Source organism: Actinoplanes sp. NPDC049681, from assembly GCF_044465265.1.
Taxonomy (GTDB): Bacteria; Actinomycetota; Actinomycetes; order Mycobacteriales; family Micromonosporaceae; genus Actinoplanes.
Genome location: NZ_JBITLP010000007.1, coordinates 456,384 through 513,661, shown reverse-complemented (window position 1 = coordinate 513,661; position 57,278 = coordinate 456,384). Strand labels below are relative to the sequence as shown.

At 72.1% G+C, this 57,278-nt stretch carries 48 protein-coding genes and 1 pseudogene (2 of these 49 cut by a window edge); 16 read left to right on the top strand and 33 right to left on the bottom strand.

The genetic code is table 11. The annotated features are described in order from the left end of the window. Nucleotides 1-2,432: the 5' portion of a LamG-like jellyroll fold domain-containing protein gene (locus ACIBO8_RS27395; RefSeq protein ID WP_396118175.1), read on the bottom strand. 73 nt of this gene lie to the left of the window's left edge; 2,432 of the gene's 2,505 nt are visible here — the first part of the coding sequence; the start codon lies at nt 2,430-2,432; its stop codon lies off the left edge, out of view. Between the two features lie 237 nt (nt 2,433-2,669). Here ACIBO8_RS27395 and ACIBO8_RS27390 point away from each other — a divergent pair, with 237 nt between their 5' ends. Next, on the top strand, nt 2,670-3,338 hold the full coding sequence (locus ACIBO8_RS27390; RefSeq protein WP_396118174.1) for a copper homeostasis protein CutC: 669 nt from the start codon (nt 2,670-2,672) through the stop codon (nt 3,336-3,338). On the opposite strand, the gene ACIBO8_RS27385 is transcribed toward ACIBO8_RS27390, so the two are convergent. Then, the gene (locus ACIBO8_RS27385; RefSeq protein ID WP_396118173.1) at nt 3,330-4,397 is read right to left on the bottom strand and encodes a hypothetical protein; all 1,068 of its coding nucleotides are present in this window, start codon (nt 4,395-4,397) and stop codon (nt 3,330-3,332) included. The genes ACIBO8_RS27390 and ACIBO8_RS27385 overlap by 9 nt on opposite strands. A gap of 42 nt (nt 4,398-4,439) precedes the next feature. Continuing rightward, a complete protein-coding gene (locus tag ACIBO8_RS27380; protein WP_396118172.1) occupies nt 4,440-5,807 on the bottom strand; it encodes a UDP-glucose dehydrogenase family protein in 1,368 nt (455 codons plus the stop codon). A gap of 126 nt (nt 5,808-5,933) precedes the next feature. Between ACIBO8_RS27380 and ACIBO8_RS27375 the strand changes: the two genes are divergently transcribed. Further along, complete coding sequence (locus ACIBO8_RS27375; protein ID WP_396118171.1) at nt 5,934-7,451, top strand: diguanylate cyclase domain-containing protein; 1,518 nt, start codon at nt 5,934-5,936, stop codon at nt 7,449-7,451. 8 nt (nt 7,452-7,459) lie between these two features. Here ACIBO8_RS27375 and ACIBO8_RS27370 read toward each other — a convergent pair whose 3' ends face one another. Beyond that, nucleotides 7,460-8,104: a class I SAM-dependent methyltransferase gene (locus ACIBO8_RS27370; protein WP_396118170.1), complete on the bottom strand. Its 645-nt coding sequence runs from the start codon at nt 8,102-8,104 to the stop codon at nt 7,460-7,462. A gap of 63 nt (nt 8,105-8,167) precedes the next feature. Beyond that, nucleotides 8,168-8,824 carry an esterase/lipase family protein gene (locus tag ACIBO8_RS27365; protein ID WP_396118169.1) on the bottom strand — a complete coding sequence of 219 codons (657 nt, stop codon included), beginning with the start codon at nt 8,822-8,824 and terminating at the stop codon, nt 8,168-8,170. 118 nt (nt 8,825-8,942) lie between these two features. Between ACIBO8_RS27365 and ACIBO8_RS27360 the strand changes: the two genes are divergently transcribed. Further along, nucleotides 8,943-11,420: a LuxR C-terminal-related transcriptional regulator gene (locus ACIBO8_RS27360; RefSeq protein WP_396118168.1), complete on the top strand. Its 2,478-nt coding sequence runs from the start codon at nt 8,943-8,945 to the stop codon at nt 11,418-11,420. 4 nt (nt 11,421-11,424) lie between these two features. Here the strand turns inward: ACIBO8_RS27360 and ACIBO8_RS27355 are convergent, their stop codons facing one another. Beyond that, nucleotides 11,425-12,534, bottom strand: coding sequence for a glycerophosphodiester phosphodiesterase (locus ACIBO8_RS27355; RefSeq protein ID WP_396118167.1), 1,110 nt, complete (start codon nt 12,532-12,534; stop codon nt 11,425-11,427). 189 nt (nt 12,535-12,723) lie between these two features. Here ACIBO8_RS27355 and ACIBO8_RS27350 point away from each other — a divergent pair, with 189 nt between their 5' ends. Further along, nucleotides 12,724-13,296, top strand: coding sequence for a hypothetical protein (locus tag ACIBO8_RS27350; protein ID WP_396118166.1), 573 nt, complete (start codon nt 12,724-12,726; stop codon nt 13,294-13,296). Here ACIBO8_RS27350 and ACIBO8_RS27345 read toward each other — a convergent pair. From ACIBO8_RS27345 to ACIBO8_RS27295, 11 genes and pseudogenes are all read right to left on the bottom strand, one after another. After that, nucleotides 13,286-13,931 (bottom strand): annotated as a pseudogene (locus ACIBO8_RS27345) (LuxR C-terminal-related transcriptional regulator). The gene ACIBO8_RS27350 and the pseudogene ACIBO8_RS27345 overlap by 11 nt on opposite strands. Before the next feature lie 19 nt (nt 13,932-13,950). Next, nucleotides 13,951-15,207 (bottom strand): sensor histidine kinase, encoded by a 1,257-nt coding sequence (locus tag ACIBO8_RS27340; RefSeq protein ID WP_396118165.1) that lies wholly within the window; start codon nt 15,205-15,207, stop codon nt 13,951-13,953. Further along, nucleotides 15,204-16,097: a CPBP family intramembrane glutamic endopeptidase gene (locus ACIBO8_RS27335; protein WP_396118164.1), complete on the bottom strand. Its 894-nt coding sequence runs from the start codon at nt 16,095-16,097 to the stop codon at nt 15,204-15,206. The genes ACIBO8_RS27340 and ACIBO8_RS27335 overlap by 4 nt, the downstream gene beginning before the upstream one ends. A 70-nt stretch (nt 16,098-16,167) precedes the next feature. Next, nucleotides 16,168-17,157 carry a glycosyltransferase family 2 protein gene (locus ACIBO8_RS27330; RefSeq protein ID WP_396118163.1) on the bottom strand — a complete coding sequence of 330 codons (990 nt, stop codon included), beginning with the start codon at nt 17,155-17,157 and terminating at the stop codon, nt 16,168-16,170. A gap of 11 nt (nt 17,158-17,168) precedes the next feature. Beyond that, entirely contained in the window at nt 17,169-18,383 is a 1,215-nt protein-coding gene (locus ACIBO8_RS27325; RefSeq protein WP_396118162.1) for an FAD-dependent oxidoreductase, read from the bottom strand. A gap of 4 nt (nt 18,384-18,387) precedes the next feature. Next, on the bottom strand, nt 18,388-19,698 hold the full coding sequence (locus ACIBO8_RS27320; RefSeq protein ID WP_396118161.1) for a hypothetical protein: 1,311 nt from the start codon (nt 19,696-19,698) through the stop codon (nt 18,388-18,390). Next, nucleotides 19,691-21,160 carry a lipopolysaccharide biosynthesis protein gene (locus ACIBO8_RS27315; protein ID WP_396118160.1) on the bottom strand — a complete coding sequence of 490 codons (1,470 nt, stop codon included), beginning with the start codon at nt 21,158-21,160 and terminating at the stop codon, nt 19,691-19,693. Before ACIBO8_RS27315 ends, ACIBO8_RS27320 begins: the two co-directional genes overlap by 8 nt. Then, complete coding sequence (locus tag ACIBO8_RS27310) at nt 21,157-23,280, bottom strand: hypothetical protein (RefSeq protein ID WP_396118159.1); 2,124 nt, start codon at nt 23,278-23,280, stop codon at nt 21,157-21,159. Before ACIBO8_RS27310 ends, ACIBO8_RS27315 begins: the two co-directional genes overlap by 4 nt. Before the next feature lie 11 nt (nt 23,281-23,291). Continuing rightward, the gene (locus ACIBO8_RS27305) at nt 23,292-24,089 is read right to left on the bottom strand and encodes a polysaccharide deacetylase family protein (RefSeq protein WP_396118158.1); all 798 of its coding nucleotides are present in this window, start codon (nt 24,087-24,089) and stop codon (nt 23,292-23,294) included. Next, nucleotides 24,082-25,071, bottom strand: coding sequence for a glycosyltransferase family 2 protein (locus tag ACIBO8_RS27300; protein WP_396118157.1), 990 nt, complete (start codon nt 25,069-25,071; stop codon nt 24,082-24,084). Before ACIBO8_RS27300 ends, ACIBO8_RS27305 begins: the two co-directional genes overlap by 8 nt. Then, the gene (locus ACIBO8_RS27295) at nt 25,068-25,919 is read right to left on the bottom strand and encodes a glycosyltransferase family 2 protein (RefSeq protein ID WP_396118156.1); all 852 of its coding nucleotides are present in this window, start codon (nt 25,917-25,919) and stop codon (nt 25,068-25,070) included. Before ACIBO8_RS27295 ends, ACIBO8_RS27300 begins: the two co-directional genes overlap by 4 nt. Before the next feature lie 395 nt (nt 25,920-26,314). On the opposite strand from ACIBO8_RS27295, the gene galE reads away from it, so the two are divergent. Together galE and ACIBO8_RS27285 are read left to right on the top strand one after the other, a co-directional pair. Continuing rightward, nucleotides 26,315-27,346: a UDP-glucose 4-epimerase GalE gene (gene galE / locus ACIBO8_RS27290; RefSeq protein ID WP_396118155.1), complete on the top strand. Its 1,032-nt coding sequence runs from the start codon at nt 26,315-26,317 to the stop codon at nt 27,344-27,346. Then, complete coding sequence (locus ACIBO8_RS27285) at nt 27,343-28,080, top strand: hypothetical protein (protein WP_396118154.1); 738 nt, start codon at nt 27,343-27,345, stop codon at nt 28,078-28,080. Before galE ends, ACIBO8_RS27285 begins: the two co-directional genes overlap by 4 nt. Here the strand turns inward: ACIBO8_RS27285 and ACIBO8_RS27280 are convergent. Continuing rightward, nucleotides 28,077-31,040 (bottom strand): glycine--tRNA ligase, encoded by a 2,964-nt coding sequence (locus tag ACIBO8_RS27280; RefSeq protein WP_396118153.1) that lies wholly within the window; start codon nt 31,038-31,040, stop codon nt 28,077-28,079. The genes ACIBO8_RS27285 and ACIBO8_RS27280 overlap by 4 nt on opposite strands. 18 nt (nt 31,041-31,058) lie before the next feature. On the opposite strand from ACIBO8_RS27280, the gene ACIBO8_RS27275 reads away from it, so the two are divergent. Beyond that, entirely contained in the window at nt 31,059-32,210 is a 1,152-nt protein-coding gene (locus ACIBO8_RS27275; RefSeq protein ID WP_396118152.1) for an acyl-CoA dehydrogenase family protein, read from the top strand. 3 nt (nt 32,211-32,213) lie between these two features. On the opposite strand, the gene ACIBO8_RS27270 is transcribed toward ACIBO8_RS27275, so the two are convergent. Next, nucleotides 32,214-32,819 carry a hypothetical protein gene (locus ACIBO8_RS27270; RefSeq protein ID WP_396118151.1) on the bottom strand — a complete coding sequence of 202 codons (606 nt, stop codon included), beginning with the start codon at nt 32,817-32,819 and terminating at the stop codon, nt 32,214-32,216. A 227-nt stretch (nt 32,820-33,046) separates the two neighbouring features. Here ACIBO8_RS27270 and ACIBO8_RS27265 point away from each other — a divergent pair, with 227 nt between their 5' ends. Further along, nucleotides 33,047-33,454, top strand: coding sequence for an SSI family serine proteinase inhibitor (locus ACIBO8_RS27265; protein ID WP_396118150.1), 408 nt, complete (start codon nt 33,047-33,049; stop codon nt 33,452-33,454). A gap of 54 nt (nt 33,455-33,508) precedes the next feature. Here the strand turns inward: ACIBO8_RS27265 and ACIBO8_RS27260 are convergent, their stop codons facing one another. The 4 genes from ACIBO8_RS27260 to ACIBO8_RS27245 all read right to left on the bottom strand — a co-directional run bounded on the left by ACIBO8_RS27260 (nt 33,509) and on the right by ACIBO8_RS27245 (nt 37,609). Next, nucleotides 33,509-34,348 (bottom strand): formate/nitrite transporter family protein, encoded by an 840-nt coding sequence (locus ACIBO8_RS27260; protein ID WP_396118149.1) that lies wholly within the window; start codon nt 34,346-34,348, stop codon nt 33,509-33,511. 268 nt (nt 34,349-34,616) lie between these two features. Then, nucleotides 34,617-35,261: an FMN-dependent NADH-azoreductase gene (locus ACIBO8_RS27255; RefSeq protein ID WP_396118148.1), complete on the bottom strand. Its 645-nt coding sequence runs from the start codon at nt 35,259-35,261 to the stop codon at nt 34,617-34,619. A 79-nt stretch (nt 35,262-35,340) separates the two neighbouring features. Then, nucleotides 35,341-36,834, bottom strand: a complete 1,494-nt coding sequence (gene glpK, locus ACIBO8_RS27250) for a glycerol kinase GlpK (protein WP_396118147.1) — start codon at nt 36,832-36,834, stop codon at nt 35,341-35,343. 19 nt (nt 36,835-36,853) lie between these two features. Further along, a complete protein-coding gene (locus tag ACIBO8_RS27245) occupies nt 36,854-37,609 on the bottom strand; it encodes an IclR family transcriptional regulator (protein WP_396118146.1) in 756 nt (251 codons plus the stop codon). Between the two features lie 138 nt (nt 37,610-37,747). Between ACIBO8_RS27245 and ACIBO8_RS27240 the strand changes: the two genes are divergently transcribed. The 3 genes from ACIBO8_RS27240 to ACIBO8_RS27230 are packed head-to-tail and all read left to right on the top strand — an operon-like array spanning nt 37,748 to nt 41,802. Continuing rightward, complete coding sequence (locus ACIBO8_RS27240; RefSeq protein WP_396118145.1) at nt 37,748-38,590, top strand: MIP/aquaporin family protein; 843 nt, start codon at nt 37,748-37,750, stop codon at nt 38,588-38,590. After that, nucleotides 38,583-40,100, top strand: coding sequence for a glycerol kinase GlpK (gene glpK, locus ACIBO8_RS27235; protein ID WP_396118144.1), 1,518 nt, complete (start codon nt 38,583-38,585; stop codon nt 40,098-40,100). Before ACIBO8_RS27240 ends, glpK (ACIBO8_RS27235) begins: the two co-directional genes overlap by 8 nt. Nucleotides 40,101-40,146: 46 nt before the next feature. Then, complete coding sequence (locus tag ACIBO8_RS27230; RefSeq protein ID WP_396118224.1) at nt 40,147-41,802, top strand: glycerol-3-phosphate dehydrogenase/oxidase; 1,656 nt, start codon at nt 40,147-40,149, stop codon at nt 41,800-41,802. A 51-nt stretch (nt 41,803-41,853) separates the two neighbouring features. Here ACIBO8_RS27230 and ACIBO8_RS27225 read toward each other — a convergent pair whose 3' ends face one another. The 3 genes from ACIBO8_RS27225 to ACIBO8_RS27215 form a co-directional block, all read right to left on the bottom strand. Next, entirely contained in the window at nt 41,854-43,698 is a 1,845-nt protein-coding gene (locus ACIBO8_RS27225) for a caspase family protein (RefSeq protein ID WP_396118143.1), read from the bottom strand. Beyond that, a complete protein-coding gene (locus ACIBO8_RS27220) occupies nt 43,695-44,063 on the bottom strand; it encodes a hypothetical protein (protein WP_396118142.1) in 369 nt (122 codons plus the stop codon). The genes ACIBO8_RS27225 and ACIBO8_RS27220 overlap by 4 nt, the downstream gene beginning before the upstream one ends. A 121-nt stretch (nt 44,064-44,184) precedes the next feature. Continuing rightward, entirely contained in the window at nt 44,185-44,553 is a 369-nt protein-coding gene (locus ACIBO8_RS27215; RefSeq protein WP_396118141.1) for a hypothetical protein, read from the bottom strand. 86 nt (nt 44,554-44,639) lie between these two features. Here ACIBO8_RS27215 and ACIBO8_RS27210 point away from each other — a divergent pair, with 86 nt between their 5' ends. Then, entirely contained in the window at nt 44,640-47,756 is a 3,117-nt protein-coding gene (locus tag ACIBO8_RS27210; RefSeq protein ID WP_396118140.1) for a COR domain-containing protein, read from the top strand. Between the two features lie 38 nt (nt 47,757-47,794). Here ACIBO8_RS27210 and ACIBO8_RS27205 read toward each other — a convergent pair whose 3' ends face one another. The 3 genes from ACIBO8_RS27205 to ACIBO8_RS27195 form a co-directional block, all read right to left on the bottom strand. After that, the gene (locus tag ACIBO8_RS27205; RefSeq protein WP_396118139.1) at nt 47,795-48,565 is read right to left on the bottom strand and encodes a hypothetical protein; all 771 of its coding nucleotides are present in this window, start codon (nt 48,563-48,565) and stop codon (nt 47,795-47,797) included. Nucleotides 48,566-48,628: 63 nt separating this feature from the next. Beyond that, nucleotides 48,629-49,048 (bottom strand): DUF1801 domain-containing protein, encoded by a 420-nt coding sequence (locus tag ACIBO8_RS27200; RefSeq protein ID WP_396118138.1) that lies wholly within the window; start codon nt 49,046-49,048, stop codon nt 48,629-48,631. Between the two features lie 3 nt (nt 49,049-49,051). Continuing rightward, nucleotides 49,052-50,221, bottom strand: coding sequence for a hypothetical protein (locus tag ACIBO8_RS27195; RefSeq protein ID WP_396118137.1), 1,170 nt, complete (start codon nt 50,219-50,221; stop codon nt 49,052-49,054). 104 nt (nt 50,222-50,325) lie between these two features. On the opposite strand from ACIBO8_RS27195, the gene ACIBO8_RS27190 reads away from it, so the two are divergent. Next, entirely contained in the window at nt 50,326-52,101 is a 1,776-nt protein-coding gene (locus ACIBO8_RS27190) for a flavin-containing monooxygenase (protein ID WP_396118136.1), read from the top strand. A 9-nt stretch (nt 52,102-52,110) separates the two neighbouring features. On the opposite strand, the gene ACIBO8_RS27185 is transcribed toward ACIBO8_RS27190, so the two are convergent. From ACIBO8_RS27185 to ACIBO8_RS27175, 3 genes are read right to left on the bottom strand one after another with little or no spacing between them, the layout of a single operon-like run. Further along, nucleotides 52,111-52,431, bottom strand: a complete 321-nt coding sequence (locus tag ACIBO8_RS27185; protein ID WP_396118135.1) for a DUF3349 domain-containing protein — start codon at nt 52,429-52,431, stop codon at nt 52,111-52,113. Nucleotides 52,432-52,438: 7 nt separating this feature from the next. After that, nucleotides 52,439-52,750 carry a hypothetical protein gene (locus tag ACIBO8_RS27180; RefSeq protein ID WP_396118134.1) on the bottom strand — a complete coding sequence of 104 codons (312 nt, stop codon included), beginning with the start codon at nt 52,748-52,750 and terminating at the stop codon, nt 52,439-52,441. Nucleotides 52,751-52,762: 12 nt separating this feature from the next. Continuing rightward, nucleotides 52,763-53,989, bottom strand: a complete 1,227-nt coding sequence (locus ACIBO8_RS27175) for an anion permease (protein ID WP_396118133.1) — start codon at nt 53,987-53,989, stop codon at nt 52,763-52,765. 337 nt (nt 53,990-54,326) lie between these two features. On the opposite strand from ACIBO8_RS27175, the gene ACIBO8_RS27170 reads away from it, so the two are divergent. From ACIBO8_RS27170 to ACIBO8_RS27160, 3 genes are read left to right on the top strand one after another with little or no spacing between them, the layout of a single operon-like run. After that, complete coding sequence (locus ACIBO8_RS27170) at nt 54,327-54,593, top strand: hypothetical protein (protein WP_396118132.1); 267 nt, start codon at nt 54,327-54,329, stop codon at nt 54,591-54,593. A gap of 2 nt (nt 54,594-54,595) precedes the next feature. Further along, the gene (locus ACIBO8_RS27165) at nt 54,596-55,123 is read left to right on the top strand and encodes an RNA polymerase sigma factor (RefSeq protein ID WP_396118223.1); all 528 of its coding nucleotides are present in this window, start codon (nt 54,596-54,598) and stop codon (nt 55,121-55,123) included. Then, nucleotides 55,120-56,940, top strand: a complete 1,821-nt coding sequence (locus ACIBO8_RS27160; protein WP_396118131.1) for an EAL domain-containing protein — start codon at nt 55,120-55,122, stop codon at nt 56,938-56,940. Before ACIBO8_RS27165 ends, ACIBO8_RS27160 begins: the two co-directional genes overlap by 4 nt. Before the next feature lie 45 nt (nt 56,941-56,985). Here the strand turns inward: ACIBO8_RS27160 and ACIBO8_RS27155 are convergent, their stop codons facing one another. After that, a protein-coding gene (locus tag ACIBO8_RS27155) for an aspartate aminotransferase family protein (RefSeq protein WP_396118130.1) crosses the window boundary here: on the bottom strand, nt 56,986-57,278 show its final stretch. The gene runs 1,009 nt beyond the window's last position; only the last 293 of its 1,302 coding nucleotides appear in the window; the start codon falls outside the window, past its right edge; its stop codon occupies nt 56,986-56,988.

Below are 57,278 nucleotides of genomic sequence, written 5' to 3'. Positions count from 1 at the left end.
ACCGTGCCGTCGAGGAAGTCGACGGGGTTGCCGTTGTACTTGCCGCGGCCGATCACCGTGTTGCCGGTCGGCCCGGCCTGCGGCAGGCAGGCCCCGGTCCGGCCGGCGAGCTCGCCGTCGACGTAGAGCCGCAGCTCGCCCTTGACCGAGTCGCGGACGCCGGTCAGGTGGTACCAGCGGCCGACCTCCGGCTTGACCGGCCCGAGCGCCCGTACGCCCGCGAAGCTCATCGCGAAGCGCTGGTCGGCGCCGGAGTACTGCAGGAAGAAATCGCTCACGGCCGGGCCGTCCTGGCTGACCACGGTCTGGAACGCGCCGTCGGCCTTGTCGAGCTTCACCCAGGCGGACGCCGTGTAGTCCGACGAGGTGTCCAGGATCGGCGCGCCGGTGTCGACGTACTGCGAGGAGCCGTTGAGCTCGAGGCCCTGGCCGTTCTTGCCGGCGACGTAGCCCGGGCCGCCGACCGGCGTGCCGTCGTGGTCACCGGCGGCGTCCCCGGCCGTGCCGTCCAGCGGGTAGTAGGCGATCCCCGTGAGGCCGGGCGTGCCCGGCGGGGGCTGAGGCAGGTTGTCCGCGGAGCCGTTGGCCTTGGCGATGATCTCGCGGTTGATGTCCCGGACCTGGCGGAGATCCATCTTGGCCACCTGGCGGTCGTACGTCCAGAAGCCGTTGAGCTCCCCCTCGACGTCGGTGATCTGGGTGTAGATCGCCGCGCTGATGCCGCAGCTGCGGGCCGACGTGATGACCGCTCGCTGGTTCTCGACGTACTTGCGCGTCAGGGTCTCGGAGTCGGGTTCCATCTCGTAGGCCTGCCCGTCGCCGAACCACATGTGGTTGGAGACCTTGAGGCCGAAACCGCCGTGTTCCCCGTCGATCGAGACCCGCGTCGCGTCGGGTGACGGGGAGGCCGGCCCGAGGTACTGGTGGAAGTCGACGACGTCGCCCCTGCCGGAGTCGCCGTGCGAGTTGCAGCAGTTCACGCCGCTGTGGGCGTTGACCAGCCGGCTCGGGTCCTGCCGCTTGACGTCGTCGGCGATGCGGCCGGTGGCCGCGCGGTCCCACTCGCCCCAGCCCTCGTTGAACGGCACCCAGGCGATGATCGAGGTCCAGCTGCGGTGCTCGCGGACCATCTCGTGCAGCTCGGACTCGAACTGGTCGCGCCACTCGGGCGGGATCGGGCCGGTGTTGGCGGCGGGCATGTCCTGCCACACCATCAGGCCGAGCTTGTCGGCCCAGTAGTACCAGCGGTCGGGCTCGACCTTGATGTGCTTGCGGACCGCGTTGAAGCCCATCGCCTTGTGCTGCTGCAGGTCGAACTTCAGGCCCGCGTCGGTGGGCGCGGTGTTCAGTCCGTCCGGCCAGAAGCCCTGGTCGAGCGTGGCCATGTTGAACAGGATCTTGCCGTTGAGCGCGATCCGCAGCTTGCCGTCGGCGCCCTTGGCGGTGCCGATCTCGCGCATGCCGAAGTAGGACCGTACGGTGTCGACGGTCCGGTTGCCGTCGAGCAGCGTGACCTCGAGGTCGTAGAGGTACGGGTCGTCCGGCGTCCACAGGTGCGGCCCCGGGACGCCGACGCTGAGCTGCGTACCGGCGGCACCGGAAGCCCGGCCCACCACCCGGCCGTTGCTGCGCGCGACCGCGCGTACCGTCAGGCCCTCGCCGTTGACGGCGTTCGCGGTGAGCTTGAGCGACGAGGTTTTCAGGTCCGGGGTGAGACCGAGGTCCGCGATGCTGGAAGCGGCGACCGGCTCCATCCAGACGGTCCGCCAGATGCCGGAGCTGCCCTGGTAGAAGATGCCGTGGTCGCTGACCCGGCGCTGCTTGCCGATCGGCTGGCCGGTGGCGTCGGTGAGATCCTCGGCCCAGACGATGAGCTCCTGCGGGCCGGTGCCGGTCAGCGCATCGGTGACGTCGGCGTCGAAACCGTCGTAGCCGCCGCGGTGCGTGGCGACCTGCCGTCCGTTGACGAACACCCTCGAGTCGTAGTCCACGGCGCCGAAGTGGAGCAGCAGGTGCTGCCCGCTTCCGACCTTCCAGGACGAGGGGACGGTGAAGGTACGCCGGTACCACATCCGGTCCTCGTGACGCTGGATGCCGGAAAGCGCGCTCTCGATCGGGTACGGGACCAGCACCCGCTCGCCCAGCGCCTGGCCGGCGGGCACCGCCTGACCGACCTCCGCCTTGGCGAACTCCCACACGCCGTTGAGGTTCTGCCACTTGCTGCGCACGAGCTGGGGGCGCGGGTACTCGGGCAGGGCGTTGTCCGGGCCGACCGCGGCGGTCCAGGGGGTGGCGATGGGCGGGACGCCCTTGTGCCAGGTGGGTCCCGCGGGTGCGGGCGCCGCGCCGGCGGGCACCGCGGCACCGACGGCTAGGAGAGTGACGGCGGCCACTGTCAGGCCATGCCGCCGGCGGGTCCGGGCTGTGTTCACGCGCGTGGTCCCTTCGGAGCGGAAGTGACGCGGGCAGCGCAGATCGACGCTCCACGGTGGACGACGGAACCACCGGGAAGCGCTTCAGTGGACCACCCATGAGTTCACACATCTCAACAAGGATGCTCAGGTAACGTCAAGATATACGGCGAAGAACTTCGATGGTCCGACACTTTCCAACATGGACGCGCAAGCCGGGGCGACCGGCATTCAGCCGCGTATGGGACGATGCCTCCCGTGCCCGATGCGATCTTGGAAGTCATCGCGCTGACCCCCGTCGATGCGGTGGCCGCGCGCGAGGGCGGCGCCGACCGGGTCGAGCTCGTCGCGGACATGCGCCGCCAGGGGCTCACCCCGGCGACCCGGACATTCACCGAGGTCAGCACGAGGTCCGGCCTTCCGGTCCGGGTCATGCTGCGCGGGCAGGACGGGTACGCCCCCGGCGACACGGCCGCTCTCACCCGGGCCGCGGCGGACCTGCGCGAGGCCGGCGCGGACGAGTTCGTGCTCGGATTCCTGGACGACACCGGCGCGGTCGACGTCGCCACCGTCGAGGCGGTGCTGAAGGTGATCGACGGATGCCGGTGGACCTTCCATCGGGCCTTCGACCACGCCGCCGACCGCACCGCCGCGTGGCGGGCGCTGGACGGGCTCCCGGGCCTCGACTGCGTGCTGACCGCGGGCGGCCCGGGCGACGTCGGCGCCGGGCTCACCACGCTGGAGTCGGAGGCGGGCCGGAGCCCGCGGGTGCTGGCCGGCGGCGGACTGCGCCCGCAGCACCTCGGCCGCCTGCTCACCGCCGGCGTCGACGCCTTCCACACCGGCAGCGCGGTGCGCCCGGACGGCCGCTGGGACGCGCCGGTCGACGCCGGGCTCGTCCGGGCGTGGCGCGACCTCCTACCGTGACGGCGCGACGACCCGCGCCGTGGAGGTGACCCCGGGCAGCGGCGTACGGCCGGTGAGCACCGGGTCGTAGCGCTTGTCACCGTGCAGGTACCGCTCGTAGAAGGCAGTCGCGTACGCGACCAGTGCGTCCCGCTGCGCCGCGGGCGTCACCTCCCGGTCGGGGCAGGTGCTGTCGTCCTCGCCGAACTGCGCCGGCGGCGTCCACCGGGTGTTGAAGTAGTTGTGGTTCGCGGCCGCCACCGACACCGAGTACGCCGGTACCCTCGTACGCCCCACCGCGTCGTCGAGGTACCCCTGCCCCGCCTCGCCGACGGCGCCGTCACACGTACCCGTCATGACCGCGACCGGGACCCGGGTGACCAGGGTGTCGCTGACGTCGCCGGGCGGGTCGTCGAACTTCACCGGCGCGAGCGGCAGCACCGCCCGGACCCGCACGCCGGCCGGCCACTCCCCGCGGTGCTTGTCGGAGGCCTGCCACATGACGCCCTTGCCGCCCCGGGAATGCCCCATCGTGCCGACGTCGCCGACGTCGACGTGACGCGCGAGGGGCTGCAGGATCGTGGCCAGGGGACCCTCTCCGTCGGCCAGCTCGCGCCACAGCGCGAGGTGGGCGTTGATCAACCGGGCCCGGTCGCCGTAGTCGAAGGACGTCTGGTTGACACCGTCCACGCTGATCGACACCACGATGAAATTGCGCACTGCCAGCGCGGTGCCGAGGTAGTCGTAGCCGCGGTAGCTGGGGAACGGCCGGGCGCCGCCCTCGCACGGCCACTGCACGGCGTCCTGCGAGTCGCACGCCCACCAGGAGCCGTGCGCCTGGATGATCAGCGGCAGCCGGCCGGTGATCCGGCGCGGGTGGTGCACGACGGCACGGAGCTCGCTGACCGTGCCGGTCACCGGGTCGCGGTATGCGGTGTCACCCAGGTCGTATTCGGCGACCGCCACGCCGTCCGCACCCTCCACGACGAACGCGATCGGACGGGGCGCCGGCGGCGCCTGCGCGCAACCGCCGAGCAGAACCAGCATGGCCGCCGCCGCGGCACGAGGAAGAATCCGCATGACCCGCACGCTGGCAGGCCATTGTCAGGAACTTGTGCGTATTCAGCGACCGGTGGGGGTCAGATAGCGGTAGCCCAGCTTGGTGAGCCGCTCGCGGTCGAGCGTGTGCCGGCCGTCCAGGATGACCGCGGTACGCATGAGCGACGCCAGTTTGCCCCAGTCGAGGTCGAGATACTGCGCCCATTCGGTGACCAGCACGACCGCGTCGCTGTCGTCGAACACGTCCTCGACGTCGTCGGTCAGGTACTCGACCAGGGCGGGCTGCTCGCGCCGGAACCGGTCGGCCGCCACCGGGTCGTGCAGCCGGATGCGGGCACCGCGCTCCACGAGCATGCGGGCGATGTCCAGCGCCGGCGCGTCGCGCAGGTCGTCGGTGTCCGGCTTGAAGGCGAGGCCGAGCAGGCCGATCCGGCGGCCCTTGAGGATCCGCAGCTCGTCCAGGAGCCGGTCCACGACGAGGCGGCGCTGGAGCTGGTTGACCGTACGCGCGGCGGAGACGATCGGCATCTCGTGGTGGTACTCGGCCGCGGTGGCGATGAGGGCGGCGGTGTCCTTGCCGAAGCACGAGCCGCCCCAGCCGATGCCCGACTGCAGGAATCGCGACCCGATCCGGGTGTCCAGGCCGATGCCCCGGGTCACCTGCTTGATGTCCGCGCCGACCCGGCCGGCCAGCTGCCCGATCTCGTTCGCAAAGCTGATCTTGAGGGCGAGGAACGCGTTGGCCGCGTACTTGATCAGCTCGGCCGACGCGAGGTCGGTGGAGACCATGGGGACCGCGCCCAGGTCGGCCGGGCGGGGCAGGTAGGTGGGCGGCGTGAAGGTCTGGTTGAGGATGGTGCGGTAGAGGCGGTTGAGCACGTCGAGGCTGCGGGGATTGTCCGAGCCGACGACCACCCGGTCGGGGTAGAGCGTGTCCTGGATCGCGGCGCCCTGGCGCAGGAACTCCGGGTTCGAGGCGACGGAGAACTCCCCGTCACTGCGCCGCTCGTGCGCCCGCTCGAACGACTCCCGCAGGATCGAGTCGACCCAGTTGCTGCTCCCGATCGGCACGGTGGACTTGTTCACCACGACCGTGAACTCGCCGTCGATGTGCTCTCCGACGCTCTCGGCGGCCGATCGCAGGTACGTCAGGTCCGGGTTGCCGTCCGGTAGCGAGGGCGTCTGCACGGCGATGAACACCACTTCGGCGTCCGGCACCGCCTTGCTGTAGTCCGTGGTGAAATTCAGCCTTTCGGCCGAGTCGGCCAGCATCGCGTCCATGTGCGGCTCGTAGATCGGCGAGCGGCCCCCGCTGAGCAGGTCGACCTTGGCCTGGTCGAGGTCGACGCAGGTGACGTCGTGGCCGAGAAACGCCAGGCTGACCCCGGTCGTGAGACCCACGTAGCCGGTTCCGACGACGCACACCCTCATCGCGCACTCCCTCTCGTCACGCCGGGCTGGCGGTATCCCGACGCCCGAAACGGTAATCCGTCGTGTCGCGTACCACGTCACCCCCGGGATGCTCAGGCGCGTCGTCGCGCTGCCGATCCTTGAGCCGTGACCCTGGGCAGCGTGGTGCGTACGCCGGGTGGCGACCTCGCCACCGGCACGCTGCTGCCCGTCCTGGACGAGCAGGCCCAGCTCCTGGCCGACCTCGTCGAGGTCATGACCCGCGACATCCCCTCGCTCGAGCACATCCTCTCGATCGTCGACCGGCGGCTGAGCGTGGCCTGCGGCATGACCGCGGCCACCGTGTTCACCCTCGACCCCGACGAGGGCAGCCTGCGCCCGGCCGCCACCCGGGGCCCCGCCGCGGCCGACGACCTGCGCCTGGCCGGCCGCGTCTTCCGGGTCTCGGCCGGCGCTCCCCCGGTCCGCATCGGTGACCGCATGGCCATCCGCCTGCGCATCGGCGGTCAGACCGTCGGCGTCCTGGTGCTCGCCGGCACGGAGCTCGACCTGCTGCGCCCCGAGACCGCCGCCGGCACGGCCCTGCAGGTCGCGGCGACGCTCCAGGTGCTCGCCGCCGAGGTGCACCGGCAGTACACCGCGCACGCCACCGCCACCATCCGCAAGCTGTTCGAGGAGGGCGCCACGGCCACGTCCGTGGAGGCCGCCGGCCAGCTGCTCGCCAAGGCCACCGGCGAGGCGTTCCGCACCGAGCGGGCGGCCGTGCACCTGGTCGGCCCCGACGGGCTGATCCAGTACGCCATCGGCGTCGGCCTCACCGACGAGATGGGCGAGGCGCTGCGCCGCAACCTCATCGGCCGGCGGGCCGCGGACTCGCCGGTGTGGCAGGTCATGCAGAAGATCGACGGGCCGGTGCTGATCTCCGACACCACGACGACGGACGTCCGTACGGGCGGCTTCGTCGAGACGATGCAGCTGCGCTCGTTCCTGGCCATGCCCTTGATGTCGGCGGCCGGTCCGGTGGGCGTGGTGATGTGCGGCGACACCGGCGTCCGCAACTGGAGCGGCCGCGACCACACCCTCGCCCGGCAGGTCGCCATGGAGGGCGCGCTCATCGTCGACGGCGCCCGGATGCGCCAGGCCGAACAGCAGCACATGGCCGAGCTGACCCGCCAGGCGTACCACGACGCGCTCACCGGCCTGCCCAACCGCTCCCACCTGATGGAGCGCGCCGAGCTGGAGGTCGAGGCCGCCATGGCGGCCGGCGACCGGATCGCGCTGCTGCTGCTCGACCTGGACGGGTTCAAGCGGGTCAACGACACGGTCGGCCACCACGCCGGCGACGCCCTGCTGCAGGCCGTCGGCCGGCGACTGCAAGGCGCGCTGCGCGACCACGACGTCGTCGCCCGTCTCGGCGGCGACGAGTTCGCCATCCTGCTCACCCGCAACCCCGACGGCGAGTCGGCCGCCGCCATCGCCGGGCGCATCCACGCCCGGCTGAGCAGGCCGTACGACATCGAGGGTCAGAAGATCGGGGTGGGCGCGAGCATCGGCATCGCCCTGTTCCCCTCCGACGCCGACGACATGACGACGCTGATGCGCGGCGCCGACGCCGCGATGTACCGCGCCAAACGCGGCGGCGGCGGCGTCTGCTCCGCCGGCTGAGGCGGGACTCAGCGTTTCGTACGGCGCGCCAGCAGGTACGCGCGGCGGCTGGGGAACTCCCCGGCCCCGACCGGCTCCCGGACCAGCGAGGCGGCCATCGTGAACCCGGCCGCGACCAGGTCGGCGGTGACCTCGGCGGGATCGAGGAAATGCACGTCCACCGCGACCTCGGAGCCGAACCACGTACTCAGGTGCGTCGTCTCCCCGGCCGCGACGCCGGCGGCCTCGACGTGGAAGGCCACCAGCAGCGGACCGTCGTCCCGGATCGCCCGCGCGAGCTCGCCGAACGCCGTCCGGCGCTCCGGCGGATCGAGATGGATGATCGAGTACATCGCGACGGCGCCGGCCCACGCCGCGTCCCGGACGGGCAGCGCCAGCAGCGAACCCACGGTGAACGACAGCGCCGGGGCGTGGTCGCGGGCGATGCGGACCATGGCGGGCGACAGATCCACGCCGGTCACGTCCGGGTGGCGCGCGGCGAGGAAGCGGGTGACGTGCCCCGGGCCGCATCCGGCGTCGGCGACCGTACCGTCGCCCGCCTGCTCCAGGAGGGCCGCCAGCAGCGCCCGGTCGAGCGGCTTGTGGCGCAACTCGTCCCGCAGCTGTTCGTCGTACGCCCGCGCCACCGCGTCGTACGCCCGCCTCGGATTCACCCGGCCACCGTACCGGCTCGCCCGCACGCCCTCGCGAGCGTGCGGGCGGCGAACCGGTGGGACTCAGCTGCCGAGGAAGCTGCGGACCTGGGTGAGGATGGACGTGTCGCTCAGGTACCCGATGTGCGTCTCGCAGCCGACGTAGGTGTTCACCGCTCCGCTGAGGACGGTGCTGGTGTACGGGAAGATGACGCCGTCGCACGGCGAGTACCAGGTGCCGTAGCGCGTGCTGCCCGGCGTCTCGTCCCCGGAGCTCAGCGTGGCGATGAACGAGGAGCCCGGGTACATCTGCTGGCAGGTGGTGTAGATCAGGCAGGCGCCGGCGCTCGTCGTGCCGTGGTTGGCGCCCGCCAGTGACGCCAGGTGGCTGACGTACTGTGCACCGCCGAGCTGCTTGACGTACCAGAGACTGACGAGGCCGCCCATCGAATGGTTCACGATGTCGACCCGGGCCGCCCCGGTGCGGCTGCGAACCTGGCCGACGAAGGTGGCGAGGCCGCGGGCGTTGGCCACGTTGTCGCCGTACGAGTTGTACTCGTACGCGTACAGCTCGCTGCTGCTGTAGCCGGCGGCCCGGAACTGCGACATGGCCGTCGTCCAGTTCGAGGCGCTCCCGGAGTAGCCGTGCACGAACACGACCGGCGTCCGGGCCGCAGCTTCGGCGGGCACCGCGGGCACAGCCGAGAGCGCTGCTGCCACGGCGATCAGGATTGTGAACATCCGGCGCATGGAACCTCCTGGAATCGGGGTCCCTGCAGCCTGAGCCGGTAACACTTTTGACACATCGGTGAAATCACCGGCCTTCCCCCCGCCCGCCACTGCATTGACACTTGTCGACATGACGTCTGCACCATCAGTGCAGGAAGTGGTGCTGCGCGGCCGGTCCGCCGACCTGGACGTCCTGCTCCGCGCCACCGGCCTGCTGCTGATCCGCGGAGAGCCGGGAATCGGCCGGACCACCCTGCTGGGCGCGGTGGCGGCGCAGGCGGACCGCCCGGTCAAGGTCGGCCTTCCGGTCGGTGGGCCGCCCGCTCCCGGCCTGTACCTGCTCGACGACGCGCACCTGCTGCCCGGCGGGAGCTGGCGGGCCGTCCGCGAGGCGTGCCGCTGTCACCCCGGAGTCACCGTGCTGGCGTCGGCGCCCGGCCCGGTGGCCTGGGACGGGGCGGTGGGCGTACCGGAGTGGACGCCGGCGCCGCTGGATCCGGGAGCGAGCCGGGACGTGCTCGCCGACCGCCGGCCGGGCCTTCCTCCGGACCTCGCCGATGCGCTCGTCGACCTGGCCGGGGGCAACCCGGCCGCCCTCACGGAGCTCGCCGCGGCGCTGACCTCGCAGCAGATCCGGGGCGACGCACCGCCACCGGTGACGCTCCCCCGGGAGAGCGCCCTGGGTCGTCGCTACCGTGCGGCGCTGGCAGCACTGCCCGCACCGACGCGGGCCGCGTTGCTGCTCGCCGCCGCCGAGCCCGACCATCCGGCCGGGAATCTCAGCGCCGCCGAGGAGGCCGGGCTGGTCCAGGTCACCGCCGACGAGGTCCGCTTCGTGCCGGCGATCTTGCGTACCGTCGTCTACTACGACACGCCGCTGCACCTGCGGAGGCAAGCCCACGCGCGGCTCGGGGCGACGAACCATCCGTACGCGCTGCTGCACCGCGCGGCTGCCGCCGACGGCCCCGACGACGTGCTGGCCCGTGAGCTGCTCGCGGCGGCGGACCATGCGCCGCCCGGACGTGCCGCGACGGCCCTGCGCCATGCCGCCCGGCTGACGACGAGCCCCGACGTGGCGACCGACGCGGTCATCGGTGCGGCCGGCCGGGCCTGGCGTGCAGGGCGAGCCTACGAGGCCGGGGCGCTGCTGCGGCAGGTGGCCCACGCACCGAGGGCCTACGCCCGTGCCCGGTGCCTGGCAGACGAGATGCAGCTGCGCACCGGCGACGCCGGCGCGCTCGACGACCTGCTGGCGACCGCCGACCACCTGGCCGGCGAAGACATCGCCGCCGCCCTCGATGCCCTGCTGCTCGCCGGGGAGGCGCTGCACCGCGCCGGTGACCACGACCGCTACGCCGGGGTCGCCCGGCGGGTCCTGGCAATGCGCCCGGCATGCCCCACGCCGCGGCTGCAGGTCGCTCTCGACCACGTGACCGGCCTCGCCGACCTGTACGCGGGCGGCTACACCACGGGATTCGACCGGCTACGGCACGTGCTGGAGTTGGCCACTCGCATGGAGGATCCAGCCACGCTGATCCGCGCGGCGACCGCCGGCATCCTCGTGGGCGACGGCCCGGCGGCCCGCGCGCTCGCCGCCCGGGCAGTCCGCCTCGCCCGCCTGAACAGCGAAACCATGATCGTGCCGCGGGCCCTGGAGGTCGCCGCCTTCGCCGGACTCTCGGCCGGTGACCTCGAGGCCGCCACCGCAGCCGCCCTCGAGGGAGCCACGCTCGCCGCGGCGAGCGGCCGCCAGGGCCCCGCCCAGGTCCACTTCGGCATCCTCGCGGTGCTGGCGGCGCTGGCCGGCGACCGGGAGACCGCCCTGCTGCGGGTGCGCCGGGCCGGCGCCCGGGACAGCAGCACCGGCCCCGGGCAGGCCCGCGCCCTGTGCGAGTGGGCGCTGGCCCTGCTGGACCTCGTCGCCGGCCACCCGGCCGCGGCCGCCGAGCGGCTGGCCCGGATCGTGGTGGCGCCCTCCGGCCGCGGCAACGCCGTCCTCCAGGTCGCAGTGGCGCCGCACCTGGTCGAGGCGACCTCGCACGGCACCCCGTCGGGCGCCGGTGAGCGGCTCGGCACGGCCCTCGCGCCGTTCGAACGGTGGACCACCAACACCCGCCGCGCGCCCTGGTTGGCTCTGCGGTCCCGCTGCCGTGCGCTGCTCGCCGTCGGCGGCGACGATGCCGACGAGCACTTCCGCGAGGCGCTGCGCCAGCACGGACGCGGCGACGCCGACTTCCCCCGGGCCCACACCGAGCTGCTGTACGGCCGTGACCTGCGCCGACGCCGACGGCCGGCAGCCGCCCGCGAGCATCTGCGGCACGCGGTCGAGACGTTCACCATCCTCGGCGCCGGGCCGTGGGCGGCGCAGGCCGCTGTGGAGCTCCGTGCGGCGGGTGGACCCGTACCGTCGTCGGAGCATGACCCGGGACCGGCCCTGACCGCGCAGCAGGACCGGATCGCCCGGCTGGTGGCCGGCGGAGCCACCAACCGGGAGATCGCCGAGCAACTTCACCTCAGCCCCCGGACCGTCGACCATCACCTGCGCAACGTCTTCGTCCGGCTCGGCGTGCGCTCCCGCACCGAGCTCGCCCGCCGCTTCGGGCCGTGACGGCTCAGGCCGGGACGAACGCGAGCTGCCGGGCGAGCACCCCGATGTCCGCCTGATCCGTGAAAAGCCCGTCGATTCCCGTACGCAGGAACGTGACCTGCTCGTCGATCGCCCGCCCGTACGCCGCGGGGTCCGTGCCGATCCGGTAGTCGGCCGGCAGAAACTGGTTCTCCGCGCGGAACGTGTACGGCATGACCTTGAGCCCGGCGGCGTGTGCGTCGCGGACCAGGGCGGTCGGCGTGCCGAGCGTGTCGTCGGCGCGGCGCGGGATGATCTGGTTCTTGTCCGGCCCGATGCCGTCGGCGTAGCGGGCGAGCTGCCGCAGCCCGGCCGGCGTCAGATACTCGGCGTAGCTCTTCGGATCGCCGAACGGCCCGCCGGTCGCCGAGGTCAGGAACACCAGCGGCGCCCGCAGCTTGTAGTCGTCGTGCAGGCTCTCCAGGTTGTGAGCCTCGAACGACTGCACGAACGCCTTGGCGTCGTGCCGGTCCAGGTGGTGCCGGCGCAGCGCCCGCACCAGGGGCGTCTCCAGCTCCAGCCCGAGGCCGCGGAAGTACGTCGGGTGCTTGGTCTCCGGGTAGACGCCGATCTCCCGGTCCAGCTCCCGCGACAGCCGCTCGCGCAGCTGCAGGACCTCCTCGAACGTCGGCACCTCGAACAAGCCGTTGTAGAGCGTGTTGTGCTGGCGTACCCGCGGGATCCGCTCGGTGGCCCGCAGCGTCTTCAGCTCGGCCAGGGTGAAATCGTGGGTGAACCACCCGGTCACGGACACCCCGTCGAGGATCACGGTACGCCGCCGCGACGCGAACTCGGGCCGCGAGGCGACGTCGGTGGTCCCGCCGATCTCCGGCTCGTGCCGGGCGACCAGCACGTGGTCCTTGGTCGCCACCAGGTCGGGCTCGATGTAGTCGGCGCCCATCCGCGCGGCCAGCTCGTACGAGGCCAGGGTGTGCTCCGGCCGGTACCCGGACGCGCCCCGGTGCCCGATGACCAGCGAAGGCGGCCGGCCGGGCCGGTGCGGTGCCGCCTCCGCGGGCGCCCCCGTCGCGCCGAGCACCGCGGGTGCCCCGGCTGCCAGCGCACCGATGCGCAGCACCTGTCGGCGGTCTGCCACGATCTCCTCCACGCGGGCTAGCCCGGCGACGGTCGCGGGTGCCTGCCCCAGCAGTCCAGGCGATCATCACGACGCCGCGGCGAAGCCGCCGTGACCAGCCGGGAAACGACACCGGAAGGATCACGCGGACGTGTACGACCCCCCGTTCCGGGGAAGGACAGAGGTAGACCGGCCTTGTGGAGTGACACCATGGGATTTCCGGAGCGCCGCGCAGACCCGCACCAGCAACCGTGCCGCCCGGAAGACCGGTACGGCTCGAAGCCGGGCCCCCGCAACACGGGCCCGCACGAGCCCCTCCACGCCTCCCCGGCCCCGGACCGCACGGACCTTTCCCTGCTCCTGGGCCGTACCGTCCTCGAGGTCCGGGTCCAGCTCATCTGCCAGGAGTACGGCCTCCTCCCCCGCACGGGCGCCGCGGTCGGCTCCGGCCTGTCCCGCTCGTACCTGGCCCGCGAATCCGGCGTGGAGCTCGCCGCCGAGCCGAACGGCACGGTGACGACGGTCTTCCTCCACTTCCACGGCGACGACGGATTCTCGCCGTACCGCGGTGAGATACCGGGCGGAGCCGGCCGGATGCCGCGACGGGCAGCCCTGTGGGCGGCATTGGGCCGCCCCGCGAGCTCGGGCGAGCCGTACCGGGACCGCTTCCTGGGCGACTACGGCCCGTGGGACCGGTGGACCCTGGAAGGCTTCGACCTCCATGCGCAGTACGCCCTGGACGGCGAGGCCCTGATGCGGGTGACGCTGACCCTCAGCCCTTGAGGTAGTGCAGCACCGCCAGCACCCGCCGGTGATCGGTGTCGGCCGCGGCCAGCCCGAACTTCCCGAAGATGGCGCTGATGTGCTTCTCCACCGTTCCGTCGCTGATGGCGAGCAGCTGGGCGATCGCGGTGTTCGAGCGGCCCTTCCGCCATCAGGCCGAGCACCTCCTGCTCGCGTGCGGTGAGCCGGTCGAGCGTCTCCCGCCGCCGGTTGGCACCGGCCAGCTGCACGACGACGTCCGGGTCCAGCACCGTTTCACCGGCGGCGACCCGGGTCAGCGCGGACATGAACGATCTGACATCGGTGACCCGCTCCTTGAGGAGGTAGCCGACCCCACCCGAGCGGACGGCGAGCAGATCGGTCGCGTACCGCGCCTCGATGTACTGGGAGAAGACCAGAACACCGAGCCGGGGGTACGCGCGCCGCAGCTCGACGGCGGCGCGCAGGCCCTCGTCGGTGTGCGTGGGCGGCATGCGGATGTCCACCACGGTGACGTCCGGGCGGCACTCGGCGACCGCGGCGAGCAACGCCCCGGCATCGGCCACCGCGGCCACGACCTCGTGCCCGTACGCGCCGAGCAGCTCGGCCAGCCCGTCGCGGAGCACGACGGCGTCCTCGGCGAGCACGACCCGCAGGCGAGGGTGCTGATGCTGGTCAGTCAAGGCGGGGTACCTCCACGGTGACAGCGCTCGGTCCGCCCGGCGGGCTGTCGGCCTCGAGGCGCCCGTCGAACGCGCGCAGCCGCTCGATCAGCCCGTCCAGGCCGGTTCCACCACCGAGGCGGACGCCGCCGGCACCGTCGTCGCGAACCGTCAGGCGGATGGCACCGTACCGTTCGCTCACGTCGACCGTGACCCGCCGCCCGCCGCTGTGCTTGGCGGCATTGTTGACGAGCTCGGTGGCGCAGAAGTAGAGGCAGGTCTCGACCGCAGCGGATGGCCGGCGTGACAGGGCGACGGAGAACTCGACCGGCAGCACGCTGCGGGCCGCGACGGTGTGCAGGGCGGCCTCCAGACCGTTGTCCAGGATCGGCGGATGAATACCCCGCGCCAGATCACGCAGATCACCGATGGCGTCGGTGGCCCCACGATGTGCCGCGTCGATCAGCGCGGCGACACGGTCCAGGTCGGGTGCCGAGCTGTCGTCGGCCAGCATGGTACGGGCCATGTCCAGCCGCATCGCCAGGGCGACGAGCTGCGGCTGGGCGCCGTCGTGCAGGTCGCGTTCGATGGCTCGCAGGCGTACGGCGGCGTCCTCGACGGCGTGCGCGCGGGTCCGCTCCAGGTCGCGGATCCGGTCCGCCGTGCCGCCCCCGCGAAGCAGGCCCCGGACGAGCCAGACGTCCGGTACGACCGCCACGCGGACCGCCCACGGTGCTGCGGCGAGCAGGAGCACTCCGAGGCCCGCCACGGCCACGGCCCTCGGCCAGCTGTCCAGGTAGACGTCCCCGGCCAGACCCATGCCCTGCCGGGCGCGACCATGGCTGTCGACCTGAGCCGGTACGTACGACCACCACACCGGGTAGGTGAGCGCGACGAGCCCGTATCCCCAGAAGATCACGCTCACCAGCATCGCCACGAGGGCGAGCGGCGCCTTCACGACGCGGTACAGCAGGGCACGCCATCCGGCCGGGTCACGCAGCCGTTCCCTCGTCCACCCCACCGGGCCGCGCCCCGGTCTGCCCGGACCGGGCGGCTCCACGGTGACGCCCAGCAGCCTCCGGGCCGCCGCTCGGTCCACCCGCGCCGTCCACCGAGCGGTGACCAGTGCCGAGGCCAGCACCGGCAACCCGACGAGCGTGACCGACAAGGCGGTGCCGACGACCAGCATCGCCGCCGCGGCCGCCAGGCTCACCGCGGCCCACGGGAAGCCGGTCACCGCGTACAGCAGCTCGGCGCGGATCCGCCTCACGAGCGGACACCGACCGGCTTGCGAGCGCGGGTGCACCACCAGTAGCCGATGATCAACGCCGCCTCCAGCAGGATCGTGAGCAGATCGGTGTCCGCATTGTGCGGCCCGCCGACCAGCAGCGCCGGACCGTCGAGCCGGACGTGCACCAACGCATTGTGGTAGTCCTCCTCACCGGCGACCCCGACACCGAACACATAGTCCTGCGCCCAGTTCCAGGCGGCATGGAAGCTGATCGCCGTCCAGAGTGCACCGGTCCGCAGCCGCGTGAGGATCATCAGGCAGGAGAAGAGTACGAAGTCGGCCAGACCGATCGCGGCATGCACCGGGCCGGCCGAACCGCCGAGCAAGTGCCCGGAGGCGAACAGCAGGCCGGTGACGCCGACCGCCCATGCCACCGACAGCGCTTCCCGCAGGTTCTGGAAGACGTACCCGCGAAAGGCCAGCTCCTCGACCGTCGCGCTCGTCACGTAGTAAAGGAGCCCGGCGGCCAGCACCCCGGCGGTTCCGGCCAGGCCGCGTTCGGCCGGCTCGAAACCGGTGACCGTCGCCGTACCCAGCGCGAGCTGCACGGCGAACCACAGGCCGACCACCGCCGTCCCGGCCGCGAACCCACCCGCGACGAAGGTCAGCTGCCGCCGGTCCGGTGGGACCAGACCGATGTCCGACCAGGGCCGCCGATCCACGAAGCGCCGGAACACCGCGGTCAGGCCGACCGCCGCCCCGACCAGGACGAGGTGGGCGGCCACATTGCTCACGACGGTGGGCCGCGACCCGGCGATCAGGTGCAGCACCACCCCGTACATCGCCAACCAGAGGACGAAGTAGCCGACGATCCGCCACCCGGTCCGGGGACGGCGCTCGGCATCGACAGCGAGGGGAGAGATCGACATGCGCCGAAACTATGGTCACCGTCCGCGCGGCGGAACGAGGCTGCCCGCCACCGCTTTCTGGGGGACAGCCCTACCTGTCCGCTCGCAGCGCCACGCAGCGCCAGGGACGAGAAGCCCGGCTCCACAGGTAAGCAGGCGGCCCGAGCAGCACCCCAGCGAGTTCGGCGGCGATCAATGTCTTGGGATAGTCGGCCTCCCGCCCGCGGTTCTTGGGGCTGCCCCCGCTGAGCAGGTATCGCGCGGCCGCGTCCGCGCTGCGCAGCATCGCGCGCCGGTCCGGCGCGCAGGTGAGGAACCGTTTCGTCATCGTCGCCGACAGGCCCACCCCGTAGCCGAACAGCTGGCGGCGCAGCTGCCGGTATTCCGGATGCGACGGGTGCGCCACCCGGGCAGCCGGCTGGTAGACCAGCGTGTGCCCGGCGCGGAGCACCGTCAGGAAGATGTCGAGATCCTCCCCACCGCCGGCACGCGTCCCGGCACCCAGGGTCTCCTCGAACCCGCCCACGGCGATCAGCGTCTCCCGCCGGAAGGCGAGGTTGGCGCCGCTGCCGAAGCGTCCCGCCCGGTACGGGTACAGCCCCTCGCGGACGGCGGACTCCAGTGTGAACCGCCGCATCCGCTCGCCCTTCGCGTAGCCACCGAACTGCTGGAACCATCGCTCGGCGGGTGTCCGTACGCGCACGGGCACGATCATCCCGGTGACGCAGGCCACGGAGGGGTCCGCGAAGGGCGCGGCAAGCTGCGCGAGCCAGTCATCGGCCGGTTCGACGTCGTCGTCGGTGAAGGCCACCACGGCAGCGCGGGCCGCGGCCAGTCCGGCGTTGCGGGCCCGTGACAGTCCCTTCCGGGGCTGCGGCACATAGCGCACCTCGGGGCGGTCGAGCCGGCGCACCAGCTCGGCGACGCCGGACGTGGCGGGCCGATTGTCCACCATCAGGATCTCCAGTGGAGCCGGCCGCTGCGCGCAGATCGCGGCGAGCAGCGCCGTCAGCCGCTCACCGGCGGCGCACGCGGTCACCACCACGCTCACCGCGGCCGGCCCCGATTCCCACGTCGGCATGGCGTCGCCGCTCACCCGACGGGTGCGGGCGTCTGCGCCGCAAGCGCCGCGACGATGCGGCGGGCGGCGAACCCGGTGCCGCAGACGAACCGCTGCAGCGGCCCGAACGAGGCGGCCGCCGCCAGACCCGGGAAGGAGAGCCCCGGCACGGACGACTCGAACGCCGGGCCGAGCCTGGGGAAACCGCCCACCCGCCGCACCGCTGACCGCAACGCCGGGTCGAGGAAATCGAGCCGGCCGACATCGACGCGATACCCGGTGGCAGCGATGACATGGTCGGCGGTGAGCGTACTCGTGGCACCTCCCGCGTCAGCGAGCGTCAGCTTCACGGCGGCGCCGTCGCGCCGGGCACCGACCACGTGCCGCTGCAGGACCGGGATGCCCGGACCGAACCGCTCGCGCAACCACCACGCGCCGCTCGGGCCGAGGATCCGGGCGACCAGGCGCAGCCGGACCGCCGGTGGCAGGTACCGGAACGACGCGGGCAGCGAACTGACAGCCACGTGCCGCCATCCAGGCCCGAGGGGAGACGGCGGGCGGCGCCAGGCCCGTGAACGGCTTCCCCGCCGGTCGTCCGGCGGATCGGCGAAGACCACCGGCCGGCGGGCCACCACCCGGACCCGGGAGCCGAGTTCGTGCAGCAGGACGGCCGTCTCCAGCGCGGACTGGCCGGCTCCGACCACCACCACGTCGGCGCCCGCGAGTCGTGCCAGGTCGCCGTACCGGCAGCTGTGTGTCACCGCCGCGTCGGACGCCGCCAGAGCGGCCAGCGGTTCGGGCACGTACGCGAACCGGGACAGTCCGGTGGCTACCACCACGTTGCCCGTACTGACCTGCTCCCCCGTGTCGAGCCGGATCAGGAAGTCGTCGCCGTCCTGGCGCAGGTCGCTCACCCGGGCCGGTTCCACGCCGGGCACCAGCTCACACCGGAACCACTCACCATAGTCGATGAACAGCCCGATCGGGACCGGCTCGTCCGGTCCCAGCGGGAGCCGCCCTGCCCGGCGGCAATAATCGGCCAAGGTGTAGCCCGGAACCGGCGCGGCGATGCTCGACGCCTCCGGAGTGGACTTGAGGAACATCCCCGGTGGCATGTGGTCCCGCCAGCTGCTCATCGGGTCCCCGAAGACCCGCACGGGCATCTTGCGGCCCTGCAGATGCGCCGCCACCGCCAGGCCGTACGGCCCGGCGCCGATCACCACGACGGGAACATCCGTCTCGTGCATGTGCTCACCTCCAGCAGCGGAAATACGGACGTCGGCGCGATCGGCGGGCGAACCGGCAGAGCAGGACCGCCCAGAGCCGGCGCAGGAGCGCGGCTATCTCGCGGGTTACCGTCGCGCCGGCAGAGCCGGCGAAGCGCACGAGCATGACGGCAAGCGGCACCGGATCGCGCCACGCCCCTTCCGCCCATGCGCCGTGGGTACGGACCCCGGCCGGCACCGGCGCACCCGGCGGCAGCCGGCTCCGCCGGTGCAGGAGGCGCGCCGGGAGGTAGATGGTCTCCACGACCAGCCGGCGCGTGTAATCCTGCGAGCCGGCGGGCACCGGGCGACCGGTCAGATCCAGGTGCAACGCGCGCACCACGTCGACGCCGGCGGCGGTCACCCCGAAGCGGAACTGCGCGCCGACGCGGGGGTTGAAGTCGAGGAGCTTGGGGAGGCCGTCGCGGCGGTCGTAACGCCAGTCGAGGTCGAGGATGCCGCGGTAGCCGGTGTCCCGGCAGAAGGCGGCCGTCATGGCGATGAGCGCCGGGTTGGGCGCCGGCCGGGCGTCGGCCGTGACACCCCGGCCCGGTGGCCACGCGTACGCCTTCTGCCCCGTGAAGCCGACGGCGAGGGCCGAGCCGGCGTCACAGTACGCGTGGACGAACCAGTCCTGGCCGGCGGCGTGCGGAATGTGTTCCTGCACGAGTGCGCCGGACAGGTCCACCCGGCCGCCGAGGCGGTCGAGCAGTTCCCCCGGACTCGTCACGACCGTGGTGCCGGCCACGACGGGATTACGCAGCCGCACCCACGGCGCGACGTTCTTCACCACCACGGGGAACGTGAAGGCGGCCACCACCTCGGCCAGCTGCCCGGGGGTGCCGAGGAAAGCCGTTCGCGGAGTGGGGACGCCGTACTTGCGGCACAACTCGGCCAGGCCCCGCTTGCTGGCGAGCTGGGTGGGCAGGGCGGGCGGCACCCGCGGCAGCAGGAAGTGTTCGGCCAGCTCGTCGGCGTGCTGGGCGAGAAGAAGCGCGGCCTCGTCGTCGGTGGCGACCGCGACCGTCGGCCGGCCGAGGCGCCGCCCGATCTCGACGAGCCGGCGGACCAGCTCGGCCGGGTCCACGTCGCCGCTGTGCGGCCACACGAACCGGCCGGCGGCCAGCCGGGAGCAGCCGACCGGGGTCAGGCGGTCCTCGACGACGGCGTACACCGGAACGCCGAGCACCCCGAGGGAGCGCACCACGCCCAGGCTGCCGGCGTGCAACGGGTACCGGCCGACGCGCACCAGCAGCGCCGGGACCGACGTGTCGAGACGGACCATCGAGTCACTCATGCCCGGCCCTCGCGACCTGCGGATCGCTCAGCCGCCGCACCAGCCGGACGAACCACGCAAGCGTGCCGACTGCCAGGATCATCCGTACGACCAGGGCCTCGGGACCGGTCGGAGCGGCACAGAGGGCCAGCGCGGCCGCCGCGGCCAGGCTGACACGCAGCAGCCGTACCGCACCGGGCCCCGGCAGGGGGGCGGTCTTGCGGGCCCGCAGCCGCAGGACGGTGTGCAGCACCAGGAACGACGCGAACGTCGACGCGGCCGAGCCGACCAGCCCGAAGCGGGGCACCAGCGCCAGGTTGCAGGCGACGTTCGCCACGGCACCGACGACCGTGGCACCGGCCACCGCACCGGTGTGCCCGGTGACCAGCAGACCCCGGGTGACCGCCAGGCCGGCACCGAACGGCACCACGCTGATCAGCACCACGCCGGCCACCGGCAGCAGATCGTCCGGCTGGTACCGGGCCGGCGCCCAGATCCGCAACAGGACGGGCAGCCCCAGGGCCAGCCCCACGAGCACCGGTTCCAGAAGCCGGTACAGGGCATCGCGGCTCGCGGCGAGCACCGCGGCCTGGTGGGCGGCCCCGTCCAGCGCGAAGATGCGCGGCATCCACGCGACGTTCAGCACGTGGATGAGGAGCAGCGGGACGCCCCCGACGTTGTAGGCGATCTGGTACCGGGCCACCGCGGTCAGTCCCATCTCACCGCCGACGATCAGCCGGTCGGCGGTGTTGAGCACGAACGTGCTGAGCTCGGCGGGAACCAGCGGCAGCGAGTAGCCGAGCGCCGACAGCGCCAGGCCCCAGTGGCGCGGCGCGAGCCACCGGGGTCGCGCTCCCACCAGCGCGACGGCCAGGGCGAGCAGCTGGCCCAGCAGCCGCCCGAGCAGGAACATCGGCGGAGTGGGGCGCAACGCGAGGACCATGACCAGGCTCGCCACCTCCGCCAGGACCGACTGGGCCAGGCCGGCGGCGCTGAACAGCAGCAGCCGGTCCTGGCTGCGCAGGAGGCCGAGCGCGCAGTAGGTCACCGCGGACGCGCCGGCCCACCACACGGCCAGGCGCACGGTGCCGGAGTAGCCGCTCAGCCCGAGCCAGCGGCTCCACACGTCGCCGGTGCGGTCCGCGACGACGGTGACGAGCGCGGCCAGGACGACGCTGAGCGTGAGCAACCGGGCGGCGTCGCCCGGACCGCGCAGGGCGTAGTACCGCTGGATCCCCGTCTGCAGGCCGAACCCCGCGACTGCGAACAGCACCTGCATCACGGCGATGGCAGCGGTTACCTCGCCGAACTCCGCGGTACCGAGGACCCGCGTCACCACCGGCGTAAGGGCAGCCGCGAGGAACAGCTGGGTTCCCCACACCAGCAGATAGAGCGAGTCGCGGCCGAAGAGGCGCCTGACGGTGGCACCGACCGTGTCGTCGGGCGCCGGCGAGGCGCACGCGCCGGGACGTTGCCGGATCACGACGCGCCCTGATAGCGCTCAGGGACGAATCGGAAGACGACCGTGCCGTCGCGCTGGAATCCGGTCTCCCAGTCCGGCGCCGCGGCGAAGGCGTCCCGCAGGGCGGCGAACCGTCCGGGGGACCACATTCCGTACTCGTGCGCGTAGTGCGCGGAGGCCGGTGACCAGATCACGTAGAGCCCGTCCACGCCGAGCGGCTCCCGGGAGTACCGCAGCAGCTCGCGGGTCGTCCGGCGGACCTGGGCCGCACCCTGCGGAGCCGCCGGAAGCTGGCGCGCCAGCGACTCGTCGCCGATGTCGGGGCCGGTGAACCAGCGGAAGGCCGATGCCCGGGTGGGCACCGGGCCGGGCAGGTCGCCAGGCCCCAGTTGCAGCAGGTACGTCATGGATTCCGGCCGCTCGCGGGCTTCCCGCTGGACCTGAACGAACGCGGCCACGTCGGCGGGGCGGCTGACGTTGCCGGCATCCAGGCCGAACGCGGCGACCACGTACGTCCCGGTGAGGACCGCGAGCGTCGCCAGCAAGGTCAGCCGCTCGCGGACGCCCGGGGCGCACGGCATCCGGGTCACCGCGAGCAGGGCGAGCCACGGGAACGCGAAGACCGCCGCGCGGAAGACGCCTTCCTGCCCGTACGGGTTGAGGGCAACCAGGCCCACCCCGGCGGCAGGGCAGGCGGCGATCGCCCAATAGCGCACCTCGCGGCGATGGCGCAGGAGCGCGAGCAGCGCCGGCAGCCCGAGCACTGCGACGGCGAGGAGCATGGCGAGTACGGTCACCGTGACGATGGGAAGACGGTGCAGGCCCGGCGCGGTGGGCGAGGAGGGCGGCCGGAAGTTGTGCAGCCGGCCGAGCTGGTCGAGGTGCACGAAACGGCTCACCGCGGCGCGGTGCACCACCGACCACACACCGGCGGGGACCAGGACGAGCGCCGGCAGCCACCATGGACGGACCTGTCGCAGCAGCACCAGAATGACCAGCGCACCGCCCACTATGTACGGGGTGAGCTGATGCGACACGGCCAGGGTGCAGCCGGCCAGCAGCACCAGTGCCGGGCGGACCGGGCCGTCGCGGCGTGACAGCGCGAGACCGAACGTGACCAGCGCGAGGACCATGCTGAGCGACTGCGGCGAGAAGTAGTCCGTGCCGACCGAGTCGACCAGCAGCACGAGCGCGGCCGCCAGCCAGCACTGCCTGGCCCCGGTGAGCCACTGCCCGGCGAGGTAGCGCAGCGCGACGAGCCGGAGGGCGCCGACCAGGGGCGGCCAGAAGGCGGCCAGGCGCATCGGGTCGCGGATGCCCGCGACGTCGCACAGCCAGGCGACTGCGGCGAAGAACCCGGACCAGTCGTCGTAGACCTCGACGATCGAGTCCGGCCGGTGCGCGGTGCGGATCTGCTGGATCAGGTCGACGTGTTTGAAGGCGGACTGGGAGCGCGGGCCGTCGTACACCAGCGCCGGGGTGACCGTGAGGACCAGCATGAGCAGCACGACCGGCACCGCGGGCGCCCGGTCGCCGTCGCGGGCGGCCACGAAGGCGACGAGCAGCAGGGCTAGGCCGGCGTACCAGGCGGGACCGATGGCGGCGGGGAACCCCCCGATGCCCGGCTCGAGCGGCCGGTCCAGCACGGCGGTCCCGAGCGACAGCAGCGCACCGGCGGCGGCGACCACGGCCGGGGAGAGCGCTGCCGCGCGCCCGGGGACCGGGGCGGCTCGCCACTCCCGCAGCGCTCGCCACCCGCCGACCGCATGCAGCGGCGCGCAGACGGCCAGCAGGCAGGCGAACGCGACGCGGGGATACCAGGCACCGGCCGTCATCATGGCCGATGCGCCGAGGACGAACACCGCAACCCCGGTCAGCACCGTCACCGCCAGCCGGGCGGGCAGGCCCATCGTGCGCTCCAGCTGCCACGGTGCCGACCCGACTCCGGCCACGCAGAAGACACCCAGCGCGGACGCCCGGACCAGATCGGCGCCCAGGCCCGCGGCGAGCAGTCCGACGGCGAGGCAGCCCAGGCTCAACCCGGCCAGGACGGTGCGGGCGCGGGCCGTGGCGGCGGCACGCTCCGCATCCGGGGCGTTCCGGCCGTCCCTCGCCGGCGCCTGCCCATCTCGGACGTCCACCTCGGTCATGGTCACCGCCCGGACTTCGGCACGTGCTGCGCGGCCCGCTCCCGCGCCGCCCGTACCCGCCGATACACGGTCGTGCGCAGCCGTTCCCCGTGCCAGGAGCGGGGGGCGCCACGGCCGGTGAGCCACCTGCCGACCCTGCGGTGGCCGGTGTCCGCCAGCACGGTCAGGCGGGCGCGGGCATACTGCTCGTCGTCGGCGTGCGTGAAGGCGTTCTTGACCGCGTAGCCGTTGGCGTACCCGGCACGAGCGACCGCGTCGCGGACCGCCCCGTGGAAGCTGCCGTGCGGATAGGCGAAGCTGGCCGGCGCCTGTCCGAGCAGCCCGGCCAGCCGGGCGCGGCAGTCGCGGATCTCGGCGTCCGCGGTGGCCGGGCGCAGGTCCAGGTGTACGTGGTGCACCGCGTGACCGCCGATCTCGACCGACGCGGCGGCGATGTCGCGCAGTGCCGCCTCGGACAGCATGCCGGGCCGGTCCACGTAGCCGGTGGTCACGTAGAGCGTGGCGGGCAGACCGCGCTCGCGCAGCAGTGGCAGGGCAAGCTCGGCGAAGCTGGCGTAGCCGTCGTCGAAGGTCACCGCGCACAGCGGAAGTACGGGCGGCGACCCGCCGGCAAGGGCGGCATCGAGGGCCGTGGCGTCCAGCACGGTACGGCCGCACGCGACGACCGCGTCCAACTGCGCCGCGAGCTCCGACACGGTGATCTGCCACGGGCTCTCCGGTACGCCCCGGGTCACGTCGTGGTAGAGCAGCACCGGTGCCACGGTGGAGTCGCCCGGGCCGGTCTGGATGCGCTCAGGCACGTTCTGCTCCTGCCCACGACGGGACGGACGGCCGGGGCACGGCCGCCTCGCGTAGGAAGCCCAGGCCGGCCGCGGTGACGCCGGCGGCGATCAGGGTGGCCGCGCCCAGCCCGGCGCCATGTCCGCGGGCCGCGGCCGACAGCTCCCGGAGGACGGCTCGGGGCAGCACCCGTCGCAGGTAGTCGCGCTCGCTGGACAACCCGTCGCCGGGGCCGACGAGGCGGGCCACCCGGGCCTTGGAACGGCCCTCACCGAAGCACCGGCGCACGAAGTAACCGATCCGGGTGCGTTCCGGGGTGATGCGGTGGTGCACCACGGCGCCCGGCTGGTAGATGATCTGAGCGGTCGGCTTCGCCTGGCGGATCCGGATGCAGAGCTCGGTCTCCTCGCAGCCGACCGGCACCGTGCCGACCCGTCCGACGGAGACGTCGAAGGTCCCGGCGACGGCGAATGCCTCCCGCCGGAACGCCATCGCCGCGCCGATCACATTGCGCACGGCCGCCCGGCGGTCCGGCAGGCCGCGGTGGGTGCAGCCGACCACCCAGTCGAACTCGGGCGGGAACCATCCCGGCCGCCGGCCTGCCGGCCAGCACGGCAGTGCGGCCGCGCCCACCGCCAGGACCTCCGGCTCGGTGAAGGGGGCCAGGCACTCCTCGAGCCAGGTGGGCGTGGCGACGGCGTCGTCGTCGAGGAACGCGACGATCTCGCCGTGGCTGTGCGCGACTCCGGTGTTGCGGGCCCCGGACAGCCCCGGCGCCTGCCCGTTGCTCACCACCTGCACGGCGGCGCAATCGGTGAACCATTGCCGGGCATGCCACCGCAGTGGCTCGTTGTGGTCGGTGACCAGCAGGCACTCGTCGCCCTCACGAAGCTGACCGAGCACCGAGTCCACCGCGGCGGCGCAGCCCGCCCAGCGTGCCCGGGTGTAGGTGCACACGACCACGGACACCACGGGTCGCCTCGCTACGGCAGGCTTGGTCATCCCGTCGCTCCCAGACCGCCGTCGGTGCCGGAGACGGCATCGGCCACCCAGCCTTCGGCGGCACGGCGACGGGCGCGGCGGAGACGCTCGCGCACGATCACGGCGAGCACCCGCGAGCCGTCCCGGAACGTGTGCAGGTTGCTGCGGCCGGACAGGCGCCGGCTCTCGAAGCTGGGCACCTCGCGGACGGACAGTCCGCTCCGGACGATCCGGAGGGTGAGCAGCGTCTCGATCTCGAAGCCGTCGCCGAGGCGAGAGGGGCGCGTGGGATCGGCGGGATCAGGCAGCCGGAACGCCGGTATGCAGCACCGCCGGCAGGCGTTGTAGCCGTAGCACAGATCGGAGCACCGGGTGCCGTACAAGGCGTTGAGGAGCACGGTGAGCGCGCGGTTGCCCAGGCGCCTGAGGACGGTGAGGTCGGTGGAGCCGCCGGCGGCGAGGAACCGGCTGCCCTTGACGTAGTCCGCTCCCGCCTCGAGGGCGGCGACGAAGCGGCCGATCTCGCCGGGGTCCATCGAACCGTCCGCGTCGATCATCACGACGTAGTCGCCCCGGCAGACCGCGAAGCCGGTCGCGAGAGCGTTTCCCTTGCCGCTGCGCGCCTGCCGGATCACGGTGATGCCGGGCCGGGTACGGCGTGCCGCGGCAACCGTGTCGTCGACCGATCCGCCGTCCACGACAATGATCTCGAATACGTCGGCGGGAATACGATTCAGCACGTGCGGAAGATTCCGTGCCTCATTCAAAGCCGGAATGACCACACTGACCTGAACCGCTCTCTTGCCGCCAGAACCCACTAATTCACCAGGCACTCCGGAAAGGGTGTCACCATCGCGCGAACTGGACATTTCAGTCCCCCATTAGGCCCGCAGCAAAGCCACTCGACGCGATGGTGCCACCCGAATGCAGTGGCTCGACTGTGAGCTATATCACACCCTGTCACGCGGTGAGGGGAAAAGCATCGGCGAATGTTTCCACCCTGTTTACCAGGGCGATCATTCCACATCCGAGCCCGGCCTTGATCGCAATACATCTCCGCGGCTCTGGGCTTCACGCGCCAGACCACATGATGGTGATCCGGATTACGGTCCACATGAAATAGTCTTTACGACACGCTGCCGGAATGCTCAGATCGGGAACAAAGGGCCAGTTCGCCGACCGACCGTGCGGGTTTATCGTCGCTCGGAACCGGCTTTCCGGCGCCAGATTCACGGCACTGTCGCGGTTGTCTCGAAGGAATCCGATGAAGGTTCTCATCACCGGCGGAGCGGGCTATATCGGCAGCACGGTCGCCTCGGCATGCGCCGACGACGGGATAACCCCGATCATCCTCGACGATCTCAGCACCGGGCGCGCGGAGCTCGCCGCCGGGCGGCATCTGTTCCGGGGTGACGTCGGCGACCCCCGTCTGATCGACGCCGTCTTCGCCGCCCACCCGGACATCACGGCGACGGTCCACTGTGCCGCGCTCGTCGTGGTTCCCGAATCCGTGCGCCGACCGATCCCCTACTACCGGACGAACGTCGGCAAGACCGTCGAGTTCGCCGACGGCTTGCTCCGCAACGGTTGCCGCCGGCTCATCTACAGCTCGTCCGCCTCCGTCTACGCGCAGAGCCCCGGCGGCTGGGTCGACGAGCAGTCGCCGATCCGGCCGACCAGCCCGTACGGCCGGACCAAGGCGTTCGCCGAGGCGGTACTGGAGGACGTCAGCCGGGCGAACGGCTTGCAGGTGCTGTCGCTACGGTACTTCAACCCCATCGGCGCCGACCCCCACGGGCGCAGCGGGCCGCCCGCGGCCGACCCGGGCCACGTCCTGGGCAGGCTGATGCGGGCGTACCGCACCGGCCGGCCGTTCCGGATCACCGGCGTCACCTGGGACACCCGGGACGGCACCGGCATCCGTGACTACGTGCACATCTGGGACCTGGCCCGCGCCCACGTCCGCGCCCTGCACCGATTCGACGAGGTCGCGCCTCCCAGTCCGCCCGGCCGCTACGAGGTCGTCAATCTGGGTACCGGCGACGGCACCACCGTGCGCGAGCTGATTGCGGCATTCGAGCAGGTGGTCGGTTGCCGGTTGGAGACCCTGGCCGCACCCGCACGGCCGGGCGACGTGTGCGGCAACGTCGCGCGCAGCGACAAGGCGGCCCGCCTGCTCGGCTGGCATTCCCGGTTGACGGTCTCCGACGGCATCCGGCACGCCCTCGAGTGGGAGACGCAGCGGCGCCGGGTTCTGCAGCCGCAAGGCCTGGTGAACCTGGCGGGCAGCCAGTGAGACGGCTGTACGGCTTCGCCGCGCAGGCGCTGCGCCAAATGCCGGATCCGGCCCGCACGGTCGTCCGCCAACGGTTGCAGCGGACGAACCGGTCGCTTCCCGGGCGCCGGATCGATTGGGGCAACATCGCCCGGCACGCGCCGTTCAGCGAGGACTACGGCTGGGACCGCGGCCTGCCGATCGACCGGTACTACATCGAACGCTTCCTCACCCGCCGCGCGAAGCGGATCCGCGGTTCAGTGCTGGAGGTGCAATCGCCCATGTACGCCTCCCGCCTGGGGCACGCCGAGCGCATCACCATCCTCGACGTCGAGGCCGGCAATCCGCGCGCAGACCTGATCGCCGACCTCGACGAACCCGGCTCGGTCCCGGTGGCGGCGTTCGACTGTGTCATTCTCACCCAGGTTCTGCAGTACACCGACCCGCTCGTGGCGTTGCGCAACGTCGGGGACAGCCTGCGCCCGCGCGGATGCGCGCTCATCACGGTCCCGGCGATCAGCCCCGTGGACACCGACGGCCTTCGCAGCGACCGCTGGCGCTGGACGCCGGAGGGACTGCGGCGTGCGATCCACGACGCGGGCCTGACGGCGACGGTCGAGGGCTGCGGCGACGCCCTCTCCGCCGTGGCCTTCATCCTCGGGATCGCCGCCGAGGAGATGCCACCCGGCCGGCTCGACCGGCAGGACAGCAGGTACCCGATCGTGACGTGCGCGGTCGTCGAAGCGGCCGGCTAGAGCCGCAGCTCCCGCCAGTCCAGCAGGTCCTCCCCCAGGTCCCGCACCGTCGCGAGCAACCCCAGCCGCGCCGCGCGCAGGGCCGGATCGTCGGCCATCACGAACACCTCGTCGAAGAACCGGGTCACCGGGGCCGTGATCGGCGTCGCCGTCGCGGTGAAGTGGCTCAGGTCGGGTGCCTCGCCGGGCGCGGTGCGAACCGATGACACCGCCTCGTGCAGCGCCATCTCCGCCGGTTCCTTGAGCTGCGCCGGGTCGTAGGCGGCCGGCGTACCCGGGGGGACGATCCGGCGGGCACGCTGCATCGCCTCCGTCAGGTCGCGGAAGTCCTGGTCCGCGACCAGCCTTCCGAGCTGCGCCAGCAGCCGGTCCACCAGGGCCGGCCGCCCCGCGTGCGGCAGCGCGGCCCGGACCCGGTCGATCGGGTGGCCCTCCTCGGTGAGGATCTGCTCGAGGCGCCGGGTGACGAACTCGCGGGCGGCGGCGAGCACGGCCTCGTCCACGGCGACCGGTTGCAGCGAGGCCGCCCAGCCCAGCGCCGTGAACAGGTCGATGCCGGACAGGTCCGGGTGCGCCCGGTGCACCGCGAGCAGGCCCAGCACGGCCCGGCGGACCGCGAACGGGTCGCTGCTGCCGGTCGGCAGGCCGACCGTCGCCGCCAGGCCCGCGATCAGGTCCAGGCGGTCGGCCAGGGACAGCAGCGCCCCGGGTACGGACACCGGCAGCTCGTCGCCGGCGTGGCGGGGCAGCTCGGCCTCGTACACGGCCTGGGCCACGGCCGGGGATTCGCCCGCGTGCAGGGCGTAGTCGCGGGCCATCACGCCGGCGAGGCTGGTCATCTCGGTGACGAGCTGGGAGCCGAGGTCGAACTTGACGAGTTCGCCGGCCCGGCCGGCGATCTCCTCGTCGTCCGCCGTGACACCCGCGGCCGGCACGAGCAGGGCGGTGAGCGCGTCGATGCGGCCCGCCCGGTCGGCCATGCTGCCCAGCTTGTCGGTGAAGGTGAGGCGGTGGAGGCGCTCGCGCATGTCGGCGACGCGCGTCGAGCGGTCCGCGCGGTAGAAGAACGCCGCGTCCTCGTACCGGGCGCGCAGCACCGCCTCGTTGCCCCGGCGGACCAGGTCGACGTCGACCGGGCCGTTGGCGACGGTGACGAACATGGGGAGCAGGGCGCCGTCGTCGTCGCGTACGGGAAGGTAGCGCTGGTGTTTGCGCATGACCGTGGTCAGGACCGGGTCGGGCAGCTCCAGGTAGCGCTCCTCGAAGCGGCCCAGCAGCGGGGTGGGTTGTTCCACGAGGTAGACAAGCTGGTCGACGAGGGCGTCCACATCGACGCGGCCCTCGCCGTACACGAGGTCCTGGGCTCCGGTGACAATCAGCTCGCGCCGGTCGTCGGGGTCGGCGACGATGCCGTTGACCGAGATGGTCTCCATGAAGGTCTCGGCCGAGGCGATGCGCAGCGCCGGCGTCGGGGCCGTCCGCAGGACGCGGGTCTCGCGGCCCGCCTCGAGCGCGCCGACGGTGACCGGGACGAGGTCGTCGCCCCAGAGGGCGACCAGCCAGCGGATCGGCCGGGTGAAGGTCAGGCGGGGGTCGTTCCAGCGCATGTTCTTCGCCGACCGCAGGCCGGCGACGGCCTTCGCGAGCACGCCGGCCAGCACGCCGGGTGCGGCACCGCCGGCCACGTGCCGGCGCACGACGAGGTGGTCGTCCGCGACTTCCAGCGCTTCCACGGGTACGCCCTGAGAACGCGCGAAGCCTTCACGGGCCTTCGCGGGCGCCGTGACCTTGGGCCCCTTGACCGTCTGCGTGTAGTCGTCCTCGCGCGCGGCCACGGCGGGCACGACCGCGATCAGGCGGCGCGGGGTGGCGTACACCCGGACGTCGCCGTGGGCGAGGCGGGTCTGCCCGAGCTGCTCGGTGAGCGCGCGCCGCAGCTGGTCGTGGGCGGCGCGGGCCTCGGACGGCGGCATCTCCTCGGTGCCGACCTCGAGGACCAGCGTCCGGGGGGTGTCACAGGCGACGGCCGCCGCGACCGGGGCGGCGAGCTCGGGCAGCGGCCCGGCCACGCCGAGGGGGTGCCCTTGTTCCTCGCGGCGGGCCACCCAGAGCCGGGCGACGTCACCGGCGAGGCGCCGCATCCGGGCGAACTCGGCGGCCCGGTCGGCGGTGGAGACGGCGCCGCGGGCGTCGAGCACGTTGAAGGCCTGGGAGCACTTCAGGACGAACGTGTGGGCTGGCACCGGCAGGCCCTCGTCGATCAGCCGCCGCGCCTCGCTCGCGTACAGCTCCAGCAGCTGCCTGGTGGCGGCCACGTCGGCGTCGTCCAGGTAGTAGCGCGACATCTCGTACTCGGACTGGCCGAAGACCTCGCCGTAGTCGATGCCGGGGGCGTACTCGATGTCCTGGAAGTGGGTCACGTCCTGCAGCGCCATGATGATGCGCTCGATGCCGTACGTGATCTCCACCGAGACCGGGTCGAGGTCGAGGCCGCCGGCCTGCTGGAAGTAGGTGAACTGGGTGATCTCCAGCCCGTCGAGCCAGACCTCCCAGCCCAGCCCCCACGCGCCGAGGGCGGGCGAGGCCCAGTTGTCCTCGACGAACCGCACGTCGTGCGCGGCGACGTCGATGCCGAGCGCGGTGAGGCTGCCGAGGTAGAGCTCCTGCGGGTTGCCCGGGTCGGGCTTGAGGATCACCTGCAGCTGGGTGTGGGTCTGCAGCCGGTTCGGGTTCTCGCCGTAGCGGGAGTCGTCCGGCCGCACCGACGGCTCGGGATACACCACCCGCCACGGCTCCGGCCCCAGCACGCGGAGGAAGGTCGCCGGGTTGAGGGTTCCCGCGCCCACCTCGGTGTTCATCGGCTGGACGACCAGACACCCCTGATCACTCCAGTACGCGACGAGCCGGGCGAGCGCCTCCTGCATGGTGAGCATGAGCCCGAAGTCTAGTGAGCCGGTCATCTGGGTATGAGGCCCCGCATGTCGGAGCTGCTCATCGGTGACCTCTACCGTTTCCAGGACCTGCTCACCCCGGCGGACGCGGAGATCGTCACCCGCGTCCGGGCTTTCCTCGAGGCCGAGGTGGCCCCCATCGCCAACGACCACTGGGCCCGCGCGGAATTCCCGTTCCCGCTCGTGAAGGGCTTCGCCGACCTGGGCATCGCCGGCGCCAAGCACTCCAACCTGCTGTCCGGCTGGTTGGCGCTGGAGATGGCGCACGCGGACGCCTCGATGGCCACGTTCTTCGGCGTGCACTCGGGCCTGGCCATGGGCAGCATCGAGACCTGCGGCTCCCCCGAGCAGCAGGAACGCTGGCTTCCGGGGATGCGCGCGTTCGACGCGATCGGCGCCTTCGCGCTGACCGAGCCGACCGGCGGTTCCGACGTGGCGGCCGGCCTGCGGACCACCGCGCGCCGCGAGGGCGACCGGTGGATCCTCAACGGCAAGAAGCGCTGGATCGGCAACGCCACGTTCGCGGACCTCATCGTCGTGTGGGCCCGCGACCTGGAGGACGACCAGGTCAAGGGCTTCGTGGTGCACCAGGACAACCCGGGCTTCGAGGCGACGAAGATCGAGAACAAGATCGCGCTGCGGATCGTGCAGAACGCCGACATCACGCTGACCGACTGCGAGGTGCCGGAGGCCGACCGGCTACAGAACGCCCGGACGTTCAAGGACACCGCGAAGATCCTGCGCCAGACCCGCAGCGGGGTGGCGTGGGAGGCGGTGGGGGTGATGCTGGCCGCGTACGAGATCGCCCTGGCGTACGCGAAGGAGCGGGAGCAGTTCGGCCGCCCGATCGGCAAGTTCCAGCTGGTCCAGGACCTGCTGGTGCGGATGCTCGGCAACGTGACCGGCTCGCTGGGCCTGTGCGTGCGCCTCGCCCAGCTGCAGGACGCGGGCGAGTTCCGCGACGAGCACTCGGCGCTGGCGAAGGCGTACACGACGACCCGCATGCGCGAGGTGGTCGGCTGGGCCCGCGAGCTGCTGGCGGGCAACGGCATCGTGCTCGACTACGACATCGGCCGTTTCGTCGCGGACGCCGAGGCGCTGTACTCGTACGAGGGCACCCGCGAGATCAACACGATGATCGTGGGACGCGCGGTGACGGGTCTGAGCGCCTTCGTCTGAGCATCACAGGCGCTTGGCGCAGGCGACCCGCCGCTCACCCGCCCGCTCTCCGACGGTGAAGGACACATCGGTGCCGGCGGCGCAGGGGTTGATCAGCGCCGCCGCGGCCGAGTTCGCCTTGACGGTCTCGATCGTCAGGACGCGGAATCGCGACTTCCCCTTGCCGCTGCCGCACCGGATCTCCGCCACGTCGCCCTTGCTCGAGGCGGTCACGCAGTCGCCCACCACGATGGTGGGTCCACCGCCGTTGCCCGGGTCGCCCGGGTGCGGCGGCTTCAGGCTGCGAACGCAGACGTAGCCGCCCGGGCTGTCGCCGGCGAGCGGCGGTCCCAGCTTGGTCAGCTCGACGACCTCATCCGTCTCGTCGGGACAGTCCACCGACCTCCGGCCGAGCTGCGCGGCCACGGCCGAGTCCGGTGCGAACCGCGAGAGGATCGAATCGGTCGCGGCGGGATCCGCACAGGCGACCTCGCGATACTCGCCCGCGCCGGGGCCGGTACGCGGTCCGATGCACGAGCCGACCGCGAACTGGACGGCCGGGCTCGTCTCGACGACCACCGGCTCGGCCTCGCCCGCGCAGGCGGCCGCACCCACGGCGACAATTCCCATAACGGCCACTGTGGCCCACCGAAGCCGCACCTTTGCCTCCGCTCCCCGTTCCGTGCCGGGCATTGTAGCGACGACCTCGAATCCATGCGGCCGCGGTGGAGGGCCGGCTTGCAACAACCTGTTTCAGGAAAGGACCTATTTTCTCCCTATGCTCTCCGTTGGCCCGCGCCACACGAAGGCGGGGCGAGGAAACCCTCACAACGGGTTCCGCACAAGGAGGAAGAAAAGTGAAGACAGCGACCCGCAGTGCCGCCGGTCTGCTAGCTCTCTGCGCCGCCGGAGCCGGCATTCTCGGCCTGGCGGCCCCGGCCGCGGCGGACACCGCACCCCCGGCCTCCACCCTGGCACTGATGGTGCAGGGGCCTGCCGGCCAACCGCCCAGGATCACCCTGCTCAGCTGCCGGCCGCCGGCCGGCGATCACCCCCGCGCGGCCGACGCCTGCGCCACCGTCGCGGCCGTCGACGGCGACCTCGCCGCCCTCAACGTCGAGCCCGACGGCTTCTGCACCCGCGAATACATGCCGGTCACGGCCACCGCGACCGGCTTCTGGCAGGGCCGGCCGGTGCACTACCGCGAGACCTTCCCGAACCGCTGCGAGATGCTGCGCGAGACGGGCGCCCTCTTCGACTTCTGAGCGGCCGGAGCCGGTGAAGGTGGCGTCCGAACGCCACCTTCGCCCCGGCCGAGGTCAGGTCAGCTCGCGCGGCCTCTCCTTCGACGGCTCCTCGCGCAGGTACATGTACCAATAGGACGTGGCCACGAAAACGACGGCGCCGACAAGATTACCGAGAAATGCGAACAACCAATTCCGCAGGGTGTCGTCCCAGCCGATGCCCGGCACCCCGGCGAAAATGGCGGCCGGCAGGAAGAACATGTTCGCGATGACGTGATCGAAACCCATCGCCACGAACGCCATGATGGGAAAGAAAATGGCCAGGATCTTGCCGGAGACCGAGTCCGCCGCCAGCGAGAGCCACACCGCGAGGCACACCAGCCAGTTGCAGCCGACCGCCCGCAGGAAGATCTGCCAGTCGGTCTCGTGCAGCGCCTTGGCCCCGGCGATCGCGGCGAGCCGGTCGTAGGTCATCGCGCCCGAGGTCCCGGCATCGCTGCCGAGATGGCCGATGACCCCGGTCTGCACCGCCAGGAAGAACGCCACGAACACGGCGCCGATCAGGTTGCCGATCAGTACGAGCGTGAAGTTGCGGGCCACGTCACCCCAGCCGAGCCGCCCCTGCATGGCGCCGATCGGCACCAGCAGCATGTTGCCGGTCAGCAGGTGGGAGCCCGCGATCAGGACCAGGACCAGCCCGAGGGTGAAAGCGGCCCCGGTGAACAACGTGGGCAGACTCCCCCACGTCTTCGGGTCCAACCCGGACGACACGGCGATGGCGACGAGCCCGCCGAAGGCGATGTACGCGCCGGCCAGGAACGACCCGACCAGGGTCTTGTCCCACCGCAGCTCGGCCTTCTTGACGCCCGTCGCCACCGCCGCGTGAGCGATGTCCGCCGGTTCCTTGGTCGCCACCGCACGCCCTCCCGCCTGCCGTACGGCCCTGAGCCGCGGCGTCACGCCGGAGATACCCGTGAATGAACGGGCCTACTCACCTCACCGTTCCCGGGTCGGAGCAGCTCCCGGGGCACCGCGTTGCGCCAGGCCGCGCCGACCGGACCAGGGCGATCCGCTCGTCGATCCCCCGCCGGCCTGATCCGGCGGGACCATCGGCAGGGGCGGGCCGGAAGAGCCGGGCGCAGGGCGGGGCATTGCCGGATTGTTCCCGGGGACCGGCGACGGATCAGGCCTGCAGGGCGGGCGCCACGCGGTCGGCGAGGCGGCGGGCCTCGTCGATGCCGGCCTCGATCGCCGCGGCGCGCCGCTCCTCGCCCAGGTCGGTGGGTTGCACGTTGACGAACGAGATGTCGGTGATGCCGACGAAGCCGAAGATGGTGCGCAGGTAGGGCTCCTGCATGTCGAGGGCCTGCATCGGGCTGCCGGCCGAGTAGTCGCCGCCCCGCGAGGTGATGCAGACCAGCTTCTTGCCTCCACAGAGGCCGGCGGGCACGCCGTCGGGCCCGTACGCGAAGAGGTAGCCGGGCTGGACGATCGCGTCGATGTAGTACTTCAGCGCGTACGGGATGCTGAAGTTCCACATGGGCGAGGAGATCAGGCAGACGTCCGCCCGCTGGAACTGGGTGATGAGCTGTTCGATGGTGCGCCACGGCGCGGCCCGGGACGGCTCGATCGGCCGGCCGCGCATGAGGTCGTACTTGGAGTCGATGTTCTGGCCGGCGACGGCCGGCATGTCGGCGGAGAACAGGTCCAGCGTCTCGATCTCGGCGGCCGGGCAGGCCGTGCGGATCTGCTGCAGGAACGCGTCCGAAGCGCGCAGCGTCGCGGAGACGGTCGTGCGGGGTGTGGCGACGACGTGGAGCAGCAGCATCGGGACTCCTGGCGAAGGAAAGGATGACTTATCCGGATTCTTCCGCCTGGTGGGGTTGTTCGACGCGAAGGACACTCCGTCAGTCGGGCTGGATCCAGTCGAAGGTGCGTTGCACCGCGCGCCGCCAGTTCCGGTATTCGGAGTCGCGGCGGCTCGCCTCCATCGCCGGCAGCCACTGGGCCGCCCGGTGCCAGTTGCGCCGCAGGTCCTCGAGGTCCGGCCAGTAGCCGACCGCGAGCCCGGCCGCGTACGCCGCGCCCAGGGACACCGTCTCGGACGCCAGCGGCCGGACCACCGGGACGTCCAGGACGTCCGCGATGTACTGCATGAGGAGGTTGTCGGCCGTCATGCCGCCGTCGACCTTGAGCGTCTTCAGGGTGAGGCCGGAGTCGGCGTTCATCGCGTCGACCACCTCACGGGTCTGCCAGGCCGTCGCCTCCAGGACCGCCCGGGCCAGGTGCCCCTTGGTGATGTACGAGGTCAGCCCCACGATCACGCCGCGCGCCTCGGAGCGCCAGTGCGGGGCGTACAGGCCGGAGAAGGCCGGGACGATGTAGCAGCCGCCGTTGTCGGCGACCGTCCGCGCCAGGGTCTCGATCTCCGGGGCGCTGGCGATGAGTTCCAGCTGGTCGCGGAACCACTGGACCAGCGAGCCGGTGATCGCGATCGAGCCCTCCAGCGCGTAGTGCGCCGGCTCGCCGCCGATCTGGTACGCGACCGTGCTGAGCAGCCCGTTGTCCGAGCGGACGAGCTCCGTACCGGTGTTGAGCAGCAGGAAGCTGCCCGTGCCGTACGTGCACTTCGCCTCTCCGGGGGTGAAGCACGTCTGGCCGAACAGCGCCGCCTGCTGATCCCCGAGCGCGGCTCCGATCCGTACCCCCGGGAAAGCCGCCGCCGCCGTCCCGAAGACCGCCACCGAGGGTCTGACCTCGGGCAGCATCGCCCGGGGGATGCCGAAGAAGTCGAGCGAGTCCGGCGACCAGTCGAGGGTGTGCACGTCGAGCAGGTTGGTGCGGCTGGCGTTGGTGACGTCGGTGACGTGCAGGCCGCCGGTCAGGTTCCAGATCAGCCAGGTCTCCATCGTGCCGAAGAGCACCTCGCCGCGTTCCGCCCGTTTCTGCAGGCCGGGGGTGTGGTCAAGCATCCAGCGCAGCCGGGGCCCGGAGAAGTACGTGGCCAGCGGCAGGGCCGAGCGCTGCTGCACACCGTCCGCGTCCGGCTCGGTGAGCAGGTGGTTCACCAGCGAGTCGGTGCGGGTGTCCTGCCACACCAGGGCGCGGCCGATCGGCGCCCCCGTACGCCGGTCCCAGACCACGGTGGTCTCCCGCTGGTTGGCGATGCCGACCGCGGCCACCTGGTCCAGGGTGATGCCGGCCCGGCTCAACGCTTGGGGGGCGAGCCGTTCCACATTGCGCCAGATCTCGGCGGCGTCGTGCTCGACCCAGCCCGGTTTCGGGAAGTACTGCTTGTGCTCCTGCTGGGCGAGGGACACGAGCTGGCCGCGCCGGTCGAACACGATGCACCGCGTCGACGTGGTTCCCTGGTCGATCGCGACCACGTAGCGCTCGGTCATGAGGTCCCTCCCCTGCGTTTCAGTGCCGGGCGGCTCCCAGATCGCGGGAGACCGCACGGGCGGCGTCGCGGACGTAACCGATCAGCCGCTGGTGCGGCCGGTAGCGGCTGTCGCAGATGCGCTCGACGAGGCCCGACACGCCGATCGCGCCGACGACGAGGCCGCCGTAGCCACGGATGGGTGCCGCGACCGCCGCCTGGCCGACGGTGTACTCCTCGATCTCGGCGGCCCACCCCACCTCGCGGACTTTCTCCAGATCCGTGGCGATGTCCTTGGCGGCGACGAGCGTACGGTGTGTGAAGCGTTCGGGCGAGGCCTCCGGCCGGGCCGCCCGGTACGCCAGCAGCACCTTGCCGAGCGCGGTGGCGTGCAGCGGCAGGAGCGTACCGATGTCGAGGGTCTGGAAGGTGTCGTCGGGACGGAAGACGTGGTGCACGACCAGCACCCGGCCCTCGAGGACCGTGCCGATCCGGACGGCCTCGCCGGAGCGCGCCGCCAGCGGGTCCGCCCAGTTGATCGAGCGGGACCGCAGCTCGTTGATGTCGAGATAGCTCGTGCCCAGGTGCAGCAGGGCGGCGCCGAGCTGGTAGTGGCCCGACGCCCGGTCCTGCTCCACGAAGCCGACGTGCTGCAGAGTGCGCAGGATTCCGTGCACCGTTCCCTTCGCCAGATCGAGCGAGCGGGATATCTCGGCGAGCCCGAGCCGCCCCGAGCCGCCGGCGAGCATCCGCAGGATCGCGGCAGCTCGCTCGATCGACTGGACCGTTCCGGGCACGTTACGGACTCTATGCCACGACGTAACCCGAGCCCACCGGTTCGCGTTCGACATTGTCGAACGGCACCTCCGGCCAACGTTCGGCATTGCCGAACGGCGTTCATTGCCCGCGTGTGACGTCGTTCATAGCTTCACTGCATGGCAGCACGCTTGAAGATTCCGGGACTCGCCGGCGAACTCGCCGCCGAGTTCGCCGGAACGATGATCCTCATCCTCTTCGGGGTCGGTGTCGTCGCCCAGGTCGTGGGCGGCGGTATCGGCGACCACGACAGCATCGCCTGGGCCTGGGGCCTGGGCGTGATGCTCGGCGTCTACGTGGCCGGACGCATCAGCGGCGCACACCTCAACCCCGCGGTCACCATCGCGCTCGCGGCCTTCAAGGGCTTCGAGTGGCGCAAGGTGGCTCCCTACTGCACCGCCCAGTTCCTGGGCGCGTTCGTCGCCGCCCTGCTGGTGCGGTGGAACTACACCGAGGTCCTCCACCAGGCGGACCCGAACCTGACCATCAAGACCCAGGGCGTCTTTTCGACCCTGCCGGGAAACGGGACACTCCCGGTCGGTGAGTGGGGCGCCTTCCGCGACCAGATCATCGGTACGGCGATCCTGCTGTTCCTGATCCTGGCCATCACCGACGCCGCCGGCACTCCCCCCGGCGCCAACCTGGCACCGTTCATCATCGGCCTGCTCGTGGTCGGCATCGGGATGGCCTGGGGCACCGACGCCGGCTACGCGATCAACCCGGCCCGCGACTTCGGCCCGCGCCTGGCGAGTTACTTCACCGGGTACGGCGGGGCGTTCCGCGATCAGACCGGCTACCTGTATTTCTGGATACCGATCGTCGCACCGATCATCGGCGGCCTGCTCGGCGCCGGGCTGTACCAGGTGCTGGTCGGGCGCTTCCTGCCCAAGGAGGAGCCGCCGGAACCGGGTCGCCTTCCCACCCCAGAAACCCCCGAGACCGTGGAGGCACGACGTGGCTGACTTCGTCGGCGCAGTGGATCAGGGCACCACCAGCACCCGTTTCATGATCTTCGATCATGGCGGCAACGAGGTGGCTCGCCACCAGCTCGAGCACGAGCAGATCCTGCCGCAGGCCGGCTGGGTGGAACACAACCCGAACGAGATCTGGGACCGTACGGCCACGGTGATCCGCACCGCGATGCAGAACGCCAACCTGAGGGCGAGCGACCTGGCCGCGCTGGGCGTCACCAACCAGCGGGAGACGACCGTGGTGTGGGACCGGCGCACCGGGCGGCCGCTCTACAACGCGATCGTCTGGCAGGACACCCGTACCGACCGGATCGCCTCCGCCCTCGACCGGGACGGGCGCGGCGACGTCATCCGCCGCAAGGCCGGCCTTCCCCCGGCGACCTACTTCTCCGGCGGCAAGATCCAGTGGATCCTCGAGAACGTCGGCGGGGTCCGCGAGGCGGCCGAGCGCGGCGACGCTCTCTTCGGCAACACGGACAGCTGGCTGCTCTGGCACCTGACCGGCGGCGTCGACGGCGGCAACCACGTCACCGACGTGACCAACGCCAGCCGCACCATGCTGATGAACCTGGAGACCCTCGACTGGGACGACGAGCTGCTCGGGTTCTTCAACATCCCGCGGCAGATGCTGCCGGAGATCCGGCCCTCGTCCGACCCGAACACCTACGGCGTCGCCCGCTTCCCGGGCTCGCTGGGCGGGGAGGTGCCACTCACCGGCGACCTCGGCGACCAGCAGGCCGCCACGGTGGGCCAGGTCTGCTTCAACGTGGGCGAGGCCAAGAACACCTACGGTACGGGCAACTTCATGCTGCTCAACACCGGCAACGAGCTCGTACGCTCGGAGAACGGCCTGCTCACCACGGTCTGCTACAAGTTCGGTGACGCCGCGCCGGTCTACGCCCTCGAGGGCTCGATCGCCGTGACGGGTTCGGCCGTGCAGTGGCTGCGCGACCAGCTGCACGTCATCAACAATGCGGCGGAGAGCGAGACCCTGGCGGCCTCGGTGCCGGACACCGGCGGTGTCTACTTCGTCCCGGCGTTCTCGGGCCTGTTCGCGCCGTACTGGCGGTCCGACGCGCGCGGTGCGATCGTCGGGCTCTCCCGCTTCAACACCGACGCGCACCTGGCCCGGGCCACCCTCGAGTCGATCTGCTACCAGACCCGCGACGTGGTCGAGGCGATGGCGCAGGACTCCGGCGTGAAGCTGGACGTGCTCAAGGTCGACGGCGGCATCACCGTCAACAACCTCTGCATGCAGATCCAGGCCGACGTGCTGGGCGTCTCCGTGAGCCGCCCGGTGGTGGCCGAGACGACGGCGCTCGGCGCTGCATACGCAGCGGGTCTCGCGGTCGGCTTCTGGAAGTCGACCGACGAGCTCCGCGACAACTGGAACGAATCGCAGCGCTGGCAGCCGGAGTGGTCGGCCGAGCAACGCGAGGACGGGTACGGCCGCTGGAAGAAGGCCGTCCAGCGCACTCTCGATTGGGTAGACGTTGACTGACAACACAGCTCTTTCTCCCGCCGGCCGCGAGGCGGCGCTGACCGCCATGGCCGAGGGCGAGCTGGACGTGCTGGTCGTGGGCGGCGGTGTCGTGGGTGCGGGTAGCGCCCTCGACGCCGTCACCCGCGGCCTGAACGTCGGGCTCGTGGAGGCCCGCGACTTCGCCTCGGGCACCTCCAGCCGGTCCAGCAAGCTGATCCACGGCGGCCTGCGCTACCTGGAGATGCTCGACTTCGCGCTGGTCCGCGAGGCGCTGCGGGAACGCGGGCTGATCCTGCAACGGCTCGCCCCGCACCTCACCCGCCCGGTGCCGTTCCTCTACCCGCTGCAGCACCGGGTCTGGGAACGGCTGTACGCGGGCACCGGCGTGCAGCTCTACGACCTGATGGCCACCACCCACGGCGGCCTCCCCCGGCACCGCAACCTGTCGCGCCGCGGCGCGCTGCGGGCCTGCCCGGCGCTGAAGAAGGACGCGCTGGTCGGCGCGCTGCAGTACTACGACGCGCAGGTCGACGACGCCCGGCACACCATGTTCCTGGCCCGCACGGCGGCCGCGTACGGCGCGCACGTCGCCTCCCGCGCGGAGGTGGTGGGCTTCCTGCGCGAGGGCGAACGGGTCACCGGCGTCCGCGTGCACGACCTGGAGCACGACCGCACCTTCGAGATCCGCGCCCAGCAGGTGGTCAACGCCACCGGCGTGTGGACCGACGACACCCAGGCGCTGGTCGGCGAGCGCGGGCAGTTCCACGTCCGCGCCAGCAAGGGCATCCACCTGGTGGTGCCGCGCGACCGGATCCAGTCGTCCACGGGCCTGATCACCCGTACGCCCACGAGCGTGCTCTTCGTGATCCCCTGGGGCCGCCACTGGATCATTGGCACCACCGACACCGACTGGGCTCTGGACAAGTCGCACCCGGCGGCCTCCAGCACCGACATCGACTACCTGCTGAGCCAGGTCAACCAGGTGCTGGCGACACCGCTCGACCGCACCGACGTCCAGGGCGTGTACGCCGGCCTGCGCCCGCTGCTGTCCGGCGAGTCGGAGTCCACCTCGAAGCTGTCCCGCGAGCACACCGTCGCCAGCCCGGTGCCGGGCCTGGTGGTCGTCGCGGGCGGCAAGTACACCACGTACCGGGTGATGGCCAAGGACGCGATCGACGCGGCGATCCACGGCCTCGGCCGCTCGGTGCCACGCTCGTGCACGGAACGCGTACCGCTGCTGGGCGCCGAGGGTTACACGGCACTGTGGAACCGCCGGCGCGTCCTCGCCGAGGAGTCCGGCCTGCACGTGGCCCGCGTCGAACATCTCCTCAAGCGCTACGGCTCGCTGGTGCACGAGGTGCTCGACCTGGTCACCGAGGACCCGTCGCTGGGCAAGCCGCTGGAAGGAGCCGACGATCACCTGCGGGCCGAGATCACGTACGCGGCCGGCCACGAGGGCGCCCGGCACCTGGAGGACGTGCTGACCCGCCGTACCCGCATCTCCATCGAGACCTTCGACCGCGGGGTGGCCGCGGCCCCGATGGCCGCCGACCTGATGGGCGACGTGCTCGGCTGGACGAAGGAACAGCGGGCGCGCGAGGTGGAGAACTACCGTCTGCGCGTGGAGGCGGAACGAGCATCGCAGGAACAACCGGACGACGAGACCGCGGACGCGGCGCGCCTGGGCGCCCCGGACGTCGTACCCCTGCAGTTGCAGTGACCGATCCGGGCCGGCCGGGCCTACGCATCCCGGCCGGCCCGAGGGGTCCCGCTATCGGGGCCCGCGGCGCTCTCGCCGCCGGCGCCGGATGCCGCGGATCGCCACGATGACGAGCGCCGCGAGCGGCACGAGGAAGCAGGCGTTCAGCCCGATCGCGGCAGCGGCCGGGTTCGCGTAGGGTTCACCGTTCGCGTCCGTCAGCTGGCCCTTGATCGTGGTGGCCAGGGCGGCCGCCTCGAAGACGGCCAGGACGACGATGCTCGCCCACAGCAGCGGGCGGCCGACCCAGCCGGCGACGGTTCTCCGGTTGTTCCTGCCGCGCGCCGCGCGAAGATCCGCTATGGTGCCGCCGGCCCGCGATCCCGGATCCTGGAGCAGCCCGGAGTGGGCGGCGCCGTACCAGGCCCGGCGCATGCCCTCGCAGAATCCGGCAAGGTACGCCGGCGACGGCGGGTAGCCCCACGGGGCCGCGTATCCGCCGAGGCACCGGGCGAGCGCGGGCAACCACGGCGCCGGCTGTCCCGTGGAGGCCCATTGGTGACGCCACGGGACCAGCCATCGCACCACGTCGAATCCGCAGGCCACAAGGCCGTCGACCACGGCCAGCGGCAGTCGCGCCATGGCCTCGGCGCCGTCCCGCTCCCCCTTGCGCGTATCCGCGTCGACCGCTTCACCGGGCGGCGCCGGCCGGGGAGCGGCCGCGGAGTGCCCGACCTTCGCCGTGGCCTTCACCCGCGACGGGTCCGGCACGGGCTGCCGGAGCCCCTTGGCGACGTCGACGGCCGCTTGCACCGCCACACCGAGCCGCTCGAAGTCGGCGTTCGCGCCGTACGGGTAGGACAGCGAGGCGAAGTCGTCCATGGGGGGCCGGCCGGCGTCCGGGCCGAGGGGCGCAAGGGGTGCGGGCTCGACACCCTCGAGGAGCAGCTGGAAGAAGCCGTGATGGAGCCGCGTGGCCGGACGCCCGGCGATGCCGATGAGCCGGCTGACGGGGAACCGGCGCTCGCCGTTGACGGCCGGGCCGACTCCCTCCTTGCCGATCACGATCCACTGCCCGTCGAAGGCGGCGTAGCCCTGTACTCCCTCGGCGCGGACGACGCCGTCCACCCGAGAGGGTGCCGGGGGCGGGGAGGGCCGCGCCGCCGCCTCGGCCACGACCAGGGCACCCTCGCCCACTCCGAGGCGGCGTGGACGCTGGGGCGACGGCCCGCTGACGACTCTGTCGTACACGTACTCGTACAGTTCGTCCACGGTGATGCGGCCGTCCCGGTTCAGGTCGGCGGCACCCGACGACAGGCCGCTGACCAGCGCCTCGGTGAAGTACGAGGGCCGCACGTCGGCGGACTCGGCGTCCTCGAAGCTGACCTCCGTCTCCCCCGAGGCCGTCAGCACGGCCAAACCGCGCCCCTCCGACGGTCCGCTCACCAGCGACTCGACATTCGCCGAGGTGCCGGAGCGGGCCCGCATGCCGTCGATGAAGGCACCGCTGAAGCAGCAGTCGATCAGCATGAGCGTCGCCTTGGACCGGCTCGCCGTGACGCGGTCGCGGACCCAGTCCGCGGATACCGCCGTGGAGCTCAGATACTCCTTCTCCGTGTCCGCGAAGGCGAAGTAGAGCTTTCCCCGGTCGTCCTGCACGCCGTGGCACGACAGATAGAGGACGTTGATGGCGTCCGTGGTCCTCGCCTGCGCGAGGAAGCCCTCGATCGCCCGCTGCGCCGTACGGCTCGGGCAGTCCAGCTCGGTGCTGACCTGGTATCCGCAGGACCCCGGGGAACCGAGGACCCGCTCCAATTCCCGCACATCGCGGCGCGGCGACCGCAACGACGCGAGAGTGGGATCGGCGAAAGTCGTGCACCCCAGCAGCAACGCCCGGCGCGCAGGCGTGCCGTTCATCTCGCCGCGTCGAGCCGGCTCAGATAGGCCGCGACGAGTTCGTCACGTTGAGCCCTGGTGACGTGCCCCTTGAGCCGGTGGCCCTCGATCTCGATCTCGATGTCGCCGGGCTGCCGGCTCAGCCACGAGGCGACGACTCCCATCAGGGCTTCCACGATCGAGGGAGCGAGCGTCACCACCAGCGCCCCGACGCTGAGCGCGTCACCCGATTTGGCTCCCGCGGGAGCAGGTCCGGCGGGTGCCGGTTTCGCGTCGTCCACATCCGTGGTGAGAATCGCCGTCCGGAGATCGCGCGCGCTTTCCTGCACCCGTTCCGGTTCGAGGCCGGCACCGAGCACCCGTACGTCGAGTGTCACCGTTTCCATCGTCTTACCATTTCCGTCGGCCGCACCAGGACACCACCGACCGTACGACGGAAAAGCTGCAGCTCAGGCCGTTCTCGGGAATGGCCACCCGTCCGGCCTGCAATGTTCCCGACAGTTGCGCTCAGCGCTGCGCATACCCACGGGACCGCCGTGCCGACCGGTGCACGGACCACCGCGGTGGCGATGTCGTCGTACGGCGCCGGGTCGCGATCGACGACGACCAGTCGGGGGCACCACGACGCCTCCGTCCCGGCCTGCAGCGGGCTTCGGGCGACCAGTACGACTTCGCCAGGGAGGCGATCCGGCCCACCGGTGCCGGATCCAGCCGTGCCCCGACCATCACGACGACCAGATCGAGGATGCCTCCGCAGCCGGCGCAGCGCCGGGCCCGGCCCGGCCGGTCGATCGTGGCCGGCGTCCGGGCGCCGCAGCCGGTGCAGACGGTCTCGCGGATCAAGCTGTGCAGCTCGAGGACCTTGCTCCTGTCCATGGTGGTCGAGGGTAGGCACGGATCATGGCCCGGGCGACCGATTAACCACCATGGTCTTCGTCGCCGTCCGCGGATACTGTCGGAGGGTGGCGGAGGATCTGTCGTGGCCGGTCCGGCTGACGCAGCGCGACTTTCAGGCCATGGTCACGGCCGGCGCCGAGGAGCTCAATCTCTTCCTGATGGATCCGCAGCGCGTTCTCACGCGGCTTCCTCCCGCGGTTCTCCGCCTGACCCGGCTGCGGTCGCTGCGGCTCGGCACCAGCCCCCTCACCGCCCTGCCGTCGTGGCTGAGCGAGCTTCCGGCCCTCGAGACGATCGACGCCCGGGCGGTCGAGCTGTCGAGCGTTCCCGAGCTGGAGAAGGCGTACCTCGCGGTCAACGCCGAGACGCTGTGGCGGTGCCGGGGCAGCTCGCTGCGGCTCGACCGGGTGTACGCCGTACGGATCACGTCGCGGACCTCGCCCGAGGCGCTGCAGCACCTCACCCGGCTCGCGGACGAGGGGCGGCTGTCGCTGTCGAGTCTGGGCGTCATCTCCACCTTCACCAAGGGCGACGGCATGGCGGCCACGGCAGCGCAGTGGCGAGCCGATCTCGGTGTCGTCATGCGGTGCCTCGAGCGGGTCCTCGAGAGCCAGCCCTACCTGCAGGAGCTGCGCATCATCGGGTATCCGCTGCAGCACGTCCCGGAGGCGATGCGACGGCTGACCGCCTTGACGCACCTGTCGCTGATCGGGGTGTGGCCGCCGAGCCTTCCGGACTGGCTGTTCGAGCTGCCCCGGCTCACCTCGCTCGACCTCGTCCACAACGACCTGTCGCGGTTGCCGGCGGCGGTCGAGCGGGCTCGCGAGCTCACCAGCCTCGACCTCTCCTACAACACGTTCGGCCACGTCCCGGACGGGGTGTGGGAGCTGCCCCGGCTCACCCGGCTGGACCTGTCGTGCTGCCCGCTCGAGTGGATCCCCGCGGACATCCTGCACCTCGACCACCTGACGGAGCTCAACCTCACGTACCACGGCGAGCAGCACTGGCTGCAGGCGCCGATCCCGCCGAGCCTGGTCGTGCCGCCGCCGGAGGTCGCCGCCAACGGGCTCGAGGCGATCAAGAGCTACTGGCTGCAGCGGCGGGAGGCCGGGCAGGACTACCTGTCCGAGGCCAAGCTGCTGATCGTCGGGGAGCCCGGCGCCGGCAAGACGTCGCTTGCCAAGAAGATCCTCAATCCCCTGTACGCGTTGCGGCACACCGAGGAGACCACCGAGGGCATCGACGTCTTCACCTGGCGGTTCCCCGCCGTGGTCCGCGTCGTCGAGAGCGAGGGCGAACGCCTGCTCGAGCGCGACTTCCGGGTCAACATCTGGGACTTCGGCGGCCAGGAGATCTACCACGCCACCCACCAGTTCTTCCTGACCAAACGCTCGGTGTACGTGCTGGTCTCCGACGAGCGCCGGGAGGACACCGACTTCCAGTACTGGCTCGAGGTGGTCAACCTGCTCAGCGGTGGCAGCCCGCTGCTCGTGGTCCAGAACCGCAAGCACGGGCGCACCCAGGCCCTCGACCTCGGTACGCTGCGGCAGGCGTACCCGAATCTCGTCGGCACCCTGAGCCTGGACCTGTCCGACAACAGCGGGCTGGAGGCGGCCGTCGGCCGGATCCGCCGAGAGCTGGAGTCGCTTCCGCACATCGGGACCGCCCTGCCCAAGACCTGGCGCGACGTGCGCACGACGCTGGAGAAGAACACCCGCGACTACATCACCGCGGAGGAGTTCTTCGGCATCTGCCGGGCGCACGGCTTCGTCCGGGCGGACGACATGCGCCAGCTCGGCGGCTTCCTGCACGACCTCGGGATCTGCCTGTACTTCCAGGACGACCCGCTGCTGCGCAAGACCGTCATCCTCAAGCCGGAGTGGGGCACCGGCGCGGTCTACCGGGTCCTGGACGACGAGGAGATCATCAACGCGCACGGGGTGTTCGGGCGCGCGGCGCTGCAGCGCATCTGGCACGAGCCCATGTACCAGGACATGCACGACGAGCTGATCCGGCTGATGGTGAAGTTCGCCCTCTGCTATCCGGTGCCGGGCTCCGACATCTACGTGGCGCCGCAGCTGCTGACGCCCACCAAGCCGGAGTACGACTGGGAAGACAGGGGCAGCCTGTCGCTGCGCTACGAGTACGCGGTCATGCCGAAGGGCATCGTCCGGAGGGTCATCGTCGAGCTGCATGACCTCATCGAGGGTGATGCCGTCTGGCGTACGGGCGTGGTCCTGGCGTACCGGACGAGCCGCGCGGAGATCGTGGAGGACTACCACCGCCGCCGCCTGCGCCTGCGCGTGACCGGGCCGGACCGGCACACGCTGCTGGCCGTGATCGACCGCGCGCTGGTGCGCATCCACCGCTCGTATCCCGAGATCAGGGTCACCAAGTACCGGCCGTGCGACTGCGAGGTGTGTGCCGTCGCGGAGGAACCGACCATGTTCGCCATCGCCGAGCTGGCCGACTTCGCCCGTACCGACGACCGGATCCAGTGCCGGGCGAGCCGCCGGATGATGGATCCGAAGGCGCTGCTGGCCGACCTGCCGGTGGACGAGACCACCGAGTACACCGCGGAGCCTGCCGGCGGCATGCGCGAGGGCAAGGCGGCCGCGCCCAAGGCCCCGCCGGAGGTCTTCGTCTCGTACAAGCGCGGCGGCACCGCCGAGCGCCTGGTCGACGAGATCGAGCGCCGGCTGAGCGGCCGCGGGATGCAGGTACGCCGGGACAAGAACGAGGTGCGCTACCGCGACCCGATCCGCGCCTACATGCGCCGGCTGGGCGCCGGGAAGTCGGTGATCGTGATCATCGACCAGGAGTACCTGAGGTCGAAGTACTGCATGTTCGAGCTGACCGAGATCGCGGCGCGGCCCGAGTTCGCCCGCCGGGTCTTCCCGATCGTGCTGCCCGACGCGAACCTGTTCGACCCGCTGGCCCAGGTCTCGTACGTCAGGTTCTGGGAGCGCAAGGCGGCCGACCTCAATCAGGCGATGCTCACCGTCCGGCAGAACGACCTGCAGGGCATCCGGGAGGACCTCGACCTGTATCAGCGGATCCGTACCGTGGTCGCCGGCATCCTGGACCTGCTCGCCGACATGGTGGCGCTGGCGCCGGATCACCGGGGGGTCGTCGACTTCGACCAGCTGATCCGCGCGCTGGAGGAACACAACGGCAGGTGAGCGCCGCCGGGGGCGGGCGGCGCTCACCTGCCGTCGGGTCAGCCGGCGAGGGTGCAGGGCGCGAAGCGCTCCAGGCCCTCCGGCTTGGCCGCGTGCCGCCCGATCGCCGTCTCGATCCGGTTCAGCGTCGCGACGCGCTTGTCCTCCAGCGGCCCGAGGATCGCGTTGCGGATGAAGTTGGGGCCGCCTTGCCCGACGGTCGTCGCGAGCCGCCGGTTCGCCTCGGCGATCTGGGTGTCGAGCAGCTCGAGGTTGCGGGTCACCTCGTCGCGGGCCTGCGCCGGGATCGACGGCAGGCCGCTGACCGCCGGGCAGGCGACGGTCGGCGCGGCAGCGGTGCCCGTGCCGGCGCCGGGTGCGGCGGTCTTGACGGCCGTGGGCTCGGGGGCCGCAGCCCCGCCGCCCTTGTTCAGCGTGCACGTCGCCAGCCGCTGCACATCGAGATCGGGCTTCGGCGCGGAACGCCCGATCGCCGTCGCCATCCGGTTGATGGCGGCGACGCGCTTGTCCTTCAGCGGCCCGAGGATCGCGTTCTGGATGAAGTTCGGGCCGCCCTCGCCGGCGCTGGTCACCAGGCGCTTGTTCGCCTCGGCGATCTGCGTGTTGAGCTGCGCGAGATTGCGCTGGATCTCGGCCTGGGCGCGGGCCGGCACGGCGCCCAGCGCGCCCGCGACGGCGGGACAGCTGACCGTGGGCGCGGCGGTCTCGCCGGCGGAGGCGACACCGAGCCCGGCACCGGTCAGGGCAACGGCCACAGCAGCGACGCCGGCGATCTGCCAGCGACGGGCGGAACTACGGGAGAATTGCATCTTCGCCTGAGCCTTCCTGTCGGGGGACCTCGGCGAGAAGTACGGGAGCGCTCCCACAACGGATCAATCCGCGGTGAGAGTCTTTCCGTCGAGTTTGCGGAAGCCGCTCGTGACGAGGGCGCGCAGCACGTCCGGGTCGACGTCCGAGAGGCGTCGCAGATGCAGGCAGGAGCGGCCGGTGCGGTGCGGGCCGAGCCTCGTCAGGAGGTGCTCGTCGTAGCCGGCGGACAGGTACACGGTCAGTGCCGTCCGGCGCGGCGACAGCCCGACCGGCGGCCAGTCGCCCTCCTGGCCGGAGGCGTACCGGTAGTGGTAGCAGCCGAAACCGATGATGCTGTCGCCCCACATCTCCGGAGCGGCCCCCGTCGCCTCCGCCATCAGGGCGACCAACGTCTGGGCGTCGGCTCGGCGCTTCGGATCCGGTACGGCGGCCAGGAAGTCGCCCACGCTGGCGCCGGTGCGTACGGTCTTGACCCCGGCCACCGCTCAGCCCGCCAGCTCGAGGACGACACCGTCGGCCAGGCGATACGGGTTCGTGGCGACCAGGGCACCGATGGCGCGCCGCAGCCGCGAGACTTCCGCGCGCACGGTGACGACGTGCTCGCCGTCGCCGTACAGGGCCTTGCTGAGCCGGCCCGCGGTCAGCCCCGGGCGGCCGGCGGCGTGCAGCAGGGTGAGGATCTCGGCGTGCCGGCGGGTCAGCGGCGCCCGCCACGGCTCCCCCTCCCCCGTCACCGACAGCACCGGCGCGCCCGCGAGGTCCAGGATCGCGCGGATGCCGCCGGGCCGTCCGGCCGGGCGGACGAGCCAGCCCTCGGCGAGGCGTTCGGGCAGGCACAACCCCATTCCGGGTACGGCGAGAGCGGTCCCGGCCCGCGGCGCGGCGATCCGGTCCCGGACGGCGACGCCGCGGTGGTGCGCCACCCAGCCGTGATCGTCGACGACGAGCAGCGGGCCCCCGGCCGCGCCGGCCACGTGTTCCGCGGAGCGCCGCAACCGGTCGAGCCGCGCCGCGTGGTGCCGCCAGAGCTGCGACTCGGCCAGCCGTACGCCGGTCTCGACCAGCGCGGCGATCGCCGGGTGCAAGGTGAGCGCCGGACCGCTGACGTCGACGATGCCGAGCAGCTCACCGGTACGCGGGTCGTGCAGCGGATGCGCGGCGCAGTACCACGCGTGCTGAGCCTGCTCGAAGTGCTCGGCGGAGAAGAGCTGCACCGGGGCGGCCTCGACCAGCGCGGTGCCGATGGCGTTCGTGCCGACCACCGGCTCCGTCCACACGGCACCCTCGCGGAAGCCCAGCCCGTCGGCGCGGCGCAGCGTGGCCGGGGCACCGTCACGCCACAGGATCACGCCGTCGGCATCGGTGACGACCATGAGCGCGACGTCGCGGATGACGTGGGCGAGCTCGTCGATGACGCCGTGCACCGGCGACTCGCGGCGACGGCGTTCGAGCTCGTCCGGGCGGCAGGGCTCGCGCGCGTTGGCCCGGTCGGGGTGCAGCCCGGCGCGCAGCACCCGGGCCCAGGAACGTTCCACGACGGCACGCGGGCGCAGGGACGTACGGCTGCCGCTGAGCACCGCATGGTGGACGCGCCTGAGGTCGCGGGCATGCCGTGAGAGGTCGGTGCCCGGCAGGATGGCGTTGAAGTCGCCCATGTCCAGGCGACTGTAACCCGATGGTTGTGATCGCCGCCACAGTCGGCCCGTGCAACACGGTGCAACCCTTTTGCCCGTACGGGGTCCGGCCGTGTGCTGAAGGCATGACGCAGACACGAGAGCGGGTGGAGGCGTGGCTCGGGGCGTTCGAGTCCGCGCTGCGCGACCGGGACGGCGAGCGGGCCGCGAGGCTCTTCGCCGTCGACAGCTTCTGGCGCGACCTCGTCGCGTTCACCTGGAACATCACGACGGTCGAGGGCCGGGCCGGGGTGGCCGCCCTGCTCGCGGACCGGCTGGAGGACGTGGACCCGTCCGGCTTCGCGCTCACCGAGGAGCCGTCCGAGGCCGACGGGGTGACCGAGGCGTGGCTGCGCTTCGAGACCCGGGTCGGGCGCGGCACGGCGCATCTGCGGCTGCGCGGCGGCGAGGCGTGGACGCTGCTCACCACGCTGCGCGAGCTCAAGGGCTTCGAGGAGGCCCGGCCGCAAGGCGTGGAGCACGAGCTGCGCAAGGGCCGACGCTCGTGGCAGGAGGAACGGGAGCGGGAACAGGCCACACTCGGGCGCGTCGAGCAGCCGTACGTCGTGGTGATCGGCGGCGGGCAGGGCGGGATCGCGCTCGGCGCGCGGCTGCGGCGGCTGGGCGTACCGGCGCTGGTCCTGGACCGGCACGACCGCCCGGGCGACCAGTGGCGCAAGCGCTACAAGAGCCTCTGCCTGCACGACCCGGTCTGGTACGACCACCTGCCCTACCTGCCCTTCCCCGCGAACTGGCCGGTGTTCGCGCCGAAGGACAAGATCGGTGACTGGCTGGAGATGTACACCCGGGTGATGGAGGTGCCGTACTGGTCGCGCGCGGAGGTCCGGTCCGCGTCCTTCGACGCCGACAGCGGGACCTGGCGGGTCGTGGTGCAGCACGACGGCGAGTCGGTGGAGCTGCGGCCGGCGCACCTCGTGTTCGCCACCGGCATGTCCGGCAAGCCCAACCGCCCGGCGCTGCCCGGCCAGGACGTCTTCCGCGGCGAGCAGCACCACTCCAGCGAGCACCCCGGGCCCGAGGCGTACCGGGGCAAGCGGGTCGTGGTCGTCGGGTCCAACAACTCGGCCTTCGACATCTGCGGCGCGCTCTGGGAGCACGACGCCGACGTCACCATGGTGCAGCGCTCGTCCACGCACATCGTGAAGTCGGCGTCCCTGATGGACATCGGCCTCGGCGACCTGTACTCGGAACGGGCCGTCGCGAACGGGGTCACCACGGACCGCGCGGACATGATCTTCGCCTCGCTGCCGTACCGGATCATGCACGAGTTCCAGATCCCGCTGTACGAGCGGATGGCCGAGCGCGACGCCGACTTCTACGCCCGCCTCGAGAAGGCGGGCTTCCGCCACGACTGGGGCGACGACGGCAGCGGGCTGTTCATGAAGTACCTGCGGCGCGGCTCCGGCTACTACATCGACGTGGGCGCCGCCGACCTGGTGGCGGACGGCCGGATCAAGCTCGCCCAGGGCCAGGTCGACCGCCTCACGGAGGACGCGGTGGTCCTCGACGACGGCACCACCCTCCCGGCCGACCTGGTCGTCTACGCCACCGGGTACGGCTCGATGAACGGCTGGGTCGCCGACATCGTGGACCGGGCCACCGCCGACCGGGTGGGCAAGGTGTGGGGACTCGGCTCGGACACCACCAAGGACCCGGGCCCGTGGGAGGGCGAGCAGCGCAACATGTGGAAGCCCACGCAGCAGGAGAACCTGTGGTTCCACGGCGGCAACCTGCACCAGTCGCGGCACTACTCGCTCTACCTCGCGCTGCAGCTCAAGGCCCGCTACGAGGGCATACCGACGCCGGTCTACCGGCTGCAGGAGGTGCACCACACCAGCTGACCGCCCGCCTCACTCCGCCGGCGGTTCGGCCAGGGGCCAGCCGCCGGCGGCGAGGTGCGCGGAGACCCGGACCACGTCCTCCGGCGACGCGTCCTGCAGCATCGAGGAGCCGATCATCGCCTCGATGTCCTCGGTGGTGATGGGCTCGGCGCCGCTCGGCGCCGCGCGCTCCGCGAGCTCGATGGCGATCTTGCGGACCTCGTCCTCGGTCAGCTTGCGGCGCAGCAGGCCCAGCAGGGCCACGTAGTCCTGCCGGGGCACCCCGGACGGATACCCGGCACGCAGCCACTCCACCGCCCGGGTCAGGAAACTCGCCCGTTGCTCACTCATGCCGGCCTCACTTGTCCACCAGGGTCGGGAACACGTGCTCGAAGCTCAGGGCCTTGCCGAAGCCGCCGGCCACGATGAAGGTGATGCCCAGCACCACGCCGAGCAGCACGATCGCGAACAACGCCCAGCCGAGCACGACCCCGAGTGGGTGGCCGGCCGGGCCGCGGGCCCCCGCGGCGTGCTCCTCGGCGTCGCCGCCGGCGCCGTACGCGAGCGCGCGGATGCCGAGCCCGAACAGCGCGGGCAGGCCGGCCCCGAGGACGAGGCCGGCGGCCACGACCTTCCAGGCGCTCTCGAGGGCGAATCCCAGGTTGTGCATCTCGTACGCCTCTCAGCTGGCCGTACCGGCGGGGACGCGCTCGGCGGGCCGGGGGGCGTCCTCCCACTCGTCGTTGACGTTCTGGTGGTCGACCGGCGCGCGCCGCGAGCGCACGTACATCAGGGTCGCGGCGGCGAGGAGGATCACGAAGACGGCGAGCGCGCCCGCGAGGCCGCCGCCCAGCAGATGCCCGATCCACCACATGAGGGCACCGACGACGGCGGCGGCCGGCAGCGTGATGAGCCAGGCGGCGACCATGCGGCCGGCGACGCGCCAGCGGACCTGGGCACCGGGCTTGCCGACACCCGAGCCGAGGATGGAGCCGGTCGCGACGTGCGTGGTGGAGAGGGCGAAGCCCAGGTGGCTGGAGGCGAGGATGACCGCGGCCGAGGCCGACTCGGCGGCCATGCCCTGCGGCGGGGCGATCTCGACCAGGCCCTTGCCGAGGGTACGGATGATCCGCCAGCCGCCGAGGTACGTGCCGAGCGCGATCGCCAGGGCGCAGGAAGCCTTGACCCAGAACGGGATCGACGACGTGTCGGTCCAGTCCCCGGCCGCGATCAGGGCGAGGGTGATGACGCCCATCGTCTTCTGCGCGTCGTTGGTGCCGTGCGCCAGCGAGACCAGCGACGCGCTGCCGATCTGCCCCCAGCGGAACCCGTTGTCGGTGAAGCGCCGGGCGACGCCGACGGTGACCCGGTAGATCAGCCAGGTGCCGGCGGCCGCGACCGCACCGGCGATGACCGGCGACATGATCCCGGGCAGGATCACCTTGCCGACGACCCCGTCGAGCTTGCTGCCGTCGCCGTTCCAGTTGACCCCGGCCCACCCCAGCCCCGCGACGGTGGCGCCGATCAGCCCGCCGAACAGGGCGTGCGACGAGCTGGAGGGCAGGCCCAGCAGCCAGGTGAGCAGGTTCCACACGATGCCGCCGACCAGGCCGGCGAGCACGATCAGCAGCAGGGCCGTGCCGCCGTCCGCGAGCAGCTCGGTCTTCGGCGTACCGTTGGAGTTCTGGATCTTCACGACGGCGTTGGTGACGGTGAGCGCGACCTCGACGGAGAGGAACGCGCCGACGAGGTTGAGGAGCCCGGAGAGGGCGACCGCGGCCTTCGGCCGCAGGGCCCGCGTCGCGATGGACGTGGCCATCGCGTTGGCGGTGTCGTGGAAGCCGTTCGTGAAGTCGAAACCGAGTGCGGTGACGACCACGAGTGCGAGGATGACGGAAGTGTCTGCCACCAGCCGATGGTCGCGCACGGATGCATCCGCGGAAGACCCGCGGGCGGGCGAATTCAGATTTCGGCCCGTGTTGGAGTGTCGGTAGCGGCGGGTTCGGCTGCCCGCCATCCGCCGAAGGTCACCCTCCGTGCGCGGCGCGTGACCATACTCGCCGGTCATCGAGGTCCGTCGAACGGCCCGTCTGAAGTGGACGAAGGGCCACCCTGCACCAGGTAGGCGCGGGGGCGCCGGCAACCGCCCCAACTTGGCACGGTTTCGCTCCCCCACATCCGGCCCACCCACAGAGAGTAGTGACCGGAGGCCCGACGACGAGGGCCACGGTACGAGTGGAGAACCGGTGGACCACATCAGCGCAGAGCTGCTCAGTGCGGCGGTGGCGGTCGGGGGTGGACTGGGGGTCGGCGGACCGGTACGCGCCTGGATCCGGCACCGCACGCGGTTGCACCTGGAACGCGAGCGGTCGGCGCGGGCCGCCGCGCGGGCGGCCGGTCTGGCCCGGCTCGCCCGGGGTCAAGGCTCGGTCCGCATCGACGAGCGGGACCAGGACGGTCACCGGGTCGTCGAGCTGCGCGGACCGGCGGCGCGGGACGGGGAGGCGGCGTGAGCATGCCCCATCAGCCGGCCGCGGCACGAGCAGCGCGGCGCGCGGCCTTCCACGTCTTCTTCCTCCAGCACCACCTCGGCGTCGAGCAGTTCCTCCAGCGGCTGGAAGCCGACCGCGGCATGGTGGAGGACGTGACCCAGGAGGCCTTCATGGCGCTCCTCGCGCGGTGGGAGCGCGGTGACGACTTCGCGGATGCGCGGACCTACGTGCTGGCCATCGCCCGCAACATCCTGCGCCGGCACCAGAAGCGGCGCAGCCGCGTGACGACCCTGTTCTTCGACGACCTCACCATGCCGGAGATCGCCGACCCGGCGACCCCGCCGGAGGGCGCGGACCGGCTGGCCGCGTGGATCCAGCTGCTGCCGCCGCGCATGGGCGAGGTCATCAGCCTGTCGCAGGAGAATCTGCCGGACCGCGCCATCGCGGAACGCCTGGACATCTCCCACAACACCGTCCGGGAGTACAAGGTGCAGGCCCGGCGCAAGCTCAGGGAGCTCGCGGAGGCCGACGGCGTGGTCACCCCGCGATGACCCTCGACGACATCATGGAATTGGCGGCCGCGTACACGCCGTCGGCCCTCGACCGGGCCCGCAGCCGCCGGGCCCTGGACCGGCTGCTGACCGAGTACGACCGGGCCGTCGCCGAGGGCCGGGACGTGCTGGGCGACCTCGACGAGGCGGACGTACGGGAGCCGGACGAGGCGACCCGCGTCAAGCAGGCCGCCGAGTCGGCCGGCGCCGGGTGGATGATGTGGGACGCGGGAAGCCGCGAGCTGACGTGGTCGCCCGCCATGGCGCGGATGTTCGGCTACTCCGCCGCCACGCCCGCCGACGAGGACCGGCTGACCCAGGGCATCCACGCCCCGGACCGGGCCGGCGTCCGGGCCGAGGTGGAACGCGGGTGGCGGGAGCGCGTACCCGTCGAGCTCACGTTCCGGTTGCAACGGCTGGACGGCCCGTTCCACTACGTCCGGTGCCTGGTGCAGCTGCTCACCCCGGACGGCGAGACGCCGACCGGCCTCGTCGCCACGGTGCACGACGTGACCCGGCAGGAGGTCGAACGCCAGGAGCAGCGCCGCACCCGCCGCCGCGCCCGGATCGGCCGGGACCGCCTGCCCGGCCACGACCCGGTGAGCGCCTTCCTCGGCCGGGACCGGTTCGCCGACGAGCTGGACCGGGCGGCGCGCGCGGGATCGGGTGCGCTGCTGGTCGTCGCGGTCGAGCCGACCCGCGAGCTGGGCGACGAGCAGAGCCGGCAGGTGACGCGGGCGGTCGCCGGGATGCTCGCGCCCGTGCTGCCCCCGGGCGGCCGCCACGGCATCCTCGGCCCCACCGAGTTCGGCTTCCTCGCCGCCGATCGCGCGACGGCCACGTCGCTGCTGGCGGACCTGCAGGATCGGCTGGGCCTGAGCACGGTGAGCGGGGTACGGCTACGGTCGTGGGCCGGGCTGGTGCCGTTCGCGGCCGGCGCCGGGGTGAGCGGGCGCGACCTGGTGCTCGACGCCGCGGCGGCGTGGCGGGAGAGCCGGCGGGCCCACATCGCCCTCACCGCGACGTCCGGGCCGAGGTCGCCATCGGACCGCCGGAATGCCGTCGAGGCGGAGATCGGCGCCGTGCTGCGTGCCGGCCGGCTGCGGCTCTACGCCCAGCCCATTCTCGATCTCGCACTGAACGCGATCACCCGGCACGAGATCCTGCTGCGGACCACGGACGGGCGCAACCGCAGCGAGTCGCCCGTCTCCTTCCTGGCGGCGGCGGAGCGGGGCGAGGACATCGTCGCCGTCGACCGGTGGGTGGTCGACCGCAGCCTGGCGCTGATCGGTGCGGGCGCGCAGGAGTCGCACTTCCAGATCAACGTCTCCGGGCGTACGGTCTCCCGCCCGGGGCTGGCCGCACACGTCCTGGACGCCCTTGCACGGCATCGGGTCGACCCGCGCGCCGTCACGTTCGAGATCACCGAGTCCACCGCCATCGACAACCTCACCGCGGCCGCCGAGTTCGCCGCCGCCGTCCGCCGCCGGGGCTGCGAGCTGGCGCTGGACGACTTCGGCACCGGCTACTCGTCGCTGTACCTGCTCAAGTACCTGCCGATCGACCTGGTGAAGATCGACGGGGACTTCATCGCCCGGCTGCCGGGCTCGGAGTTCGACCGGATCGCCGTCCAGGCCGTCGTGGACATGTGCCGGGCGCTGGGCGTACGGACCGCCGCTGAGCGCGTCGAGGACCCCGCGACCGTGGACCTGCTGCGGGGCATGGGCGTGAACTTCGCCCAGGGCTACGCGATCGCCCACCCGCGGCCCCTGGCACCGTCGCCGGCCCCTTCGCGGCTGGACCGGGCGACGGGATGAGGCAGGAGCTCCGGCGCCCTGGCGGGGGTGCCGGAGCTCCGCCGCTCAGAACGCCTCGGCGTCCACCTTGCGGATCGCGTCCACGAGGATCGCCAGACCCTCGCGGGCCTCCTCCTCGGTGAGCGTGAGCGGCGGGCCCATCCGCAGCACGTTGCCGTAGAGACCGCCCTTGCCGACCAGCAGCCCGCCCCGGCGGCACTCGTCGAACACGCGCAGGGTCGCCGTCGCGTCCGGCTCGGTCGTTCCCGGACGGACGAACTCCACCGCGAGCATCAGGCCGCGTCCGCGTACCTCGCCGACGATGCCCGCCTCGCCGACCCCCGCGCGCAACCCGTCGA

Bases quoted from the DNA above. Each gene is read 5' to 3' on its own strand.
- galE (WP_396118155.1), top strand. From the start codon at position 26,315: ATGAAGGTTCTCATCACCGGCGGAGCGGGCTATATCGGCAGCACGGTC.
- ACIBO8_RS27270 (WP_396118151.1), bottom strand. From the start codon at position 32,819: ATGGGAATTGTCGCCGTGGGTGCGGCCGCCTGCGCGGGCGAGGCCGAG.
- glpK (WP_396118147.1), bottom strand. From the start codon at position 36,834: ATGACCGAGCGCTACGTGGTCGCGATCGACCAGGGAACCACGTCGACG.
- ACIBO8_RS27230 (WP_396118224.1), top strand. From the start codon at position 40,147: ATGGCCGAGGGCGAGCTGGACGTGCTGGTCGTGGGCGGCGGTGTCGTG.
- ACIBO8_RS27160 (WP_396118131.1), top strand. From the start codon at position 55,120: ATGACCCTCGACGACATCATGGAATTGGCGGCCGCGTACACGCCGTCG.
- ACIBO8_RS27255 (WP_396118148.1), bottom strand. From the start codon at position 35,261: ATGCTGCTGCTCCACGTCGTCGCCACACCCCGCACGACCGTCTCCGCG.
- ACIBO8_RS27225 (WP_396118143.1), bottom strand. From the start codon at position 43,698: ATGAACGGCACGCCTGCGCGCCGGGCGTTGCTGCTGGGGTGCACGACT.
- ACIBO8_RS27380 (WP_396118172.1), bottom strand. From the start codon at position 5,807: ATGAGGGTGTGCGTCGTCGGAACCGGCTACGTGGGTCTCACGACCGGG.
- ACIBO8_RS27350 (WP_396118166.1), top strand. From the start codon at position 12,724: ATGGGATTTCCGGAGCGCCGCGCAGACCCGCACCAGCAACCGTGCCGC.
- ACIBO8_RS27215 (WP_396118141.1), bottom strand. From the start codon at position 44,553: ATGGACAGGAGCAAGGTCCTCGAGCTGCACAGCTTGATCCGCGAGACC.
- ACIBO8_RS27275 (WP_396118152.1), top strand. From the start codon at position 31,059: ATGTCGGAGCTGCTCATCGGTGACCTCTACCGTTTCCAGGACCTGCTC.
- ACIBO8_RS27190 (WP_396118136.1), top strand. From the start codon at position 50,326: ATGACGCAGACACGAGAGCGGGTGGAGGCGTGGCTCGGGGCGTTCGAG.
- ACIBO8_RS27360 (WP_396118168.1), top strand. From the start codon at position 8,943: ATGACGTCTGCACCATCAGTGCAGGAAGTGGTGCTGCGCGGCCGGTCC.
- ACIBO8_RS27320 (WP_396118161.1), bottom strand. From the start codon at position 19,698: ATGAGTGACTCGATGGTCCGTCTCGACACGTCGGTCCCGGCGCTGCTG.
- ACIBO8_RS27195 (WP_396118137.1), bottom strand. From the start codon at position 50,221: ATGGGCGACTTCAACGCCATCCTGCCGGGCACCGACCTCTCACGGCAT.
- ACIBO8_RS27185 (WP_396118135.1), bottom strand. From the start codon at position 52,431: ATGAGTGAGCAACGGGCGAGTTTCCTGACCCGGGCGGTGGAGTGGCTG.
- ACIBO8_RS27385 (WP_396118173.1), bottom strand. From the start codon at position 4,397: ATGCGGATTCTTCCTCGTGCCGCGGCGGCGGCCATGCTGGTTCTGCTC.
- ACIBO8_RS27325 (WP_396118162.1), bottom strand. From the start codon at position 18,383: ATGCACGAGACGGATGTTCCCGTCGTGGTGATCGGCGCCGGGCCGTAC.
- ACIBO8_RS27180 (WP_396118134.1), bottom strand. From the start codon at position 52,750: ATGCACAACCTGGGATTCGCCCTCGAGAGCGCCTGGAAGGTCGTGGCC.
- ACIBO8_RS27280 (WP_396118153.1), bottom strand. From the start codon at position 31,040: ATGACCGGCTCACTAGACTTCGGGCTCATGCTCACCATGCAGGAGGCG.
- ACIBO8_RS27300 (WP_396118157.1), bottom strand. From the start codon at position 25,071: ATGACCAAGCCTGCCGTAGCGAGGCGACCCGTGGTGTCCGTGGTCGTG.
- ACIBO8_RS27330 (WP_396118163.1), bottom strand. From the start codon at position 17,157: ATGCCGACGTGGGAATCGGGGCCGGCCGCGGTGAGCGTGGTGGTGACC.
- ACIBO8_RS27165 (WP_396118223.1), top strand. From the start codon at position 54,596: ATGCCCCATCAGCCGGCCGCGGCACGAGCAGCGCGGCGCGCGGCCTTC.
- ACIBO8_RS27335 (WP_396118164.1), bottom strand. From the start codon at position 16,097: ATGTCGATCTCTCCCCTCGCTGTCGATGCCGAGCGCCGTCCCCGGACC.
- ACIBO8_RS27240 (WP_396118145.1), top strand. From the start codon at position 37,748: ATGGCAGCACGCTTGAAGATTCCGGGACTCGCCGGCGAACTCGCCGCC.
- ACIBO8_RS27295 (WP_396118156.1), bottom strand. From the start codon at position 25,919: ATGTCCAGTTCGCGCGATGGTGACACCCTTTCCGGAGTGCCTGGTGAA.
- ACIBO8_RS27365 (WP_396118169.1), bottom strand. From the start codon at position 8,824: ATGTTCACAATCCTGATCGCCGTGGCAGCAGCGCTCTCGGCTGTGCCC.
- ACIBO8_RS27220 (WP_396118142.1), bottom strand. From the start codon at position 44,063: ATGGAAACGGTGACACTCGACGTACGGGTGCTCGGTGCCGGCCTCGAA.
- ACIBO8_RS27205 (WP_396118139.1), bottom strand. From the start codon at position 48,565: ATGCAATTCTCCCGTAGTTCCGCCCGTCGCTGGCAGATCGCCGGCGTC.